This is a genomic window from Clostridiisalibacter paucivorans DSM 22131 (genome assembly GCF_000620125.1).
In the GTDB taxonomy this organism is placed as follows: domain Bacteria; phylum Bacillota; class Clostridia; order Tissierellales; family Clostridiisalibacteraceae; genus Clostridiisalibacter; species Clostridiisalibacter paucivorans.
This window is the reverse complement of the sequence record NZ_JHVL01000028.1, coordinates 1-47,025: the sequence shown is the minus strand read 5'-3', so window position 1 is coordinate 47,025 and position 47,025 is coordinate 1. Positions and strand designations below refer to the sequence as shown.

General features: G+C 29.9%; 42 protein-coding genes, 2 pseudogenes, 1 riboswitch and 2 other annotated features. Of the genes and pseudogenes, 5 read left to right on the top strand and 39 right to left on the bottom strand.

What is annotated here, in order from left to right; genetic code table 11:
• From Q326_RS0109210 to Q326_RS0109185, 6 genes are all read right to left on the bottom strand, one after another.
• Positions 1–1,326, bottom strand: a 1,326-nt coding sequence (locus tag Q326_RS0109210; protein ID WP_034601757.1) for a GntP family permease, incomplete at its 3' end; no start/stop codon positions are given.
• Positions 1,327–1,849: 523 nt separating this feature from the next.
• Positions 1,850–3,940: a sigma-54 interaction domain-containing protein gene (locus Q326_RS0109205; RefSeq protein WP_245592084.1), complete on the bottom strand. Its 2,091-nt coding sequence runs from the start codon at positions 3,938–3,940 to the stop codon at positions 1,850–1,852.
• Between the two features lie 29 nt (positions 3,941–3,969).
• On the bottom strand, positions 3,970–4,536 hold the full coding sequence (locus tag Q326_RS0109200; protein WP_034601754.1) for an HDIG domain-containing metalloprotein: 567 nt from the start codon (positions 4,534–4,536) through the stop codon (positions 3,970–3,972).
• Positions 4,537–4,649: 113 nt separating this feature from the next.
• Entirely contained in the window at positions 4,650–4,880 is a 231-nt protein-coding gene (locus Q326_RS0109195; protein ID WP_026895121.1) for a thioredoxin family protein, read from the bottom strand.
• Between the two features lie 18 nt (positions 4,881–4,898).
• Entirely contained in the window at positions 4,899–5,732 is an 834-nt protein-coding gene (locus Q326_RS0109190; protein ID WP_250160330.1) for a permease, read from the bottom strand.
• Between the two features lie 166 nt (positions 5,733–5,898).
• Entirely contained in the window at positions 5,899–6,207 is a 309-nt protein-coding gene (locus tag Q326_RS0109185; protein ID WP_026895119.1) for an ArsR/SmtB family transcription factor, read from the bottom strand.
• Positions 6,208–6,401: 194 nt separating this feature from the next.
• Here Q326_RS0109185 and Q326_RS17055 point away from each other — a divergent pair, with 194 nt between their 5' ends.
• Positions 6,402–7,058, top strand: coding sequence for an ABC transporter ATP-binding protein (locus Q326_RS17055; protein WP_051531342.1), 657 nt, complete (start codon positions 6,402–6,404; stop codon positions 7,056–7,058).
• Between the two features lie 835 nt (positions 7,059–7,893).
• On the opposite strand, the gene Q326_RS18210 is transcribed toward Q326_RS17055, so the two are convergent.
• Both Q326_RS18210 and Q326_RS0109170 read right to left on the bottom strand, forming a co-directional pair.
• The gene (locus Q326_RS18210) at positions 7,894–8,070 is read right to left on the bottom strand and encodes an aspartyl-phosphate phosphatase Spo0E family protein (RefSeq protein ID WP_084489594.1); all 177 of its coding nucleotides are present in this window, start codon (positions 8,068–8,070) and stop codon (positions 7,894–7,896) included.
• A 145-nt stretch (positions 8,071–8,215) separates the two neighbouring features.
• A complete protein-coding gene (locus Q326_RS0109170; RefSeq protein WP_026895118.1) occupies positions 8,216–8,401 on the bottom strand; it encodes a hypothetical protein in 186 nt (61 codons plus the stop codon).
• A gap of 170 nt (positions 8,402–8,571) precedes the next feature.
• On the opposite strand from Q326_RS0109170, the gene Q326_RS0109165 reads away from it, so the two are divergent.
• From Q326_RS0109165 to Q326_RS0109155, 3 genes are all read left to right on the top strand, one after another.
• Positions 8,572–10,185 (top strand): recombinase family protein, encoded by a 1,614-nt coding sequence (locus tag Q326_RS0109165; protein WP_156936284.1) that lies wholly within the window; start codon positions 8,572–8,574, stop codon positions 10,183–10,185.
• A 65-nt stretch (positions 10,186–10,250) separates the two neighbouring features.
• Complete coding sequence (locus tag Q326_RS18205; protein ID WP_250160329.1) at positions 10,251–10,421, top strand: hypothetical protein; 171 nt, start codon at positions 10,251–10,253, stop codon at positions 10,419–10,421.
• Positions 10,414–11,223, top strand: a complete 810-nt coding sequence (locus tag Q326_RS0109155) for an ABC transporter permease (protein WP_026895116.1) — start codon at positions 10,414–10,416, stop codon at positions 11,221–11,223. The genes Q326_RS18205 and Q326_RS0109155 overlap by 8 nt, the downstream gene beginning before the upstream one ends.
• 34 nt (positions 11,224–11,257) lie before the next feature.
• On the opposite strand, the gene Q326_RS0109150 is transcribed toward Q326_RS0109155, so the two are convergent.
• The 29 genes from Q326_RS0109150 to infC all read right to left on the bottom strand — a co-directional run bounded on the left by Q326_RS0109150 (position 11,258) and on the right by infC (position 42,472).
• Positions 11,258–13,300: a methyl-accepting chemotaxis protein gene (locus Q326_RS0109150; RefSeq protein ID WP_026895115.1), complete on the bottom strand. Its 2,043-nt coding sequence runs from the start codon at positions 13,298–13,300 to the stop codon at positions 11,258–11,260.
• A 79-nt stretch (positions 13,301–13,379) separates the two neighbouring features.
• Complete coding sequence (locus Q326_RS18490) at positions 13,380–13,526, bottom strand: hypothetical protein (protein ID WP_156936283.1); 147 nt, start codon at positions 13,524–13,526, stop codon at positions 13,380–13,382.
• 81 nt (positions 13,527–13,607) lie between these two features.
• Positions 13,608–13,735: riboswitch (cyclic di-AMP (ydaO/yuaA leader) on the bottom strand.
• 442 nt (positions 13,736–14,177) lie between these two features.
• Positions 14,178–14,948 (bottom strand): hypothetical protein, encoded by a 771-nt coding sequence (locus Q326_RS0109140; protein WP_026895114.1) that lies wholly within the window; start codon positions 14,946–14,948, stop codon positions 14,178–14,180.
• A gap of 110 nt (positions 14,949–15,058) precedes the next feature.
• On the bottom strand, positions 15,059–15,679 hold the full coding sequence (locus Q326_RS0109135; protein ID WP_026895113.1) for a hypothetical protein: 621 nt from the start codon (positions 15,677–15,679) through the stop codon (positions 15,059–15,061).
• Positions 15,680–15,859: 180 nt separating this feature from the next.
• Complete coding sequence (locus Q326_RS0109130; protein ID WP_026895112.1) at positions 15,860–16,348, bottom strand: hypothetical protein; 489 nt, start codon at positions 16,346–16,348, stop codon at positions 15,860–15,862.
• 84 nt (positions 16,349–16,432) lie between these two features.
• Positions 16,433–17,200, bottom strand: a complete 768-nt coding sequence (locus tag Q326_RS0109120) for a hypothetical protein (RefSeq protein WP_026895111.1) — start codon at positions 17,198–17,200, stop codon at positions 16,433–16,435.
• Between the two features lie 150 nt (positions 17,201–17,350).
• Entirely contained in the window at positions 17,351–18,238 is an 888-nt protein-coding gene (locus tag Q326_RS0109115; protein WP_245592083.1) for a tetratricopeptide repeat protein, read from the bottom strand.
• A 130-nt stretch (positions 18,239–18,368) separates the two neighbouring features.
• Positions 18,369–19,709, bottom strand: coding sequence for a chloride channel protein (locus Q326_RS0109110; RefSeq protein ID WP_245592082.1), 1,341 nt, complete (start codon positions 19,707–19,709; stop codon positions 18,369–18,371).
• Positions 19,710–19,882: 173 nt separating this feature from the next.
• Positions 19,883–20,413, bottom strand: coding sequence for a phosphatase PAP2 family protein (locus tag Q326_RS0109105; protein WP_026895108.1), 531 nt, complete (start codon positions 20,411–20,413; stop codon positions 19,883–19,885).
• Between the two features lie 93 nt (positions 20,414–20,506).
• On the bottom strand, positions 20,507–21,523 hold the full coding sequence (locus Q326_RS0109100) for a lysylphosphatidylglycerol synthase transmembrane domain-containing protein (RefSeq protein WP_026895107.1): 1,017 nt from the start codon (positions 21,521–21,523) through the stop codon (positions 20,507–20,509).
• A 135-nt stretch (positions 21,524–21,658) separates the two neighbouring features.
• Positions 21,659–22,012 carry a hypothetical protein gene (locus tag Q326_RS0109095; protein ID WP_026895106.1) on the bottom strand — a complete coding sequence of 118 codons (354 nt, stop codon included), beginning with the start codon at positions 22,010–22,012 and terminating at the stop codon, positions 21,659–21,661.
• A gap of 73 nt (positions 22,013–22,085) precedes the next feature.
• On the bottom strand, positions 22,086–22,730 hold the full coding sequence (locus tag Q326_RS0109090; RefSeq protein ID WP_026895105.1) for a hypothetical protein: 645 nt from the start codon (positions 22,728–22,730) through the stop codon (positions 22,086–22,088).
• An 85-nt stretch (positions 22,731–22,815) separates the two neighbouring features.
• Complete coding sequence (locus Q326_RS0109085) at positions 22,816–23,469, bottom strand: lytic transglycosylase domain-containing protein (RefSeq protein ID WP_026895104.1); 654 nt, start codon at positions 23,467–23,469, stop codon at positions 22,816–22,818.
• 276 nt (positions 23,470–23,745) lie between these two features.
• On the bottom strand, positions 23,746–25,446 hold the full coding sequence (gene argS / locus Q326_RS0109080; protein WP_026895103.1) for an arginine--tRNA ligase: 1,701 nt from the start codon (positions 25,444–25,446) through the stop codon (positions 23,746–23,748).
• Between the two features lie 62 nt (positions 25,447–25,508).
• Positions 25,509–25,726 (bottom strand) — a binding site (T-box leader).
• Between the two features lie 134 nt (positions 25,727–25,860).
• Positions 25,861–26,877, bottom strand: coding sequence for an alpha-hydroxy-acid oxidizing protein (locus tag Q326_RS0109075; protein ID WP_026895102.1), 1,017 nt, complete (start codon positions 26,875–26,877; stop codon positions 25,861–25,863).
• 108 nt (positions 26,878–26,985) lie between these two features.
• On the bottom strand, positions 26,986–27,642 hold the full coding sequence (locus Q326_RS0109070; protein WP_026895101.1) for a protease complex subunit PrcB family protein: 657 nt from the start codon (positions 27,640–27,642) through the stop codon (positions 26,986–26,988).
• 16 nt (positions 27,643–27,658) lie between these two features.
• The gene (locus Q326_RS0109065) at positions 27,659–28,105 is read right to left on the bottom strand and encodes a 2-thiouracil desulfurase family protein (protein ID WP_026895100.1); all 447 of its coding nucleotides are present in this window, start codon (positions 28,103–28,105) and stop codon (positions 27,659–27,661) included.
• Between the two features lie 6 nt (positions 28,106–28,111).
• Complete coding sequence (locus tag Q326_RS0109060; protein ID WP_026895099.1) at positions 28,112–30,493, bottom strand: endonuclease MutS2; 2,382 nt, start codon at positions 30,491–30,493, stop codon at positions 28,112–28,114.
• A 13-nt stretch (positions 30,494–30,506) separates the two neighbouring features.
• Complete coding sequence (locus Q326_RS0109055) at positions 30,507–32,948, bottom strand: U32 family peptidase (RefSeq protein WP_026895098.1); 2,442 nt, start codon at positions 32,946–32,948, stop codon at positions 30,507–30,509.
• A 69-nt stretch (positions 32,949–33,017) separates the two neighbouring features.
• Complete coding sequence (locus tag Q326_RS17050) at positions 33,018–33,644, bottom strand: DUF421 domain-containing protein (RefSeq protein ID WP_051531340.1); 627 nt, start codon at positions 33,642–33,644, stop codon at positions 33,018–33,020.
• Positions 33,645–33,704: 60 nt separating this feature from the next.
• Positions 33,705–34,244 (bottom strand): cell division protein ZapA, encoded by a 540-nt coding sequence (locus Q326_RS0109045; RefSeq protein ID WP_026895097.1) that lies wholly within the window; start codon positions 34,242–34,244, stop codon positions 33,705–33,707.
• 158 nt (positions 34,245–34,402) lie between these two features.
• On the bottom strand, positions 34,403–36,799 hold the full coding sequence (gene pheT, locus Q326_RS0109040; RefSeq protein WP_026895096.1) for a phenylalanine--tRNA ligase subunit beta: 2,397 nt from the start codon (positions 36,797–36,799) through the stop codon (positions 34,403–34,405).
• Positions 36,800–36,851: 52 nt separating this feature from the next.
• Positions 36,852–37,874, bottom strand: a complete 1,023-nt coding sequence (pheS, locus tag Q326_RS0109035; protein WP_026895095.1) for a phenylalanine--tRNA ligase subunit alpha — start codon at positions 37,872–37,874, stop codon at positions 36,852–36,854.
• A gap of 46 nt (positions 37,875–37,920) precedes the next feature.
• Positions 37,921–38,157 (bottom strand) — a binding site (T-box leader).
• 186 nt (positions 38,158–38,343) lie between these two features.
• Positions 38,344–39,150: a TrmH family RNA methyltransferase gene (locus Q326_RS0109030; RefSeq protein ID WP_026895094.1), complete on the bottom strand. Its 807-nt coding sequence runs from the start codon at positions 39,148–39,150 to the stop codon at positions 38,344–38,346.
• Positions 39,151–39,163: 13 nt separating this feature from the next.
• On the bottom strand, positions 39,164–39,817 hold the full coding sequence (locus tag Q326_RS0109025; protein ID WP_026895093.1) for a potassium channel family protein: 654 nt from the start codon (positions 39,815–39,817) through the stop codon (positions 39,164–39,166).
• Between the two features lie 10 nt (positions 39,818–39,827).
• A complete protein-coding gene (locus Q326_RS0109020; protein WP_034601749.1) occupies positions 39,828–41,183 on the bottom strand; it encodes a TrkH family potassium uptake protein in 1,356 nt (451 codons plus the stop codon).
• 134 nt (positions 41,184–41,317) lie between these two features.
• Positions 41,318–41,671, bottom strand: coding sequence for a 50S ribosomal protein L20 (rplT, locus tag Q326_RS0109015; RefSeq protein ID WP_026895091.1), 354 nt, complete (start codon positions 41,669–41,671; stop codon positions 41,318–41,320).
• Positions 41,672–41,702: 31 nt separating this feature from the next.
• The gene (gene rpmI / locus Q326_RS0109010; protein ID WP_026895090.1) at positions 41,703–41,897 is read right to left on the bottom strand and encodes a 50S ribosomal protein L35; all 195 of its coding nucleotides are present in this window, start codon (positions 41,895–41,897) and stop codon (positions 41,703–41,705) included.
• Positions 41,898–41,920: 23 nt separating this feature from the next.
• Entirely contained in the window at positions 41,921–42,472 is a 552-nt protein-coding gene (gene infC / locus Q326_RS0109005) for a translation initiation factor IF-3 (RefSeq protein WP_245592085.1), read from the bottom strand.
• Between the two features lie 285 nt (positions 42,473–42,757).
• On the opposite strand from infC, the gene Q326_RS0109000 reads away from it, so the two are divergent.
• Positions 42,758–44,293 carry an ATP-dependent metallopeptidase FtsH/Yme1/Tma family protein gene (locus Q326_RS0109000; RefSeq protein ID WP_026895088.1) on the top strand — a complete coding sequence of 512 codons (1,536 nt, stop codon included), beginning with the start codon at positions 42,758–42,760 and terminating at the stop codon, positions 44,291–44,293.
• Positions 44,294–44,314: 21 nt separating this feature from the next.
• Here Q326_RS0109000 and Q326_RS17045 read toward each other — a convergent pair.
• Both Q326_RS17045 and Q326_RS18675 read right to left on the bottom strand, forming a co-directional pair.
• Positions 44,315–46,390: pseudogene (locus tag Q326_RS17045) on the bottom strand (thioredoxin domain-containing protein).
• 386 nt (positions 46,391–46,776) lie between these two features.
• Positions 46,777–47,025, bottom strand: a pseudogene (locus Q326_RS18675) (RNA-guided endonuclease TnpB family protein); the annotation flags it as partial.

The window sequence follows — 47,025 nt, the reverse complement described above, 5'->3', positions numbered from 1 at the left end:
AAGAGGTATAACAACAGTACACATACCTAAGTCAGCATAAGATTCCTTATGAGTAAGTCCAGTAATGCCTAATAATGTGATTACTGCACCATTATGTGGTAATGTATCCAATCCACCACATGCCATAGCAGCTATCCTATGGAATGCTTGGGGACTTATACCTAGTTCTGCTGCCTTTTGTATATATATGTCTCCTAATGCACCCAATGCTATACTCATACCTCCAGATGCTGAACCTGTTATACCAGCAAGAATACTAGTTGATGCTGCCAATGAGATAAGAGGTGTTCCTGGTATGGCTAATATAGCTGATTTAACCAATGCAAATGCTCCCAATGTCTTTATAACATTACCATATCCAACCTCTGATGATGTGTTTATTATTGCTAATAATGAACCTATTGCACCTTTATTTACTGTATCCTTTACATCTGCTAAATTTTTCTTAAAGAATATTATTGCTATTACTATGGACACTGCTAATGCTATTATTAAACTCCAAATTCCCTTTACTTTATCTATACTAGTCCCATATTGCTCAAGATAAGCACCATCATAATTGCCAAAATAGAATTTACCTAATACAAAGTTTAATCCAAGTACTATAATTATAGGCAATATTGCTGCACCAAAACTTGGAAGTTTTGATTGATCCATATCTTTAATATTTTCATTTGGATGATTACCATATCCTTCTCCTGCTGCCATTGCTTTTTTAGATCTGTAAGTTATCCATGTTAATCCACCACCAAACATTATTGCTGCTCCTATTAATCCTAAGAAAGGTGCTGCCCATGCTGTAGTTCCAAAGAATGGCATAGGAATGGCATTCTGGATCTGAGGTGTTCCTGGTAATGCTGTCATTGTAAATGTAAATGCTCCCAATGCTATTGAAGCGGGTATAAATCTCTTCGGTATATTTGCTTCTCTAAATAATGCTGCTGCAATTGGATAAATTGCAAATGCAACAACGAATAATGAAACTCCACCGTAAGTTAATATACCACATGATAATACAACTGCCAATATTGCCTTGTCTTTACCTAACTTTTTAGTTATAAAATGCGCTATAGACTTTGCAGCGCCTGCATCGTCCATAACCTTACCAAATATTGCCCCTAATAAGAATAGAGGGAAGTAAGCCTTTGCATATCCTGCAAAGTTTACCATGAATACTTCTGTATAGCTGGCAAGTAGAGGTACATCGCCTGAAAATAATACGGCTAGCATGGCCAACAATGGTGCCAATATAAGTACCGTAATACCCCTATAAGCCAAAAACATCAATAATCCCAAAGAAAGAATAATACCAAATATACCTAACATAAACTTCTCCTCCTTTAAATGTTTTAATTACAATATAAAACTATTATTCCATGTTGATAATTAAATAATATTAATTGTTTAGAAAACCTTTTCTTCACCTCCAAAGCAATGATTTAAATCCTATATACTTATAATAAGCAATTTCCGTGCCAATTATCCAAACAAGATACTTTCTACTAATTCCCTATATATAGCCATTCCTTAAAATATTTTTATTTCAATAATTTTCTCTTATTTTATTTGTGTTAGGATTCCATTACAATTTTTTCTGTATTTTTTTGATTTTGTACGTTTATTCTTACAGTTTTTTGTTGATATTATTCAAATAATAATATTATTAATCTAATATATCATTTGTTTTCTTTGATTTTATATTTTATAATATTGAGTTTGTTAAATTAAATACATACTAAACTTGGCAATATGAATACTTCTTAACCAATATTAAGCTAATTATACGAAATATATAATTGCTTTAGCTATTGTACACATAAAAATAGAGGTGTAAATATCTTATACACCCCTATTTTTTATAGTTTTCTTTATTAAATTTTTCAAGTTTTTCATACAATGTAGTCCTACTTATTCCTAAAAGTTTAGCTGCTTTAGTCTTATTTCCCTCTGTAAATCTTATCGCTTCAAATACGGCTTCTCTCTCTGTCTTTTCTAGTATTTCTTTTAGTTCCCCTAAATTCAATACATATTTTTCTCCTAAAATCTTTTCAGGTAGATGTTTGATATCTATCTCTTCTTCATTATCCACTATATTTATAGCCCTTTCTATAACATTGGCTAATTCTCTCACATTCCCTGGCCAATTATATTTAGTTAAAAACTTTAATCCCCTTTCAGTTATCCCTTTTACATTTTTTTTATTTTTTTTATTTAATTCATTTAAAAAATGATTACATAAATCATTAGTATCTTCAATTCTCTCTCTTAAAGGTGGAATATCAATAGTAAATACATTCAATCTATAATATAAATCTTCTCTAAATTTACCATTTTTAACTTTTTCATCTAATTTTTTATTAGTAGCTGCAATAATTCTTACATTTATCCTTTTTAATCTATTGCTCCCAATTCTCTCTATTTCCCTTTCTTGAATAACCCTTAGAAGCTTTGCTTGCATCAAAAGGGGCATATCTCCTATCTCGTCTAGAAATATAGTCCCTCCATCTGCCAACTCAAATTTACCAATTTTCCCACCTTTTCTGGCTCCTGTAAAGGCACCTTCTTCATATCCAAAAAGCTCTGACTCTAAAAGCTCTGATGGTATTGCTGCACAATTTACCCTTATAAAGGGACCATAACTTCTATTACTACTGTTATGGATTGCATGGGCAAATAGTTCCTTTCCCGTACCACTTTCTCCTAACAATAGTACACTTGAATTAGTCATAGCAGCCTTTTTAGCCATCTTTTTAGTTTCACTTATTCTCTTGCCTCTTCCCACTATATTATCAAAAATATATTTTGCTTTATTTATTTGTATAAATTCACCTTTATATTTAGCTAATTCATTTTCCATTATTTTTATTTTCTTATGCAATTCATTAAGTTCATTTATATTTCTAAAAAGCACCTTGCCTACTGCACCAATTGTCTTTCCATTTTTTATCATCGGAATTCTAGTAGCAATCATATAGTTTCCTTTTATCTTTTGAATATTGGCTATTTCTGATTTCCCAGTCTTAGCCACTATATGCATTCTACTATTTTCTATTACATCTGTTACATGTCTACCTACCACAGACTTTTCTTCAACATTTAAAAAATTAGTGTAGGCTTTGCTTATCATGGTTATATATCCGTCTTTGTCTACAACCACAATCCCATCATAAATAGTATCTAAAATTGTATTCAAAATCCTAGAAACATTTTTTTGTTCCTCTAATTCTTTTAGCAGATTTGAATGTTCATTTACATCTTGAAACAATGCTATAGCACCTTTTACATCATTGTCCACTATTATGGGAGCCTTATTACTAAGTACTTTTCGATTATTTATCATTATTAAATCATTGACATAGGTTTCTCCTGTATCCATAATATTTGGCAATTGGGAATCAGAATATACATAGCTTATATGTTTTCCCAAAGCATCTTCCTTATCAATACCAAAAATCTTTTCTGCAGAGTTATTATATATAATTACTTTTAAATTATTATCTATAGCTATTATTCCATGGTCAGTAGAATCTATAACTGAACTAACACTTAATAACCAGAACTTCAATTGATAATTAGTGTAATCCTCTTTCTTAACTATACCAATAAATTTAAATTTATTATCTACAACAAATACTTCATCCTTAAAATCTCTATAGCTTAGAGTAGGTAACTCATCTAACTTTACACAAATATCACTATACATTTTTATGTCAAATTTTGAAATAGGAGTTGTTAAATCTTTGACATTTTTTAAATACCCTTCGATATCTTCTTTCGTTAGTATCCCCAATAATGTTTTATCTTCTCTAGCTATAGGTATATTATTATATTTTGATTTTAAACCATATATAATGGCATCTTTTAATGTATTATTTAGTAATAAATAATCAACATTTTTATTTATTACATTGCATATTTCTAAGCTCTCTAGCCTAAGCATGCCCTCACCCCTGTTTTATCGTCTATGTTTTACTCGATAAGACTTAGACCTTCTTCTTTTAATTCTTTTTCTCTTTTAGTTAAGGCATTAATAACAGTTTGTATATGTTCAGAAAAATCAACTTCAAGTTCCTCTGCACCTCTTTTTATAATATCTCTATCTACTGCTTTTGCAAAGCCACTAGACTTGAGTTTCTTTTTTACTGATTTAACTTTTAATCCTTCAAATTTATTAGGTCTAACCAATACACAAGCTACTACAAAACTGGCCAATTCGTCTACTGCATAAAGGGTCTTTGACAATAATGTCTCTCTAGGCGTGTTGGTTTCATCTGAATGCCCCTTTACAGCAATTACAAACTCTTCTGGATATCCTAACTCTGTAAGTATATCTACACCCTTTAAAGGATGCTCTTCTGGATATTTTTCAAAATCTATATCATGCAACAATCCACATGCAGCCCATTTTTCAACATTTTCATCAAATTTCTCAGCGTAACCTATCATTGCTGCCTCCACTGCTAAAGAATGCTTCATCAAACTATCAGACTGTACATATTGTTTTAGTTCCTCAAATGCTTTATCTCTTGATATCATAATAATCCCTCCATAAATTAACTCAATTTTCTTACATCATTTTAGTAGTTCCATATATAATACAGTAAATCCTGCTTTTTAAAAAAAATAACAACTGAAGTTGTTATTTTTCTTTATTTCAATAATTTTTTAATTTCACTTACTTTTGGCACTCTTCCCTTAACTAAAACTTGCTCATTCACTACCAATGCCGGAGTTTTCATCACTCCATATTTCATTATCTCTTTAAAATCTTCCACTTTATTTATAGATGCCTTTATATTTAAATCTCTTAATGCCTCCTCGGTATTCTGTTCTAACTTTTTACAATTTGTACATCCTCCACCTAAAATTTTTATTTCCATAAAATTACCTCCTTAAATTTATACTAAAATATGATAAATGAAATTAAATAAATATCCTACCACTATTATTGATATACCTGTTATTATAACAAAATAAGATATAAGCTTAGGCTTTATGACTTTTCTAAGAAGTATCATCTCTGGTAAAGACAATGCAGTTGTGGCCATCATAAATGACATAGCAGTTCCTATACCCACTCCCTTTCCTATAAGTGCCTCAGCTATAGGTATAGTTCCTAATGCATTGGAATACAGAGGTATACCTATAATCACAGCTGCAAATACTGCCAAGGGATTATTAGGCCCTGCATATCTTGCCAACAATGATTCTGGTGCCCACCCATGTATCCATGCACCTATGCCTATACCTATTATTAAGTATAGCCATACTCTTCCTATAATTTCTTTAATATTCTCTATAGCAAAATCTATTCTCTGTCTTTTTGTCAATCTTTCTATTTCTGTTTCACCCATATCAATTTCATATACATATCCCTCAACTTCACTTTCTAAATTTAATCTTCCTATTATAACTCCTCCTGCTACACCTACTATTACACCTGTAATTACATATAATATAGCCAACTGCCACCCAAAGGAGGCCAGTAATATGGCAAAGGCAGCTTCATTTACAATTGGAGATGTTATTAAAAAAGAAAATGTCAGTCCTAATGGTACTCCTCCTTCAATAAATCCTATAAAAATTGGAACTGAGGAACATGAACAGAAAGGGGTTACAATCCCTAATATAGATGCAATGATATTACCCTTAATACCATTGAATTTACTTAATATCTTCTTTGTTCTCTCTGGAGGAAAATAACTCCTAATATAAGAAATAATAAAAATCATAATCCCTAATAAAATAATTATTTTTATTGTATCATATATAAAGAAATGTATACTTGAGCCCAATCTAGAGTCCATTGAAATATTAAATACATTTTCAACCAATAGTGATACTATATTATATAACCATGAGAATTTAAAAATTTCATTGATCCATCCAAGCATTGTATTAATCACCCTGTCCATTTACTATTTTTTTAAAATCCTTTATAATCATCTTTTCTATTATATTAATAATATCTGTTATCTCTTTATTTTTGATACTATAATTTATACGAGCACCATCTCTCTCATAACTTAATATATCTGCATCTCTCAAAACTCTCAAATGTTGTGATAAATTAGATTGAGAAAAGTCAACATCTTCATTTAATTCACATACACATAGTGTACCTTTCATAAGTTTTTTTACTATCTTCAACCTCACAGGGTGGCCCAAAGCCTTAAATATTTTTACTTCTATATCATCTAGAAACATATTTTCACTCCTCACATATTATTATATTAGTAATTTCTAATATTATAATATGATTAAATTGCTATATTGTCAATATCTTTTATAGTATTAATTTAAAATTCTTTTATATTTCACATAATTACTCAACGAGGAATACTATAAAATATCCAATAAATAAACTTAATCTCTTATAAACTCCAAAAGGAGGCCAATAAATGAATTATAAAAAAATAGTTGAAATAAATAATTTATCTGTTATCTATCACACTTTAAAAGGTGAAACCAAGGCTATAGACAATATCTCTTTAGATATTCATCATGGTGAAATTGTTGTGTTAGTAGGACCTAGTGGCTGTGGTAAATCCACTCTTTTATCAGCCATAGCAGGTCTTTTAACTCCATCCAATGGAAAGGTTTTATTAAATGGAAAACAAACCAATGGTATTAATAAGAATATAGGATATATGTTTCAAAAAGATTATCTTTTTGAATGGAGAACTATTTTAGAAAATACATTGATAGGACTAGAAATACAAAAAAAATTAAATGACAAATCTAAAGCCTTTGTAGAAAAGTTATTAAACACCTATGGATTGGGTGATTTTAAATATTATTACCCTCACCAACTTTCAGGTGGAATGAGACAAAGGGTATCACTTATTCGCACTTTAGCTACAAATCCTGAACTGTTATTACTTGATGAACCCTTCTCTGCTCTGGACTATCAAACTAGGCTGGCCATCTCTGATGAGATTGGAAGTATATTGAAGAAAGAAAAAAAGACAGCAATAATGGTAACACATGATATAGCAGAAGCTATATCTAGCATATGGTTGATAAATAAATTTGTCCAAATAAATTACCCAGACTAACTAATTTAAGCAATATTGCGAATAATTTAAATTTTGTTACAAAAACATAATTATATTATTGATATATTTCCTATGGCATTATATCAATAATGTTTAATACTAAAAATTATCTAGTCTAAATATTATTTAATTATTTTATTTACATAAATTACATTTTATGGTATTGTATATGTAAAGAACAACCCACATTTTATTATTCCCTTCACTAAATATTAAAACATGATTTTTTTAAATTAATACCATTCATTGTTAAAAATATCATTAATATATCTATCCAACATTTAATCATCCATTACTAACTTCATATAATTTATAGATTATATCAATAAAATAAGAATAACTGCACAAACAATTCATATAATAGTAGTGAATACTTATATCATTTTATCTTATTCCTATAGATTACAAACTCATTTTGAGTTTATATATAGGAGGTGGAGAAATGACATTTTGTGAAATTCTCTTACAATTCTTAACTACTATACTTAACTTTTTAATCAGCATAATAACACTTAAATATACTATAAAAAGTAGAAAGAACTCATCTAAAAAGACAAGTTCTTCCAAAATAAAATAACTGGTTAGGGGAGCTGGTCCCTCCCCTATAATTCTTTTCATTATTTATTATATCATTTATTTCAAAAAATATAACTCTTTTTATTATAAATAAATCTTTATCTGTATAAAATTTACTTATATTGTAATTCTTATTCCACTATTTTTAATCTAGACAAGTAAGTTCACTATTTTCAATAAACTTTATATATAGCTTATTCAATACATCTTTTTAACAGGAAAAGAAAGGAGTTAAATATTAATCTATAGTGTTAAAATATTATTTCTTTTTATCACCTTCTTTGCATTTGTTATACTCATTAAGCACCTTATCTAAATTTTTGCTTATTTCTACAACCTGTTTATCTAATAAATTTCCCTTCTTAACCTTAATCATCTTTGCCAATCGCTCTTTATGTTTATCTATTTTTAAAGATAACTCTTTTGTCTTTTTCATTTATCTACCTCCGAAGTTTGTAAAATTATGTTTTCCTATAGTTTAATTTTTTCCTTTCTTTCCCTATAAGTACATAATTCTACAAAATCCTCTGTATATCAATAGTTTTAAATGTCATAGATATTTTATTTTTAATTTTATATATCTAATCTGCGTCTCTTGCCTTTATTTCTTCTATTAATTTATCATATATTGAAATCTGTTGTTCCACTGGATATTTTTCTATCCTTTTTGCTATAATTTCAACAACTGCCTCTGACAAAAGCTTCGACGCATATTCTTCATCAGGTATGTCAAGTATTACATTGATTTTCTGTTTTGCTCTTGTCACCACAATCACCTCAATAAAGTCTATGAGTGACAAAGTTTGTACTATGACATAACTATATAGTAATTACTTTTATTCTCATTTTTTACTTTTTTAATTAAATATTTTATTTGCTTACAAACTAGTATCTTTGTGCTAAACTATAGTTAAATATATCTTTAGGAGGTATTTTGGTGTCCACTATTGCTATATATTCTCGCAAATCTAAATTTACTGATAAAGGTCAATCAATAGAGAATCAAATTAAAATGTGTAAGGACTATGTATATAAACATTTTGATTGTACAGATACTAATATGATCGTATATGAGGATGAAGGATTCTCTGGTGTCCACATTGATAGACCTAAATTTAAACAAATGATGAAAGATGCTAAAAACAACAAATTTAGTGTTTTAATTTGTTATAGATTAGATAGAATTAGCCGCAATGTATCGAATTTCTCAGAGACACTTGAAGTCCTTCAAAAATATAATATATCCTTTGTCTCTGTTAGAGAACAATTTGATACATCTAAACCAATGGGAAGAGCTATGATGTACATATCTAGTGTCTTTGCACAATTGGAAAGAGAAACTATAGCAGAAAGAATTAGAGACAATATGTATCAATTAGCTAAGACTGGTAGGTGGCTTGGAGGTAAGACTCCTATGGGATTTAAATCTGAGGAGATACAATATCTAGATTCTGAACTTAACCAAAGAAAAATGTATAAGCTCTCCCCTCTTCCTAAAGAACTCCATATTGTTGAACGATTATTCCAAAAATACATAGCATTAAATTCACTTACTCAATTAACTTCCTGGACCATAAAAAATAACATAAAAACTAAAACAGGAAAATATTTTGACAATAGCACATTAAAAATAATATTGTCCAATCCCGTTTACTGTATAGCAGATAACCATATATATAGATACTTCGCAAAAGCAGGATGTAATATTGAAGGCAATACAAATAAATTTGATGGGATCCATGGTCTCATGGTATTTAATAAAAATGATATCAAAAAAAATAAAGTAATAAAAAAAGATATATCAGAATGGATAATTGCTGTTGGAAAGCATAAGGGTATATTAAACTCCTCTGATTGGATTAAAGTACAAAATACACTGAAGTCAAATAGCACTAAAAAACCTAGGCAAGGTACTGGAAAATATGGACTATTGTCAGGATTAATCAAATGTCAACACTGTAATTCCATTATGAGGGTATCAATAAGTAATAAACCCTATGGCTTTTATTACTATTATAAATGTCTTACAAAAGAAAAATCCAGGAATTGTGATTGTAATATTAAAAACATCAATGGTAAAATAGCTGATAAATTAGTTATAAAAAAACTAAAGAAATTATCTATGGATAAAAATATGTTAATAAAACAATTGAATCGAAAAAAGATAGAAATCTATAAGCTTGATTATAAATATCTATCTAAAAAAAATCAATTAACAAAACAGCTACAAAATTGTGAAGAAGCTATAAATAACTTGACTATACAATTAGCTGAAAACAGAAAATCTGTAGCATCAAAATATATAATATACCATATAAAAGAGCTAAATACAAAAGTAAAAAATACAAAAAAACAATTACACAATATTGAAAAAAAAGTTAAAAGTCCTTTAATTCAACAACAAAATATTGATATACTTAAAGATTTGTTTAAATATTTTGCTGCTACTGTAGATCAGTTAGAATTATATGAACAGAAATCTATAATAAAAAAAACAATCCATAACATCACATGGGATGGAAATGATTTAAAAGTTAAAATATATAGTTAAAATCAAATTCATTATATATTTACATGTATATCTACCATTTCATAGACATAGCAGAAGCTATATCTATGGCTGATAGAATAGTTATATTATCCAAAAGGCCAGCAAAAATTAAAGATATAATTTCTATAGAACTAACTTGTCCTGGTGGAGTCAACACTCCTATGAAATGTAGAGAAGCTCCAGAATTCAGACATTACTTCAATAAAATATGGAAGGAGCTGGATATACATGTCTAAAGATAGATCTTCTTCTAAGGAGCATAATGAATATATCAAAAAAATCAAAACTAGAAATAGAGCAATTATAATTGTTCAAATCTCAATTTTATTTATAATTACATTAGTTTGGGAATTATTGGGGCGATATGGTGTTATTGATACCTTTTTAACCAGTTATCCCAGTGAAATATATGCACTTTTTATGAAATTAGTTAAAGATGGCTCTTTATTTCACCATATAGGCATTTCCGTTTTCGAAAATATAATTGGTTTTCTATTAGGTACTCTATTGGGAATACTTGTAGCCATGTTATTATGGTGGTCTAAATTTCTTTCAAAGGTGCTTGATCCATATCTTGTTATACTTAATAGTCTACCTAAGACAGCATTGGCTCCTATAATAATTTTATGGATTGGAGCAGGATATGCTGGCATTATAGCTACTGCTATCTCTGTATCTATAGTTATAACTATCATGAATGTATATAATGCCTTTATAGCAGTTGATGAAGAAAAAATAAAGATGTTAAAATCCTTTGGAGCATCAAAGATAGATATTTTCAAAAAAGTAGTTCTGCCTTCTAGTATCCCCACAATGATAGGCACATTAAAGGTAAATATCGGACTTTCTTGGGTAGGGGTAATAGTTGGTGAATTTTTAGTATCAAAGGCTGGTATTGGATACCTTATAGTCTATGGCGGTCAAGTTTTTAAATTAGACTTAGTAATGATGAGCGTCATAGTATTGGCCATAATAGCATCGTTAATGTACAAATGTGTATCCATAATAGAAAAAAAATATACTAGATGGAAATATTAAAACCTTGAGGTGATTTGCCTCAAGGTTTTTGGTATTAGTCTATTTTATTCAAATCAATTTTAAATTTCTCTACAGATTTCTGTAATTTCTTTGATAATTCTTTCAAGTCCTTTGCATAGGAATCCACTTCTTCAATAGCAGCTAATTGTTCCTCTGCTGAAGCTGAAACTTCTTCTGTAGAAGCCGATGTTTCCTCAGAAGCAGCCGATATATTATCTATAACTTGTACTATATCATTCTTCCTATTATCAATATCTTTTGTATATTCTCTAACTTCCGTTACTTTATCAACTAATTTAAATATAGTGTCTGAAATTTTATTAAATACATTTTCTGTATCTTTAACAGCCTCACCCTGTTCTTGTACATATCTCTTAGTCTCTTTCATAGATACAACTGCATGATCAGATTGTTGCTGTATTCCTTCAATTATATCTTTTATTTCATTAGCAGAATTAGCCGATTCCTCTGCCAACTTCCTGATTTCTTCAGCTACTACTGCAAATCCTCTCCCTGACTCTCCTGCTCTTGCAGCTTCTATAGCTGCGTTTAATGCCAAGAGATTAGTTTGCTCTGCTATATCACTTATGGCATCTATAATCTTTCCTATATTTTGAGAACTTTCATTCATCTCAAATACAATATCATTTATTTGTGTCACAGAATTCATATTTTTATCTGTTCTTTCCGTAAGAACTTTTACAATATCTAATCCTGAATGAGATAATTCATATGTATCAGTGGACATATTGGTCATCTCATCGGTTGATTTATTCACCTTATCTATATTTGATGCCAATTCATTTACCTTTATAACCCCTTGTTCTGTATCTTTGGCTTGTTCATTGGATCCCTTTGCTATCTCCTCTATAGTGGTAGCTACTTCATTGGTAGCAGTAGTTGTCTGGTCCGTTATATCAGCCAATAACGAGGAAGAATCCATAACAGTCTTAGAGGCATTCTTTACTTCATTTACTAACAAGCTAACACTATGTACCATCCTGTTGAAATTATTCCCTGCTATTTCAAATTCATTATTAGTATTTAAATCTATATTAGTAGTAAAATCTCCATTTGCTACCTTTTTCATTCCCTCAGTTATTATATTTAAAGGCTTAGATATACCTCTGGCTATCATTATAGATATAAGGAATGCTAAAATAGATGTACCTATTAATATAGATATAACAAACTTTTTAATAATTCCAGTATCTTTTATCAGTTCACTTTCATGTAATACCCCTATTAATTTCCATCCAACCCTATCATTTGTCCTGTGGATTATAAACATATTGTCGTTATTATGTTCATAACTATTGAACCCTTTATTAGTACTTTTTACATCATTCCAATACATCTTCTCGGACATAGCTTCTTTTCCTATTAACTCTCCATCAGGATGTGATATGTATATGCCATCATCTGTAGATATAATTACATACCCTTCATGCCCCACTAATTTGTTAGAAACACTTTCTGAAAAATTATTGAGCATTACATCTATACCTACTACACCTATTATATCCTCCTGATTCTTAACTACTTTAGCTGCCGTCATAGTAATCTTACCTGTTGCTGCATCTCTATATGGTGATGTCCAGATTACTTTCCCAGGATTTTTTATGGCTTCCTGATACCATTCTCTAGTTCTTGGATCATAGTCCTCTGATAACTTCTGCTGAGGATAAATATCCATTGTTCCACTTACTTGTCCAAAAAATGAATTAAGTATCATATCATCATTCTTTTGTACTTCACTCAATAACTCTAAAGCTATATTAGCCCCCTCTACATCTCCATCTTTCAAATTAATAAAGGATGAGTTATCAGCCACCAATGATGTCTTTTGCTCTATTCCATTTAAAAACATACTTAAATACTCATTTACCTCGTCCATCATCTGACCTGTTGTAACCTCTAATTTGTCTTCTAAAACATCTCCTATCTTCATATATGAAGATATTCCCAATAGAAAAAGGGGGATAATAGCTACTAAAGTAATAATAATAGTGAGTTTAATTACAACCTTTCCTTTTACCTCTTTTTTATAGGCTTTAATATTATTTCTGTTGTCCAATTGGTTCAACTCCTTTTATATTTTTCACTACTAACTATATATACCCCTATATATTCAACATAATCCTGCTAAAAACCTTCTAATTTCTATTTATCTCTTCAACCTTAAATCCCCTTTTTTTCATAGTAAATTTCCAATACAATTCATGCAGTATATTTTTGAATTCCATCTCTTCTCTAAAAAAAGCTTTGTCTTTAGTTAATTTGTATGTTTTTTTTCTCTCCAAAACAAGTCCCCCCATTACCTAAATAACGATTTTTCTTCAAACAAAAAAACCATGGGAGCACCATGGTTTAATACATGTTAGAACTCCTCTCTCAACGCTTACGAGGTTAGCTGACGGGCTCGGACTGAAAGAGTTGTCCTATTCTCTAAGAAATTCGCCCCAATAATCGGGTCCCCCGCTTTCTGATAGAAATTAAGCGATTTATCAATTTTTTTATATTATAGACCTATAATCTTTATTCGTCAAGGGGTTTTATTATTTTAAGACAAATCTAAATATTTATTTTACTATATCAAATCTTTCAAATCATTATCTGTCTTATATATTTTATTTACATATAAATTAGAAAAGCCCCATCTTTTCTAGATGAGGAAACTATATGGATTAAATACTAAGTGAATTTAAAAAGCAATGCTTTTATTTGATAAAGTACAATATCTAATTATAAACTAATATCAAAAGTATAAAGGCAATGGCTGATCTTGTAAAAAATAACTAGTAGTTCATGGTAAAAATCCTATGGATTTCATCGCCAAACTACTTACCACTAACTATTAACTTATTATGTATTTTCACAAATTCTAAGAAATGTTCCTTTATTTTATATCTTTATCATAATTGTATGTTTATCAACAAGATAAACCAATTATATTATTTATCACTATTTATTGATTTATATAAAATTTCTGATTGTTCTTTTATATATTTTATGTTTTCCTTACTAATATTAATAGCTCCTGAATAAAACCCTTTTCCATAATATATATATTCCTTATTATTTCTTTTTACTGTAATTTTTGTTTTGATGTAACGTATTGGTATTTCACTATTTATCTCTATTTCCCCATTAGGTTCTAAACCAGTTTCAGATTTAATAAACTTAGAATCACCATATTTAATTTCTGTAATAAATGCTTTCGGATCTAATATTTGATAATCATATATAAATCTGTTAGGGTTACTTACAGCTACCATACTAGTATATGTATTTATTAATGCATTCTTTGCTTCTTTTCTCCCTATATCAAATACATAAATTCCTATAGGGAAATTAATAGAGCTACCATCTTCAAAATTTATTTTAATATATTCTTCTTTAAAAATTCCTTGTTCAAGAAATCTAATATTCAACCTAATAATATCCCGTTTGTACTCATTACTTCTTTCAGCATTTTCAAGAACAAATCTCTCAATTTTTAATGCTTCTTCATTTTCAAATTTAATTTCTTTTATATTTTTTAATTTAGATTTAGTTTTATAATAATATGTAAATGGTATTTCCAAAGTATCATCAATTCCACTGGCTATATAACTATCAAACATTATAAAAAAGCCTATGTCTTTATACTTTGGTGTAGAAATTATTATCAATACAATTATTAATATCAAAACTATTATACTCAAAATTACCTTTTTCTTCATTTTATCACCACTATTACATTTTTTATAGTTATACCTAATAAATCAAAATTGAGGTTAGTTTGTTTTTATATAATAACTTACTTTAATAAACTAACCTCAATTTTATACTTTTATTTCTTATAATATACAAACAAATAGCTATCTTCAGTTGGTGTCTTTGTATATCCATTATAAGATTTGTCTACGGTACCATTTACCTTAAATTCATAATAATAATTTTGTTCAAAAAAATCACTTGCAAACCCTAATTTGCTTAATTTTCCTGATTCCGCTGGTATTTTTATTTCAGTTCCATAAGAAGTAGTAACAGAACGAGATAATCCTAAACTTAGTCTCACTTTATCAGCAATACTATATTCTGCCCCACCACCATATGTCCATGTAGCAGTATTATCTTCTTTCCATGCATACTCATTAGCATATGCCCATGACCCAGTTAAATATTTTACTAATTCTTTTTTTATTAAATTTTCTCCAGTACTAATAGCTTTTTCAGTAGTAACAATACCTGAACCTGCACCTGATGTATCAGTTTCTTCAAATATTATATCACCAACAGATCTCATTCTTCTTATAAAACTTATTCCATCATCATCATTACCTTTAAAATGTAATCCTTCTCCTCTATACACATCTTCTTCTTGTTCATAAGCAAAACTTTCAACATTTATACAACTTATAAGTATCATTATAAGCATGATACTTGTAAATATTTTTATATTGTTTTTCATAATTTAACTCTCCTTTTTAAAGTTTGTTATTTGAAATATATACCATATATGGTTTAATATTAGTATATATATATATTACTTGTCAACCTTTTTTTTACATTTAACCTTTTTTATTATTCTAAGACAAATCTAAATGTTTATTTTACTATATCAAATCTTTCAAATCATTAGCTGTCTTATTTATTTTATATATTCACCATTTTCAAGTGCTTTTTTTACATCTTGTGGATAATCATCTGGAGAAACATCTAAATTTGTAACTCCATTCTTTGTATATTGTTTTTTATTTTCTGTAAAAGAAACATCTATCCTTTCTTTCATAGCTTCAATCTGTTTATTAGATATTTGCATTTCTTTTATATCTTTAGCTACTGAAGTATTTTTTTCTTGTAAAACATAATTGAGTAATCCTTGAGGATTTTCTTGATATTTACTCTTGTCTTTAATTAAAAGCATTTCTGTTGTTATATCATTCAAAAGTTTGGCAGCTTGATCTTTAGACAAATTTGAAAAAATCGTTTGCTCAAAAAGATCCCCATACCTTATAATAACAAGAACATCTTCAGGAACCTCATCTATACTCTCATATTTTTCTTCCTTTGTGCATGATGAAATAGTAAATACTAACATTAAAATCAATAATATACTTATCTTTCTACATGATGTCATAATAGTTCTCCCCTTTTAGCTAATGCCACAAAAGCACTTAATCCATCATGCACTTTTGCGGCATTGTCATGTATTTCCTTATCTCTATTTTCTTTCAATCCCTCTATTATAACTTATTTCCCACTGAATTTTAAATGCAGGATAACCAGGACCAACCCACCATACGCTAGCTGAATATTCATCATCAATAGAATCTATTACTCCAGATAATTTTTTGCCAGATACGTGTTCTGTTCTTATTCCCCCATTTGATTTACTGTAAAATCTTGCATCTTTTGCAGTATGATCTTTTGCACCTTTCAAAGTACTTCTATAAACAGGTGGATTTATTTCTAATAGTTTAGTTTTTATTTGATATTTGTCTACGTATGAAATTTCTTGCATATCTGAAAGCATTGAAGGGGGCATATCATGAGAATATTGATAGATTTCTAAAGGCTTTAATTTTATAATTTCTTTTTCAAGATATTGTTTTTCATTACTAAAAATTTGAACATATAAATTATTTTCTATAACATCTAACTGACTTTCTGAAATATTTATTCCGTTTATTAATTTTGTTCCTTCTGTATCTAAAATTTTATTGAGAATTTTTTGAGGGTTTTCTATATTTTTTTCTAAAATGATTTTATCAGATAGTTTGCTTAAAAATTTATATATTTGTTCTTCAGGAACATTTGGAAATATTAAATTTTCTTTTAATTCATTATAATGAATAACAACACATACATCATTAGGAACATCTTGAATACTGGAACACCTATTTTCTATTTCATTTGCAAAAATAAAATTTGCACTAAAAACTATTCCTAATAACAAAATTATATTCATTATTCTCTTCAATAATTTCATATTTAATTCCTCCTTTGTAAATTAAAATATGTTATTTGAAATATATACCATATATGGTTTAATATTAGTATATATATATATGGCTTGTCAACCTTTTATTTACATTTAATCTTTTTTATTATTTTAAGACAAATCTAAATATTTATTTTACTATATTAAATCTTTCAAATCATTATCTGTCTTATATATTTCATTAAATTCTGGATATAATTTTATTGATTTATTTAGATCATCTCTGGCTTTAAATTTATTGTGGAGTTTAGCATAGCAACATGCTCGATTATAATAAAGGAATCCTGTATTGGGACAATGTCTAATTCCTTCAGTCAATATATCTATAGCCCTATTATAATCTTTCTTCTCAATATAGATTACAGACTTATTGAGATAAGTATAGGGATAATCATCCTTTACTATCATAGATTTATCATAGTAGTATAAAGCCTCTTTAATCAAGCCCTGCTTCTTTTTTATAACGCCCATATTAAAAAGAGATTTATAATAATTAGGATTTGACCTAATACTATTCTCTATCATCATTTGAGCCTTTTCATATTCTTTTATTTCCTCATATATAGCCCCTAAATTATTTAACGCCATGTAATCATCTGGAACTAACTCTATAGTTTTTTTATAATACATAATAGCTTTATCCTTTTTTCCTATTTCATCATATACATTGGCCATATAAAAATATGCCCTATCATATGAACAGTCTACATCTATAGTCTTTTTATAAAAAGATAATGCCTTCTCTTTGTCACCTAAATCATCATATATTATGGCCTTGCCATAATATGCCCCACCTTGACTTTTATCTAAGCCAATTATTTTATCATATGTAGAAAGTGCTTCTTCCTTCAAGCCTTCTTGATCTTTTAATAATGCTATATTAAATAACAGTTTAATCTTATCATCTCTAGATTCTACAAATTCCAAAGATTTGTCCAGAGCCCTTATACCCTTTAGAATATCTCCCTTTTCCAAAAAAATATTAGCTAAGACCATGTAATTTCTTCGTTTATTATTTTTATCCAAATTATTTATTCTCCTTTATATTTATTCTACATATTATATGTTTTTCCTTTATCCTATAATTTAAACAAAAAAAGCCAAAGAATCAGCTCTTTGGCCTAAATATATATATTATCTTCTTAAATAATAAATTTCAACCCTTTGTTTCCTCAGATTTTTTCTTATTTTTATCAAAAGGTTTCTCAAGGATTGGATTGTTAATTTTGACTTTGTTTTCTATCTGGGAAACTTCACAATTAATATCCATAAACAGTGAAGGTGTCTTACTATTAACTAATATCTGTGTTGGATAAATACTTTTGTGACCAACAATTACATAAGCTATTACGCATACTATAGAAGCATATACTCCTACTTCTGAACCAAAAAGCTCCATACACATGATTATTCCTGCTAAAGGTGTGTTTGAACAAGTAACCATAAAAGTAACCATTCCTACTGCTGCATAAAAAGTAGGACTTCCACTAACTATAGATGCCCATACTCTTCCAAAGGTTGAACCCACATAGAGCATAGGAGTTAAAATACCTCCACTTCCACCAGAACCTAAGGTAAGAGCCGTAGCTATAGATTTCCATATGAAATCTGTGGACCGTACATTTCCTCCTATAACAGACTTATTTATTATATCTCCTCCTATTCCTAAATAGTCTGTATTTCCTGTTATAAATATAAGGACTATAATTAAAAAACCGCCTATTAACCCTTTAAATGGAGGATATATATTGATTCTTTTGAACATCTTCTCTACGAAATTTATAAACTTTATAAACATAATAGATATTAAGCCAATTGCTAATCCAAACAATATCATTCTAATAATAATTACACTATTACTAAAATCCTTCATGTCCACAAAATAAGTAATTAAAGGTTTTGTCCCTAAAAATCTACCAACAAAAAAACTTACAAATGCTGATATTAAAGATGAAAATAATGATATGTAATTAAATGCACCTATGTATAATACCTCTGAAGCAAATACCGCTGCTCCCACTGGAGAACCAAATACTCCCACAAACCCTGAAGCTACTCCACATATTGCCAACCTCTTCCTATCTACGTCTTTCAATTTAAATATATCAGATATTTTTGAAGCCATACCTGCACCAATTTGAGTAGATGGACCCTCCAATCCAACAGAACCACCAAAAATTAATGTTATAATCGTGGTCAATGCTTTTATTGGGACTACTATTATACCTGTCTTTCCACTATCATTGTTTATAGCACTTATGGCCTTTTCTGTACCATGTCCCTTCGCCTCTGGTGATGATTTGAAAATTATAAGACTACTTAAAAATAATCCCAAAGGTATGAATAGATAATAATATTTAAACCCATAAAAAAAACTAGTACTTATGTTTACTAACTTAATAAATAATGCTGTAATTCCACCAACTACAAATCCTACAAATACAGATAGAATTAACCATTTTATTATACTGGCAAATAATACATAATGCTCTTCCAAATTGTTCCGCAGTATATTTTTCATTTAATTTTGTGACAATAAATCTTTTGTCACAATACACCCCCCTTAGTACATAAATATTACTACTATTTTTATTTTGAATATATATTACATAAACACTTATATTATAATATATTTAAGAAAATTTTGCATATATGACCCTTTGCGTTAATTTAAAAGAAATAATATCCATGTAAAAACATGGAAAACACAGATCCAATTAATAATCCTGATAAAACATCCGATGGATAGTGTACTGCAAGATATATTCTAGAAATACCAACAATAAGAGCTAGTCCTATTACCATCACCCCTATATAAGGTAAATTCATAGATATTGTAGTGGCCAAAGAAAAACTAGCAGTAGTATGTCCTGAAGGCCATGAAGAGTCCTTTAATGTCATCCCAAAGGTATTTATATTTTTAAATATATTATAGGGTCTTTCTCTAGAGATCATCCTTTTAAGAATCTGCACCAGTAAATGACTACTTGTTATTGCAGTTAAACATTCTATGCCTAACTTCTTTATATTTTCATCTCCAAAGATCACCATTATAAGTGGAATACAAATAGAAATACTTGCACTGCCTAATTTAGTAACTAAAGGCATTATTATATCTAAAAACCTGCATTTTATAAAATTATTAAAAAAATCAAAAAGTTTTTTATCTATATCATATAAAAATCCTTTTATATCTTTCATCTTTTCATTCCTTATACTATAGTTTAGTTTAATTATATAAATAATCATATCTTTTGTAAATTCATATAATAGATTTTTAATGTTATTTTGTTTTTAAATTCTTTTTTGTTCCTTTATATATATCTTATCTATCAATGTTATTAATCCTCCAACTATTATCCTTGAATAATAAGTCACCACTCTCCACAAAATCACTCCGTATATTAGCTTTTCAGAAGAAAAAATTCCTTGAAACATCAAATAGAATCCTGCTTCTGCTGCACCACTTTTCCCAGGTATAGGTATATATGCTATTGCTATTTCTAATAGGGGCTGTAAAGTTATTATATTTTTCACTTTTATATCAAAATCACCAAAAGTTCTAAAAACTAGATATGTAATATTATAATATATCAATAGTTTTAATATATTTAATATAACAATCTTAATAACTATTTTTCTTGTATTCTTAATCTTTTCTACCGATATCTTGTATTCTTCAACAGTATGTTCAATTTTAGAAATCATTTTCTTTTTCTTACTAAGACCTATTTTTTTCATAAAAGATAATAAATACTTTATGAGCCTTTCTGTGAATTCTGTATTGAGAAAGTTGATTAAAATAAAAAATCCTATAATTATAGAAACCACAATTCCAAATAGTATAAAAGGTTTTATATATTTTAATTCACTATCCAGAATGTTTTTATTATACATATATCCTATAACTATAAATATTCCCAAGGCTATTTCATTAATTATATACTTTACTAAAATAATTATTGAACCATCCCATACCTTAACACCATGTTTTTTTAAAGAATATATTAAGGCTGGAGGTCCTCCACTGGAAAATGGTGTTATACTCATAAAGTACTGACCTACAAAAATAGTTTTAATAGCATATATATATCTAAATTCTATTCCCATCATCTTAATTACATTAAATAGAATTTGACCATCTAATATCCAAAATATTATCATAGATAATAAAGATAATAATATATACACTTTATTAGATTTATCTAATATGTCTTTTAACTGTGTTATGTCTTTACTAGAAAATAATATATATATGGATATTAACAATACCATAAAAACAAATAAAAAGTTCATTAGATTTTTTTTCATTTTTTCCACCTAACATAAAGTCTATTTTAAAAATAATCTCTATATACTAATGATTATATCCTTTTCACTTATTTTATTAAACAAAAATACATAAAAATATCCTGCAATATAAAATTTGCAGGATATTTTTGTTTTTCAATACCAAGGCATATATCCATAGCCATATCCAGGATAATAGTTTCTCCTTTTCAACAACTCACTAAGTAATATTATAGAAATCATATCTCTAAGTAATCTTCTTCTTCCATAGAACTGTCTTCCTTGAAAAAACACGCCCTTTGACTTTCCTCTTCTCTCCTTTGGATCCCTGTCTATCTCTGGGTATTCTTTTATTACTCCTTCATAGACTTCATCTACCATCATATCCATTTGTTCATCATCAGGAAGATTATAAATAGGCATATAGGGTGGATAATACCTATATATACATTGATTTGCTTTAGGTGTTATTTGATAATATATCTCTGGATATCTTCCATCATAACTCATACTATCCCTCCTTTAAACAGAACATCTTTATTTCATATTATGTTTAAAGGTGTATAATTGTGCATCAATAAATCTAATACTTTTTATCCATTATAAATCCCCTATAATCTATACTATTTATATTTTCCTTTTCATCAAAGGGTACTTTTATATTCTTAAATGCCCTATATAGTCTTATTATCAACCCCTTGATAGGTTCAAACAAAAACATTAAATCTTTATCAAAATCTGTCATTACTCTATAGAATATATTTTCATCTATAGATAATCTCTTCTCTTCTACTATATTTATACCTATATCTTTTAATTCATTGGAAAAATCATTTATAATATTTTTAATTCTAATAGCATGATTGGTGTTAAATTTATCATCAAAATCTACCAATGAATCAATGGCATTATTATATTTTATTATAAGTTTTTTCATTTTATCGATGAGTTTATCTTTATTTTCTTGTATGTCTTTTATAGCCTTTTCTAATTCTACTTCATGATGATAAAATTTATCATATTCTCTTCTAAGTTCCTCTAATTTTTCATAAAATTGATCTGATGCCATAAGATAACTAGAAAAGGTATATCCAGTATTATTTCCCACATTATTTACAGAATTAACTGATTCCACAGCCTCTGTTCTTCTTATACTCCTATTTCTGTCCACAAAACTACTATGAATTCTCTTTTTATTAATTGAGGATGACTTTGATATGCGTGCCATTAACATTCCTCCTCCCCTTTATCTTTCAATATTATTATCGACAAGATGATAAGAAATCTATAGTTTATGTGGCATGTTGAAGGAGTTATTTCTGGCTATCTATGAAATTTTCAAATGCTCTTTTAAATTTTATTTTATATTCTATTACTCTATTAGAATATATGCTACTTTCAGGGTTTCTTGTACTACTTCTAGATGCCATATATTTTTTTAGCCCGTATTGTCCCCTATTATAAGCTGTAAGAATCTTGTGAACATTGCCATTATAATAACCCTTTAAATATTTTAAATGTGTTGTAAATAATTCTATATTATATTCGGGTTTAAATAAATAACTAGGGTCATATTTTTTGTTAAGATTTCTAGCCAATGTTCTAGCTGTTCCATCCATTAATTGTCCTAGTCCCCTCTCTCCTAAGCTTCCTACCAATTTAGTATTAAAGTTACTCTCAACTTTCATAAGCCCCAATACTAAAAACACATCTAATTCCTTTTCATCACACTGTTTTAATAAAAATTCTGACTGCACATTATTTAATTTGGTCAATCCCTTTATATAGTCTATTTTAAGTTGTCTTGTGCTCTCTTCTATTATACTAGTATTGTCTATAACCTTTTGACCTTGTAAAACTTCCATATTTAGAGATGCCTCTTTATTTTCATTTAGCATAACCCCAAATACAGTGCTGCTAAACAGTATTATAGTCAACACTATATATAATGATACTCTTTTTTTCATTTTTAAAAAACTCTCCTTTCTCTGACACACAAAGAGTATTATATAAAATATACCTCAGTTAGTCAATATTTCTTTTATAACCAAAATTGAATAAAATTAAACCCATTTTAAAAAATAGCATAATAATTTAATGCAAAAAAATAGACACCTATCTCGGTGTCTAAAAAAAATTTTATAGAGTTAGAGTTAATAATTCAAACTTCGACAATTACAATATAAATATAACATATTATAATTCTTTTGTAAATGCTTACCTAAAATTCGACAATAATATTTTTACATTTTTTCTGGTGCATCTATTCCTAAAAGATTTAATCCTGTTTTTATAACAGTCTTGGCAGCATATGTCAATAAAAGTCTTGCTTTCTTTATATCATCATCCTCAGACAATATAGGACATGAATGGTAAAATCTATTATATGCCTTTGCTATTTCTGTTATATGTCTAGTTATAAATGATGGTTCATTTTTTTCCATAGCATCTATTATCACTTGATTAAATCCTTGTAATAGTCTTATAACATTTACTGCTTCATCATTAATAAGAATAGAATAATCTACATCTTTATCTATTTTAACATCGGCTCTCCTCAATATACTGCTGGCCCTAGTATGGGTATATTGCACATAAGGTCCTGTTTCACCCTCAAAAGCCAGTGTCTTATCCCATGAAAATGTATAATCTTTTATTCTGTTATTAGACAACTCTTGGAATAAAACTGCTCCTATACCAACTTCTTTAGCTACTTGTTCCTTATTTTCCAATTTAGGATTCTTGTTTTCAATTATCTCTTTAGTCTTTTCCACTGCCTTGTTTAATACATCTTCCAAAAACACAACACGACCAGCTCTAGTTGACATGGTACCTTCTTCTAGACTCACCATGCCAAAGGGCACATGGATACAATCTTTTGCCCAGTCATGACCCATAAGTTCAATGATTTTGATCCATTGTTTAAAATGTAATATCTGTTGTGAACCTACTACATATATATTTTTATAAAAATCATACTCTTCTTTTCTATATATTGCAGCAGCTATATCCCTTGTAATATATAGAGTAGAACCATCTTTTTTCTTTATTAATGCAGGAGGCATATCATAAGACTCTAAATCAACTATTTTGGCACCTTGTGATTCAGTCAAAAGACCTTTTTGTTCCATTTTTTCAACTACAACTGGCATTTTATCAGAATAAAAACTTTCTCCTGCAAAAGAATCAAATTTGATATTTAACATATCATAGACCCTATTGAACTCTTTTAGACTTACATCCCTAATCCACTGCCATAATTCAGTAGCCTCTGAATCCTTGTTTTCCAATTTTTTAAACCACATTCTAGCTTCATCATCTAATTGAGGTGTCTTTTCTGCCTCTTGATGAAACCTTATATACAATTTAAGCAATTCAGGTATAGGATTTGATTCTATAACATCTCTATCTCCCCACTGCTTATATGCTACTATTAATTTTCCAAATTGTGTCCCATAATCTCCCAAGTGATTTATAGCTATGGCATTAAACCCTAAAAACTTATATATTCTATATAATGCATGACCTATAACTGTGGTTCTAATATGACCTATATGAAAAGGCTTTGCAATATTAGGAGATGAAAATTCAACTATTACATTTCTAGATTTTCCTACATCTGTAGCTCCATAAGACTCTTTTTTATCAAACACCTCTTTTAACACATCTTCTGCTAACACTTCTTTATTTACAAAAAAATTTACATATGGTCCAACGTTCTCTATCCTTTCGAAATATTGATTGCCTTTTAGTGCATTCACTATTTCCTCGGCAATTATTTGAGGAGACTTTCTAAATTTTTTTGCCAATCTAAAACATGGCATAGCATAATCTCCCATATCATAATTAGGTGGAATTTCCACCAACTCTTTTATCTCTTCTGATGTTAGATCTTTTACATTATTACTTACTTCTTCTGATAATTTTTCTCTAAAATCTATCAAGTATAAACCCTCCTTATTGTAAATCCATATTTTGCTAAGCAATCAAAAATCTCGCCTCTAAAATTAGAGACGAGATTTTCCCGTGTTACCACTCTCATTGATATGTATATTGACACACCCACTCTTTTCATTAACGCAGATTCACGGTCTAATTTACTCCAAAAGTTTCAATAAGACTTCTCCAGAGTTCTATTCAAATATATCACAATGTCGGGCTCCCACCATCTCCCGATTCGCTGTATTGTAGAATATATTTTACTCTCTCTTTCAACGAATTTCCCTATTTTTCGCTTATTAAATATATCATATTACATTTAATAATTCAATAGCTTTAAATTAATATATTCAGTTTAATAACAAAAGTATAAAACAGTCACTTAATCTTGTGGATTAAATTACTAACCACTAACTTTTTTATATCCTTATCTTAGTATTATCAATATCATTGATATTATTACAGCCTGTTAAAATCATAGTTTTTAATAGCTCTTGTTTCATACTATTTAATACCATTTCAACTCCCTCTGTATATCCACCAAAGGCCCCCATTATTATAGGCCTTCCAATTAGTACTCCATCAGCACCCAATGCTAACATTTTAAATACATCTACCCCTGATCTTATTCCTCCATCGGCTAATATAGTTATTTTGCCTTTGACTTTTTTTGCTATTTCAGGTAGCACTTCTGCAACTCCAGGGGTATGATCTAATATCCTCCCCCCATGATTGGATATTACAATAGCTTTTGCACCTGCATCTACAGCCATTTGTGCTTCATCTGATGTCATAATACCCTTTAATATGAATGGTATTTTTGTAGCCTTTATAATTTCCACAAGTTCTTTCCTATTTTTAGGTCCTACAGGTTGTCCCTTTAAAGCCATAGTTACTAGACCTGATCCATCTATATCAACTCCCACCGCTAAAGGATTAATTTTTTCAGCTAACCTTATTTTTTCAATAATAGCCCTATTTTCTCTAGGCTTAATAATAGGTATTCCTTTTCCAGTAACTTTTTTAATGCTTTCAAGACCAGTAAGATACATAGAGTGATCTGCAGAGTCTCCAGTCATAGCTATAGTACCACTATTTACACTACCGTTCACTACTGCATTTGCATATTCCTCTTCTGTTAGCGCACCTCCCATGTTGAAACTGCTACCTGTTATAGGTGCAGATATTATAGGCATTTCCAATTCATATCCAAACAAATTTGTAGATGTATCTGGTTTTTTTGCATCATGTAAAGTCCTTAGTAATATTTTTACTCTTTTTAACGACTCTATATTATTTTTAAAGGCTGATGCCGTACCTGTCCCCCCCATACCAGGTACTTCTCCAGCACATGCCACTCCATTGCATTCTGGACAGACTCTACAATAACCTTTCATTTTATCACGGGCATTTTTTCTTATGGTATTCATATCCATATCTTTCCCTCCATTCATATCCACTTTTTTATATTTTATCATAAAAATAAAACTATATTATTGAAATTTAAATCTCTAATTGTATTAAAGATAGAGATTGATATATAACTATTGTCTCTTCTCTATTTTCTTCAATATCAGCTGTCCATTTTGATTCTCATAATATACTATATTCACTTCGTCACCAGTTTCTAATTCTAATATCTTATCTCTACTGGTATCAGTTAACATGAATGCTCTAGGTTCTCCTTCCACCTTTATTTCAACAAAATTATTATCTATCTGCCCAACATAACTACCCTCTACTTCTATGTCTTCAGTTACTTCTATCTTTTCTTCCTCAAACACATCTAGTACCACATCTCTCGTACCATCGTCTTCAATTTTTACCATTGAATAAGGATATGTTCTTGCTTGAGTTACCATTTGATCATCATCTGGTACATTTACTTTTCCACTAATTTTTATTTCATCTTCTTCACCTATTATAGATAGAATATCAACAGAATAGCCACCTGTCTCCTTCTCTCCTGCCGAAAGTAATATATACCTTTGTCCGTCATCAGATACATTATCATAAACACCTTTAGATTTATAATTTTCTTGATACCATGACTTCATTTCCTCATTTAATTCCTCAATATTTACTTCTTGGTAACTAATATCTCCCATGGTTTTTACCTCGGAAGTCTCCGTTTTACATCCGCCTAATATTCCCAACATTAATATACCTATGACTACCATAGTCATTAATTTACGACTCATTTTCATGCCTCCTTTATTATTCATCAAATGCACATTTATAATTTTCCTCTGTAAATATCTCTATACCATGTTTACTAAAAAGCTCTGCTGTAATCCCTGTTCCATTTATTATCTTTCCACCAAATGTTCCATCATATATCTGAAAAGCTCCACATGAAGGACTCCTAGACTTTAATATGGCCTTTTTTGCATTAACACGTTTTGCTATATTCAATGCCTCTTTTGCTCCCTTTATAAAATTTTGGGTTACATCTCTTCCATTTTTATCTACTACTTTCCTATTACCTTGGTCATCAATTATTATTTCACAAGGCATTCTTGGAGTAGTCAACCCTCCCATCTGCTCGGGACAGATTAATATTGCCTTTCCATCCTTAACTAGATTAGCTATATCTTTGTTGAAATTATTATCTCCATCATACCTACAATTTACACCTGCTAAACATGCACTTACCAATAACAATTTTAATCACCTCAACTCCACTATCGTAACTCCTGTTCCACCTTCTCTATAGTTACCCAATCTAAAGTCTCTAACATGTCTATGTCCCTTAAGAAGTTGCTTTATGCCAGACCTCAATACTCCCGTTCCTTTACCATGAATAATAGAAACTTGATTTAAACCAGCCATATATGCATCATCTAAATATTTATCTACATCTAGCATAGCCTCTTCTAAAGTAGTACCTCTTAAATCTAATTCTGTTTTTATAGCTTTTGCCTTTGACCTTATCATCCCTTTAGTCTTTACTTTCATGCTATGTTTTTCATTGTCTTTTTCCCTTTTTAGAGTAGTTATATTTACGTTTATCTTCATTATTCCCACTTGTACCAATACATTTCCATCATCATCGGGCTCTGTCAACACTGTACCCACTTGATTTAGATTTAGTATCCTTACTGATTCTCCCTTTTTTAGGTCCTTAGGAGGTTTAGAGTTTTCCTTTGTAAATATATCTTCTACTAAATCTGACTCTATTTCTTTCAAATCTTTGCTTAACTTATCCCTTGATTCTTGTATTTTTTTATTTTTTTCTTTTTCTATCTCTATAGATACATCTCTTATCTCTTTAATTATATCGTCCGCATCTGATTTTGCCCTTTTTAATATATCCTTGGCCTTTATTCTGGCATCTTTTAAAATTCTTTCTTTATTCTTCTGTAATCTCTCTTCTTTTTCTTTTAATTTTCCCTTTAATTGTTCTACTTCTAGCTTAAGTCTTTCAGTTTCTTCCTTATTCTCTCTACTGACCTTTCTATCCTGTTCTATTTTTGATAATATATCTTCAAATTCTATATTTTCTTTAGATATCAGCTTTTTTGCATTCTCAATCACAAAGTTATCCAGCCCTAATCTTTTTGATATTTCAAAGGCATTAGACTTACCAGGTACCCCTACTAATAACCTATATGTGGGGCTCAATGTCTTTATATCAAACTCCACAGATGCATTCTCTATCCCTTCAGTTTCTATTGCATACAATTTCAATTCACTGTAATGAGTAGTGGCTATCGTCCTTATGCCCTTATCGTATAGATAATTTAATATGGACATTGCCAACGCCGCACCCTCTGTAGGATCCGTTCCTGCTCCCAATTCGTCAAAAAGTACTAAACTGTTATTAGAAATATTTTTCAATATCTGTACTATATTAGTCATATGTGAAGAAAACGTACTCAGACTCTGTTCTATACTCTGCTCATCTCCTATATCTGCAAAGACATTATTAAAAACAGCCATTTCTGAGCCATGGTTGGCAGGTATATGAAGACCCGATTGTGTCATAAGGGAAAATAAACCCACTGTCTTCAATGTAACTGTCTTACCTCCTGTATTTGGTCCAGTAATAACAAGACTTGTAAATTCATCTCCGAAGTATATATCTATAGGTACTACCACAGTTTTGTCTATCATAGGATGTCTTCCCTGTTTTATATTTATATATCCCTTGCTATTTAACAAAGGCCTTATTGCATTCATATCCACAGCCAATTTACCCTTTGCAAATATAAAGTCTAATTGAGCCAATAGCTTTTGATTTTCAGATATCCCTTCAGCTTCAAAATTCACTATTTCAGTAAGCTCTGACAATATTTTCTCTATTTCTGTCCTCTCTTTAGCCTTCAGTTCCTTTAATTGATTATTTAATTGAACAACAGCCATAGGCTCTATAAATAAAGTTGCTCCACTAGAAGATTGATCATGGACCAATCCAGGAAATTTGCCCTTATATTCCTGCTTAACGGGAACCACATATCTATCATTTCTTATGGTTATTATTCCTTCTTGTAGATATTTCTTTTTCTCAGAAGAATTTATTATCCCATTCAATTTATCCCTTATTGCCCCATTTTTTATATCTACCTGTCTTCTTATGCTCCTCAATGCTGGACTAGCATTATCCGATATCTCTTCTTCGCTTATTATTGCATTATAGATATTGTCTTCTATATCTTTATAGACATTTAATTCATTTATCATACCTATTATTAATTCATATTGTTTATATTTTTTTTCATCCTTGTCTTCCTTTATAAAATTCTTTATATTTCTAGCTGATCTAATAGAATCGGCAATCTTAAGTAATTCTCCCGGTGACAGCATAGCACCTATTTTTGCCCTCTTCAATTCATTAGAAACATCATATATAGCCCCTAGAGGTATATTTCCCCTCTTTATAGTCATGGATAATGCCTCTTCAGTCTCCCTCTGCATCATTTCTATATCAGTTATATCTTTACTTGGCAATAGATTTTCTGCCAAACGCCTTCCTAAAGACGATGTAGTCTTATCACAAAGCATGTCTATGACCTTTTTATATTCTAAAGCCCTTAAGGTCTTATTGTTCATTGAAACTCTCCTTTCATAATACTCCTCTAAACAAATGTCCTTTAGTTATACTTCTGTCTCTTTTAAAATTTTCTACAAATTTATTTGCTTCATTAATATCTATTTTATTATTACTAAAATCATAATATATCTTTTGTATTTCACTTATAGGTTCTTGAAAATTGAAATCTAGTCTGATACAAGATATTCCACTGTCATATATTTTATCTATATATTGAAGAAGCATCAGAGTTTGACCATTATATACAGTTGTTATTCCACTATTTCGTTTTACAGGAAAAATTTCTCCTTTTCTATCCCTAAGACCAAATCCCTCTCTAAACTCACAATTATAACATCTATTATCATTTTTACAATTCCTAATTAATGAAAAGGGACAATGCTTCATTGTCATTACAGGTAAGTAGCCATATACTATTATATCACAAGGGATATCAGTTCTTTTAGTTATATATCTTATCTGATCCAATGTCAATTCTGGAGATAATGTAATACTACTTATACCATATTGTTCTAAAAATTTAGCTGATACACTATTAAATATATTTATTCCTATATCACAATGGATATTAGTATCGAAATTTTCTTTTATAAATTTTATTGTGCCTAAATTTGAAGCAGATACACCATATACCTTTTTCAAATCTACATTATTAAATATTTTTTTTATTGAATCAAAATCTCCGTCTCCAATTATCCTGTCTGTGGAAAGTATTATTTCTTTTCCATTATCATTGAGAGTGTCTATTACATCATTTAATCCTTCGATAAAATTTATATATATCCTATCAAATTTATTCATATTAAGTCTTTCAAAATTTTCTCTATTATCTATCATTACACTAATTTTTCTCTTCGCATTTGCTTTATCAATCTTAATATCCTTTAATTCACATTTATATTTTTCAATTCTATCCTTTTTTAATAATTTTCTATTATTAAAATTGACCCGTATGCTATTAAGTCTATCAATAGCTTGCCTTCTTAAAGAATTCAATAGTTTTATAGGAATATTAGCACCTTTATCCATATCAATCTCTATAGATTTCAAATTATAAGAAGTATTGCCTAACTTACTTAATTGCTTTTCAACCCTCTCTTTAGAAGTGGCAACTTTTTTTGCCTCTTCTACTAATATTTCACTCTTTACCTCTATATAATTTCCATTATCATCCCATAAATATAGTATTACTGGCCTTCCAATATATATTTTCACTGCCATATGAACATTCGTAAAAGAATTGGATATATACTGTTTCTTTGATTCTTTAAGTAAAGTTATATCTGATGTCTTCATAACTTTAGCTCCAATAAAACCATTTTTTAATCCTTTTATATATACAGTATCTCCTTTTTCTCCACTATCAACAGACTTTTCCTTAATATATATCTTATTTATTATTAAACCCAATTCTTGTCCAGTATTATCTATTATCCTAATACCATCTCCTACTACTAATTTATCCTTAAGATATATATATGTCTTATTTCCAACCTGTTTCGTAACATTTCCTATTTCAATACCTCTATTATTTGGTCTGTCTAAGGATATAAATGTACTGCCTCTATCTCCTGAAATATATCCTTTAGTAAATCCCCTATTGAATATCTGTGCCATATCCTTCTTGTCTTTTTCAGATACCTTTACTCCATTCAATGCATTTCTATATTTATTCACTATTATAGATACATATTCTGATCTTTTCATCCTGCCTTCTACCTTTAATGATTCAACACCAGATTCTATTATTTGGTCTAAATCTTCTATAGTATTTAAGTCTTTAGGGCTCAATATATATTTCTCTTCCATCTCTATATCTACAATATTTTGAGTATCTAAATCTACCAAAGAATAAGGCATCCTGCAAGGCTGTGCACATCTACCTCTATTACCACTCCTTCCGCCAATTATACTACTCATAAGACATTGCCCTGAGTAGCTTATACATAAAGCTCCATGAATAAATGCCTCAAGTCCTATTTTTGCATTATCATGAATATATTTTATATTCTCTGAACTAAGCTCCCTAGCCAATACAACCCTGGTCAGTCCCCACTCTTCAAGAAGTCTTGCTCCATATGAATTATTAATAGTCATTTGGGTACTTCCATGCATCTCAAAATCAGGTAATAACTCTCTTAATATCTTTATGACAGCTAAATCCTGCACTATAACTGCATCCACATCTATACTATATAAGTAAACTAGATAGTCTATTGCTTCATCAATTTCATCATCACTTAACAATATATTCAAAGCTACATAAACCCTTACCCCCCTTATGTGGGCATACTTAACTGCATCTTCCAGCTCTTTATCATTAAAATTAGATGCATACTGTCGAGCACTAAACAATTTCCCTCCTAGATATACTGCATTGGCTCCATTTTCCACTGCACTTTTCAATGCCTCCATATTTCCTGCTGGAGCCAATAATTCTATGTTTTTATTCAATAAAGATCAACTCCCATATTTTCTCTTCTATATGCTATAATATTTGGACAAAAAATGAAAGAGTAATAATTACTCTTTATTTTTCATATTTCGTATTTCCATACCTAAGTTTCTTACACTGGTATTTAACCTTTCGATTTCTGCCCTCATCTCTGCAAATTTTTTATCTAAATATTGAGGTCTATCCCCTTCCTTAAGTATTCCTAAATCTTTTCTTTTTAAAGGACTTTCCTGTTCCTTTAATATTACACTAAATTTACCACAGGCTTCAATGATAGCTTTTTCTACTTCCTTTTCATTATCAACTCCTGATTTTCTCAATTCTTGTCTCAAATCATAGAAATTAAACTTCTCTTTTTTCATGGCCTGTTTTAACATTTTACCATCTTCAATAAGAAATCTAGGCTTCCCAGAGATTATTTTAGATATTTTTCTACTTTTGTAGGATATAATGGCTAATATATTTTCAAGAGCGGAAAGTACTGCTAATACAAGTATACCATCATGAAATGGAATATCCTTTTCCAATGCCACTGCACTCATTATATGTCCCACACCTGTCATCAGTACAAAATCAAAGGAACTCAACTCTCCTATGGATCTTTTACCCATCATTCTAACAGCTATAAGTGCTATAAAATAAACTCCTACAGCCCTCATAAGATAGATAGGATCTTCAACAAGATGATTATGCATATATATCCCTCCATAAAAACAAATATTAATACTTATTTTATGTCAGGATTCATCTTTTATTTATCTATCTAGATTTTTTTTTAATTCTTCTAATTCTTTCTTTACTTGAACTAACTCTATTTGGTTTTGAAAAAGTTTATCTTGAAGTTTATTTATCATATTTTGAGATTCTTCCAATTCTTTTCCTTTTATATTTAATGATTCCTTAAATCTTTTTACTTGCTTTTCCTTTTTTTGTTTATCTCTTTTAAGTTCTTTAATTTCATCTATATATTCTTCACAATGCTCTGACAATCTATCTATCTTATCTTTATTTGTATTATACTCTGCCTTTATATTTTCTAATTCATTTAGTTTTTCTTGAACTGACTCCTTAAATTCTTCATATTCCTTATACGTTTTATAGTATTCATCAGTGATGGTGAATGCTGCTAATATACCCCCCATGGTATTACCTATCTTTTTATTATTTTCTAATATATTTTTTACCTTTTCATCTACATATTTAGCTAAATGCTTAATATATTCCTCGGACTCTTCCCCTATCACCGTATACTCTTGTCCATTTATTTTAATCATGACTTTTCTTTTTTCAGTCATACGGTTTACACACTCCTTCTACATTTATACATATATACTTCTGCTTCTTAAGTCCTTTTCCTGCAAAAATATCAAATCTTTAATTATAATTATATCAACAATTTAATTATAATTTAAGGCACAATAGTCATAAAAACCACTGTGCCTTAAATTACATATTATCTCAATACAGCATTTAACCTTTGAGACAATTCATTTATTATCTTATCATGTACCTTTGTAACCTCTTCATCAGTCAATGTCTTTTTATAAGACCTATATTTTATAGAATACGCTACACTTTTCTTGCCCTCGGGTACTTGTTTTCCTTTATATACATCAAATAATTCTACCTTTTCTATCAGTCCATCGCCATTATCCCACACTATTTTTTCAATATCCTTCACCATTATATCATCATCTATCAATATAGATATGTCCCTTGTCATTCCTGGATATTTGGGCAATTCTTTGTGCTTTTTATTTAAATTAGACAATAGATTAATTATGTCTAAGTCCAATTCTGCCACATAAGTCCTATCTTTTACACCATAATTTTCTGTCACATCAGGATGTATTTCTCCTAATACACCTAAAACATGATTCCCTTTTACAATAGTAGCGGTTCTGCCAGGATGAAATGTATTATTATTTCTTTCTGGCATATACTCTATGTCTTTAATGCCTAATACATTACCAAGCTCTTCAACTATACCCTTCAAATCAAAAAAGTCCACATCTCCGTACATACCAATAGATAAAGTCCTTATTTCATATGGCAAACTATTTACAGGGACACCATTGGGAATAAATATATTGCCTGTTTCAAATGCCCATGACCTCTCTATGCCTTTTTTATAGTTTTTAGACAATACATCCATCATATTAGATATAAGGGTAGTCCTCATAACACTATAGTCCTCTCCTAAAGGATTCATTATTTTTACATATTGTCTCTTAAAACTACTTTCTGGTAAAGATATCTTGTCAAAATCTTTAGGGCTAATAAAAGAATATGTTGTTATCTCATTTAAACCCATTCCCACTAAAATATTCTTCACTAAATCTTCTATTCTTCTAAGTCTAGATTTCTCACCTTTAGAAAGGCTTCCCATTAAAGGTTGTGAAGGTATATTGTGAAATCCATATACCCTTCCTATCTCTTCGATTATATCTGCTTCAATCTCTAAATCTTGTCTGAATGAAGGCACATCAACCTCTATTTCATTGTCTTTAATCTTACATCTTAATTCTAATCTTTCTAATATATCTATCATCTGTTCCTCTGTTATTTTTATACCCAGTAATTCTTCTACTTTATTTATTCTCACATTTACCTTTTTTTCTTCAGATTTTTTTGGATATACATCTATATACCCTGCTATAACCTCTCCTGCCTCTACCATTTCTATCAGTTGACATACTCTATTACAAGCCATTTCTGCTATATCTGATGTCAATCCCTTTTCATATTTACTAGATGCTTCTGTTCTAAGTCCCACAGCTCTAGATGTCAACCTTATATTTCTTTTGTCAAAATTAGCAGATTCAATTAATATGGTATCTGTTATATCTGTAACTTCACTATTCAGTCCTCCCATAACACCAGCTAATGCCACGGGTTTGACCTCATCAGCTATAACCAACATCTCCTCTGTAAGCTTTCTTTCAGTTCCATCTAATGTCTCTATTGTCTCCTCTGGTTTTGCCCTTCTAACAATAATCTTTTTTCCCTCTAGTTTGTTCAAATCAAAGGCATGTAGAGGCTGACCCATTTCAAGCATTACATAATTAGTTATATCTACTATATTATTTATAGGTCTAACCCCCGATTCAATAAGTCTTCTTTGAATCCACATTGGAGATTCTTCTACCTTTACATTTTTAATAACTCTTCCATAATATCTATTGCATAGATCTTCATCTTTTATTTCTATACCATTCATATATTCATAAATATCTTCATATTCGTTTTCTATATTAATTTTAGTATGTTTTAATTCTTTACCTAATGTAGCAGCCGTTTCCCTTGCCATACCTATAATACTTAAACAATCAGGTCTATTTGGAGTTATCTCAAACTCTATTATTTCTCCATATAATTCTAAAATTTCCTTTATGTCTCTGCCAATGGGATATTCTTTATCCAATATAAATATACCATTTTTTATTTTTTTAGGTACTAAGTCTTCTGCTATACCCAATTCTTGTGCCGAACATAACATACCTTGAGACTCTATCCCTCTAAGTTTTCCTCTTTTTATCTTGATACCTCCTGGTAATTTAGCACCATGTAATGCAACAGGTATATAATCTCCTTCATTTATATTATCTGCTCCTGTAACAATCTGTAGAGTTTTCTCTCCAACATCTATTACTGTAATTACAAGTTTATCAGCATTAGGATGGGGATTAATTTCTAATATCTTTCCTACGACTACTCCTTCCACTCCTTTATCTACAAGCTCTATAGAGTCCACATGAGACCCTGACATGGTGAGTTTATCTGCAAGTTCTTTAGTCTCTAAATTATTTATATCCACATATTCTTTTAACCACTTAACTGGTACTAACATATTACTTACTCCTCCTTATATTAATTTTCAGCATATAGAATCACATAATATATTAAAATTGGTCTAAAAATCTCATATCATTGTCAAATAATAGTCTAATATTATTCAATCCATATTTAACCATAGTAACCCTATCTATACCTAATCCAAAAGCAAATCCACTGTAAATTTCAGGGTCTATACCACATTTCTTCAATACATTAGGATGTACCATTCCACATCCTAGAAGCTCCATTGCCCATCCAGTGCCATTGCAATTGTCACAACCCTTTCCTTTACATTTAAAACAGGATACGTCTACTTCAGCACTGGGCTCTGTAAATGGAAAGTCATGGGGTCTAAACCTTGTATTAAAATCACTACCAAATAATTCTTTAACAAATATATCTATAGTATCCTTTAGATTTGCAAGGGTCACTCCTTTATCAACTACAAGGCATTCCATTTGATGAAACATAGGAGAATGTGTATCATCTACATCATCAAATCTAAATGTCCTTCCTGCAGACACAATCTTTATTGGTGGTTCTTTTTGCTTCATAACTCTTACTTGTACAGGAGAGGTTTGGGTCCTAAGTAATATGTTTTCTGTGATATAAAAAGTATCAGACATATCCCTAGATGGATGATCTTCTGGGGCATTCAAAGCATCAAAATTATTATATACTGTCTCTATTTCAGGGCCTTCTACCACATCAAACCCCATATTCATAAATATTTCTTCCAACTCTTCTTTAGTTCTCATCAATGGATGTCTATGACCATAATACTTTTTTCTTCCAGGCATTGATATATCTATTTTTTCTGACTCTAGCTTTGCTTCCTTAGCCTTGTTTTTTAGATCTCTTTTAAGGGTTTCAATTTCTGCTTCTATCACAGACCTAACTTCATTGGCAAGTTTTCCGATTACTGGTCTTTCTTCAGCTGATAATTTTCCCATCCCCCTTAAAACCTGGGTTATTTCACCTTTTTTTCCTAAAAACTCAACTCTCTTTTTATCTAACTCTTCCATATCTATTACTTCTTTAATTTCTTCAATGGCCCTTTGTTTAATCTCCATAAGCCTTTCCTTCATTATATATTCTCTCCTTCCTAATATTTAAAAAATAAACCTCCATTCCAAAAGGAACGAAGGTTTTCCGCGGTACCATCCTTAATAGATCTATACATAAAATATAAATCTCTTAATTATAATAACGACAAATAGCCGACATGACTCTAATAAACTTTTAAAATGTCTTTCAAGTCAGCAGTTCAAGAGGGAACTTCAATATCACAATCCATAAAGGTACTCACAGCCAAGGTACCTTATCTCTGCAATGTTTTATAATACCTACTCTCTCTTTCATAACTTTTAACTATTCAATTACTATACAAGCTTTTATACACAAGATATGCATTTATGGATCCAGTAAGCTCAAATAAATGCCAAAAAAATTTCGCATCAATCATAAGGATTAACACCCCTTTAATGCTATTTACTTAAATTATAGCATGGGGTTTTTTAAATTACAAGTTCTACAGCTCCACTATTTGAAAATTTTCTAAAAATTATGTCTTTGTCTGAATGCTTCGTACATCAATATTGACGATGCCATTGCAGCATTTAAAGACTCTGCATCACCTATCATTGGTATTTTAACAAGATAATCTGATGATTCTATTATATCCATGGAAACTCCTTTAGATTCGTTGCCTATAATTAAAGCAAAATCTCTATTAAAATCCATTTCATAACAGGGTATGCTTTCTCTAAATGATGTGGTTATAACATTGATGTCTTTCTTCTTTAATTTAACAATTAATTCCATAATATCTTCACAGTATGTTACTGGCATATGAAATATTGACCCCATGGTACTTCTAATAACCTTTGGGTTAAATATGTCTACACAGCCTTTAGTCACAATTACAGATTTAGCTCCCAAAGCATCGGCTGATCGTATTATTGTTCCTAAATTACCAGGGTCTTGAACTTTATCTAAAACTATAATAAAATTATCCTCTATATTCAATAAATGATGTAGTTCTTCCATCTGAAATGACAATACTCCTATAATCCCTTGAGGATTTTCTGTATCACTTATATCCTTTAAAATCTTATCTGTGGTCTTATATATGTCAATATCTGATTCAACTATTTTGTTATACATTTCATGACCATTATCCATATCGAATAGAGATGGCCCATAAATTATATACAATATATCACTGCTGGTTTTCAATGCTTCATCTAAAGACTTCACGCCCTCAATAAAAAACCGTCTTTTATTCCAGCGATCCCTTTTTCTATGTAAGGATTTTATTTCTTTTATCACTTTATTGGATGTACTAGTAATTTCTACTTCCATAATTAAACCCTTTCTATCTAGTCTTTCTTTCAAGCTTTCTCAAATCATCATTATTACCTATAACTATTAATATATCATCAGGTTTTATTACATCGTCAGCATAAGGTGAAATATTCATCATTTCCCCACTCTTTATAGCTATAACATTTATTCCAAATTTAGTAGGGAGCTTTAAATCTTGTAATGTCTTGCCTTCCCATTCTTTCATAGCACTGACCTCGACTATGCTAAAATCAGGGGCAAATTCTATGAAATCAAGTATATTAGATGAAACTAGACTTCTAGCAACTCTGCTTCCCATATCTCTCTCAGGAAACACAACCCTGTCAGCACCAGTTTTTTCTAATACTTTAGCATGGAGTTCATTTTGTGCCTTAGTCAATACTAGCCTAACCCCTAGTTCTTTAGCTATCATTGTAGCCATAATAGAAGCCTGCATATCAGAACCTATAGATACTATGACCACATCAAAATTTCTAATCCCTAAAGTCCTCAATGTATTTTCATCTATAGCATCAGCTTGAACTGCATGAGTTACCTTGCTAGATATCTCTTGAACCCTCTCTTCACTTTTATCTATAGCCAATACATCATAGCCCATATTATATAATGTCTCAGCAACACTGGTTCCAAATCTACCACATCCTATAATAGCAAACTGTTTCATTTTCATCCTCCTAACCTACAATAATTCTATCTTCTGGATATCTATATAGTCCTTTTTTACTTCTTTGTTTCTTAGCAAATGCAAATGCCATGGTCAATGGCCCCAATCTACCTACAAACATAGTAAATGTTATTATAAGTCTTCCTACTATACTTAGATTAGATGTTATTCCTCTGCTTAGTCCAACTGTAGCAAATGCTGAAACTGTCTCAAATAGAATATCTAAAAATGACGCATCTTCTGTTATAGATAATATAGTAACTGCCAAAACAACTATAGCTAATCCAATTCCAATAACGGCAATAGCTCTAAAGATAAGCTCAACAGGTATTCTCTTTTTATATATTTCTACGTCCTTATATCCCTTTATCACAGAAAAAACACTAAATAATATACATCCAACAGTAGTAGTTTTTATACCTCCTGCAGTAGATCCTGGAGAACCCCCTATAAACATAAGGATAATTATAATAAATGCCGTGGCATTAGTTATAGCACCCATATCTATACTATTAAAACCTGCTGTTCTAGGTACTATTGACTGAAACATAGATCCCAATATTTTACCTTTAAATGATAATTGTCCTAAAGTAGCATCATTGTTAAATTCTAAAAACAATACAGCAACAAATCCTACAACTAATAAAACTCCAGTAATTAACAAAACTACTTTAGAATGTAATGATAGTCTTTTGAAACTCTTTTTATTACTTATATCCAAATAGATACTATATCCTAATCCTCCTAAAATCACCAAAACTCCAATCGTAAAGTTTACTATAAAACTCTCTGCAAAAGATTCCATACTATTACCTATTATATCAAACCCTGCATTACAAAAGGCAGATATGGAATGGAACACAGAAAACCATATCCCTTTGGCCAAACCATATGTAGGTATAAATTTAAATGACAGAAAAAACGCCCCTATGGCTTCTATTGTTATAGTTGCCACGATTATGTATCTAGTCAATTTAACTAACCCTGATATAGTAAATTGATTAAGTTCTTCTTGCATTATTAATCTATCTTTTAAAGTTATTTTTTTTCCTAATAATAATGCCAATAAGGTTGCCATAGTCATAAATCCTAATCCACCAATTTGAATCAAGACCAAAATAACTATTTTCCCAAACAATGTCCAGTGAGCAGCTGTATTTACCACTATAAGCCCTGTCACACAAACTGCTGAAGCAGATGTAAATAATGCATCTATAAACCCTATACTATTACCATTTTGAGATGCTATGGGTAGATTTAATAATATTGCTCCAAAAAATATAAGTCCTGCAAATCCCACTACTAATGCTTGAGCAGGATTTAATTTCAATCTATCTATTCCATCTTTTATATTAATATCAATCATCTCCAATATAATGTAATATTAATTTAGTTTTAGCTCATAATCAATTAAATATTATACCACTTTATACAAAACATTGAAAGAAATAATGAAAAATAAAAAGTTCCAACCACAATTGGAACTTTTAGCAAATATATCTATATATTTTCTTTTGCAACCTCTACTAATTGTTTAAATCCTTCTGGATCATGAATAGCCATTTCAGATAAAACTTTTCTATTTATTTCTATCTTAGCCTTTTTAAGACCGTTTATAAACCTACTATATGAAAGACCATTTAGTCTAGCACCTGCATTTATCCTAGAAATCCAAAGCTTTCTAAAGTCTCTTTTCTTTAATTTCCTTCCAACATAAGCTGTACTTAAGGCCTTCATAACTGCTTGATTAGCAGGTCTAAAAAGCTTACTTTTAGCACCATAATAGCCCTTTGCAAGTTTTAATATCTTTTTATGTCTTTTTTTAGCATTAATTGCCTTCTTAACTCTAGCCATTTATAATTACCTCCCTTTATCTCAATGTAGTTTAGTATGGTAGTAAGTCTTTTACTCTCTTCATATCACTAGCACTAACTAGCTTTTGTTTTCTTAAATTTCTTTTTCTTTTAGCAGTTTTCTTGCCTAATATATGACTTTTATAATTGCTTCCTCTTTTCCATTTGCCACTTCCAGTCTTTTTAAACCTCTTAGCAGCACCTCTATGAGTTTTCATTTTTGCCATTGTATTTCCTCCTCTCAAAGATGTTAATTTTTAGGACTCAAAAACATAATCATATTTCTACCTTCCATTTTAGGTTTCTTATCAATTACTCCAACATCTGAAACCAATTTAGCAAATTCATTTAATACCTCTTTACCAGTCTCTGTATGTCCTAATTCTCTTCCTCTAAATCTAACTGTAACCTTTACTTTGTCTTCATTCTTTAAAAACTTTATAGCTTTACCAGCTTTAACATTCAAATCATGTTCTTCTATTCTAGGAGTTAACCTTATCTCTTTTACATTGATTGTCTTCTGGTTTTTCTTAGCTTCTTTCTCTTTTTTTGCTTGCTCATATTTATACTTTCCGTAATCCATTATACGACAAACTGGGGGTTTGGCATTTGGAGCAACCTTTACTAAATCAAGTTTTCTTTCTTCTGCTATACTCATAGCCTTTTTTACGTTAACTACTCCAACTTGATCCCCATTAAAGTCTATTAGCCTTACTTCTCTATCTCTGATTTGGCCATTGATTTGAAGTTCTTTAATATTAAAACACCTCCTATAAATTAAATATATAAAAAAAAGCGAAATAGACAAAACTATCCGCTTCAATTTCAAAAGGACAACCAATAACAATATATACTGGTTTCAAAATCCTATTTATTAACCTTATTAGCTTTGCCATAAGGTGAGAAGCGGAAAACTTCTACTTTATTGTATTCCTATTTATTATAAATGGATATAACTATTTTGTCAACACTAAATTGAAATATAATTTTATTTATTAGTTTTAAATCATAATAATAACTTAAATTATGGTTAAAATAATAATATCTTAAATTATGACATTAATTGAACTCTGAGGTGATTCTAAAGTTGAAAAATAAAATCATATTCATCCTTATGCTTATAGGGTTGTTCCTTTCCTCTATCTTAATGGTACTTGGTGTATTTAACCTCTCCATTCTAGATAGATTAACAGCTATAGACAAACTAGCTATATGGTCCATTACTTTGTTTCTTGTATTTTATCACTTTAAATTGAAACATAATCATCAACTAGTAGCTGCATCTTTAAGTAGTAACAATAAAAAAGCAGAACAATCCAATACTTCAAATACTCCAGATGTAACTTTTAACGACGTAGCCGGATTAGAAGAAATAAAAGAAGAATTATTAGAAGTAATAGATTTTATAAAGGATTCAGAAAAATATAAACAAATGGGAGCAAAAATACCTAGAGGACTATTATTTTATGGCCCTCCTGGAACTGGTAAGACTCTCTTAGCTAAAGCATTTGCAGGAGAAAGCAATTCTACATTTCTATATGCCAGTGGATCAGAATTTGTAGAAAAATACGTAGGAGTAGGTGCCAAGCGTATAAGAACACTATTTGAAAAAGCAAAGAAAGAACCTCCCAGTATTATCTTTATAGATGAGATAGATGCCATAGGTAGCAAAAGAAATCTAGATAATAATAATGAAAAAGACCAAACATTGAACCAGCTCCTGGTGGAAATGGATGGGTTCAATAAAAATGATTCCATTGTAATAATAGGTGCAACAAACAGACTAGATTTATTAGACGACGCATTGTTAAGGCCTGGAAGATTTGATAGACATATTTATGTGGGAAATCCAAATGTCAAATCTAGGGAAGAAATATTCAAAGTTCATATAAAAGATAAACCCATAGATAAGACTGTACAAATTAAATCTCTTTCTCAAAAAACCCATGGATTTTCTGGAGCACAATTGGCCAATATAGCCAATGAAGCAGCTATTATAGCTGTAAGAAACAATAAGAAAAAAATTGATGGAAATGATTTTGATGCAGCTATAGAGAGGGTTGTAGCTGGATTAAAAGTCAAAAATCCTTCTGTTCAGTTAAGAGAAAAAAGGGTTGTAGCCCATCACGAAGCGGGCCACGCCATAGTAGGAAAAGTGCTAGATATAGATATGATTCAAAAAATATCCATAGTTCCCAGAGGGCAGGCATTGGGATATGTATTGAAATTTCCTGATGAAGATAGATACTTGCTAACTAAAGAAGAGCTATTAAATAAGATCAAAATGCTATTAGGTGGTAGAGCAGCAGAGTTACTCATATTTAATGAAATTACTACTGGAGCCCAAGATGACTTGAAAAAGGCTACAGATATTGCACAAAATATGGTTTGTTCCTATGGCATGGGCCAAAATGGACATATGTCCATAGAAGAACAATATGTAAAATATAATATTCGTGAGATTCAATCCCAAATCAAAAATATAATTGACTCTGCATTTCAAGATGCCTTCAACATATTAAAAGAACATCAAGATATACTAATAAGAATGGCAAATCATTTAATAATACATGAAACTATAACAGGAAAAGATGTTGACAAATATTTCAGTAAAAATTATTAAAGGATAGAAACTAGTAGACTACTAGTTTCTATCCTTTAATAATTTAATCAATTTTTCTTTATCAGTTACTGGCATATTACAAGCAAATCCTTCACATACATATGCCGTAGGCTTATTATCTATCTCCTTTTGTTCTTTAATAAATGGAGCTATCTCATATATATCTTGCCCTTCATCATTTAATAATACTGTAGTAAAAGGTAAAAATCTTTTATTTATCTCATTTATCATATCTATTGTGGTCTCCTCATGTCTATCCCCTGCTATGGTAATCTCTTTATTTGGAGTACTACTGAACAATAATGAAATCATAAAATAAGAATGGGAAATAAGATTAGCTTTCACTTTATTTCCAAATATCTCAAACATATTTTCTACTCTTTTTTCTAAATCCTTATCTCCTGTTAATTTAAACAATTTGAGCATATTCAAAGCTGCTATTGAATTTCCTGATGGAATTGCTCCATCGTATATATCCTTTGGTCTCATTATTAATTGTTCACTATCTTCTCCATATAAATAAAATCCTCCTTCGTTATCATCCCAAAACAACCTTATCATATCTTCATTTAAGCTTAATGCCCTCTTTAGATATTCCACATCAAATGTGGTCTCATATAATTCTATCAATCCCCATATCAAAAATGCATAATCATCCAAATAAGCTAAATAGGCAGACTCATTATCCCTATATCTCGCCAATAACCTACCATCTTTCCTAATTAACTTATGCGATATAAATCTCCATGCCATTTTAGCTTTATTTGTATAAATATCGTCGTCTAATACCCTGCCAACAATGGCCATAGCTGCAATCATAAGACCATTCCAAGATGTTAACACCTTATCATCCTTATGGGGATGTACCCTCTTTTCCCTATATCTAAATAATTTCTCTCTTAATACATCTAATTTATTGCTTAATTCTAAGTCATTATCCAATTGCTCTATATCTTCTTCTATCAAATTAGGAATATTCATCCCTTCAAAGTTACCATATTCTGTTATATCATAATACTTACAATACACATCACCATCACTTTTCCCTAATATATTTTTAATTTCGTCAGAAGGCCATACATAAAATTTCCCCTCAACGCCTTCTGAATCTGCATCTTCTGCTGAATAAAATCCATCTTCTTCCGATGTCATATCTCTAATAATATAATCCAATACATTTTTGGCTATCTTCTTATATAATCTTTTATTTGTAGCTTGATATGATTCAGCATATGTTATAGCAAGAAGTGCATTGTCATATAACATTTTCTCAAAATGGGGCACTAGCCACTTTTCATCAGTAGAATATCTGGAAAAACCAAATCCTATATGGTCAAAGATACCACCTTTATACATACCATCCAATGTCTTTTGAACCATATCTAATGCCTTTTTTTCTCCAAATACCTTCCAATACCTCAATAAAAATAATAAATTATGGGGTGTAGGAAATTTAGGCCTAGTTCCAAATCCTCCATGTACTTCATCAAACATCTCTTTAAAACTTTCAAAGACATCTATTATATCTTCCTTACTTAATCCTTCTCTAACGTTATGTTTTGCAAAGGTATTAACAGACTCAACTATTTCATGACTTTCCTTAACTATATCTTCTTTTTTTAATCTCCATGAATCCTTTATCTTATTTAATATTTCAATTAATCCAGGATATCCATGTTTACTTCTCTTAGGAAAGTATGTTCCTGCATAAAAGGGCTTCTTATCAGGGGTCATAAATATAGTCATAGGCCATCCCCCATGGCCAGTCAATGCTTGGCAAAATGTCATATAGATACTGTCTAAATCTGGCCTCTCTTCTCTATCTACTTTAATAGATATAAAATATTCATTCAAAATCTCTGCTACTTCATCATCTTCAAAACTTTCACGCTCCATCACATGACACCAATGGCAAGTTGATTATTAACAGCAAAACTACGAGTACCCAATAGATAAAAAGATAGGTTTATCTTCTGCTTTGGCCTTTCTAAAAGCCTCTCCACTCCAAGGAAACCAATCAACAGGATTATATTGATGCTGTAGTAAATATGGACTTTTTTCCTTAGATAATCTATTGGGTATTTTGTTATTTGCCATAAAACCACCTCCTCTATAATTAAAATTCTATTCTAATATAATATGTCCAAAAAATCATAAATTTAAAAGCCCACTGAAGTTTTTTATTCAGTAGGCTTTTATGGAAATGAAAATACAAATTCCTAGAGATAGAAATAGAAAATTTGAGCCCATAACTGTCCCTAAGATGGATTTAAAGATATTTTAGGTATTTGGATAGGTGAAAGTGAGTCTTCAAAGTTTTGGCAATTCTATAATCTCTATAATCAAAGTTAGTATTAATTTTGTCCTATATTATTTAACTTAATAGTTATCGTCAGATTGTACTTCTTGTTTTCTTGTGAACTTACCACCGAGACAAGCAACGGTGGCTTCTTTGTAAGAAGTTTGGTATTTAACTTTCGACCTTAGCAGGCAACCCTTATTCTTAACGGGCGAGAACACTTGCCCTTATCCCTCATAGTCTCAACTAACTTGGGAATACATTTTTCTTCTTTTCTTAATATGTTTAGACTACCATTCACGTCCGAATTTACCAATCCAAAACTTGACTTAAATAGTCCTCTTACTACTCTACGAGATTTATCATATGTCTTTTTAGTTATCGGCTCTAAGTCAAAGGCACTGCAACCACTTGTATAGCTTTCTTCCTTGAA

What these genes read in the sequence shown, in the direction of transcription:
- Q326_RS0109155 (WP_026895116.1), top strand. Translation starts at nt 10,414, where the DNA reads ATGTCTAAAGATAGATCTTCTTCTAAGGAGCATAATGAATATATCAAA.
- Q326_RS0109140 (WP_026895114.1), bottom strand. Translation starts at nt 14,948, where the DNA reads ATGAAGAAAAAGGTAATTTTGAGTATAATAGTTTTGATATTAATAATT.
- Q326_RS17055 (WP_051531342.1), top strand. Translation starts at nt 6,402, where the DNA reads ATGAATTATAAAAAAATAGTTGAAATAAATAATTTATCTGTTATCTAT.
- Q326_RS0109130 (WP_026895112.1), bottom strand. Translation starts at nt 16,348, where the DNA reads ATGACATCATGTAGAAAGATAAGTATATTATTGATTTTAATGTTAGTA.
- Q326_RS0109085 (WP_026895104.1), bottom strand. Translation starts at nt 23,469, where the DNA reads ATGAAAAAAAGAGTATCATTATATATAGTGTTGACTATAATACTGTTT.
- Q326_RS0109135 (WP_026895113.1), bottom strand. Translation starts at nt 15,679, where the DNA reads ATGAAAAACAATATAAAAATATTTACAAGTATCATGCTTATAATGATA.
- Q326_RS0109185 (WP_026895119.1), bottom strand. Translation starts at nt 6,207, where the DNA reads ATGTTTCTAGATGATATAGAAGTAAAAATATTTAAGGCTTTGGGCCAC.
- Q326_RS0109190 (WP_250160330.1), bottom strand. Translation starts at nt 5,732, where the DNA reads ATGATTTTTATTATTTCTTATATTAGGAGTTATTTTCCTCCAGAGAGA.
- Q326_RS0109090 (WP_026895105.1), bottom strand. Translation starts at nt 22,730, where the DNA reads ATGGCACGCATATCAAAGTCATCCTCAATTAATAAAAAGAGAATTCAT.
- Q326_RS0109025 (WP_026895093.1), bottom strand. Translation starts at nt 39,817, where the DNA reads ATGAAACAGTTTGCTATTATAGGATGTGGTAGATTTGGAACCAGTGTT.
- Q326_RS18205 (WP_250160329.1), top strand. Translation starts at nt 10,251, where the DNA reads ATGGCTGATAGAATAGTTATATTATCCAAAAGGCCAGCAAAAATTAAA.
- Q326_RS0109105 (WP_026895108.1), bottom strand. Translation starts at nt 20,413, where the DNA reads ATGAAAGATATAAAAGGATTTTTATATGATATAGATAAAAAACTTTTT.
- Q326_RS0109070 (WP_026895101.1), bottom strand. Translation starts at nt 27,642, where the DNA reads ATGAGTCGTAAATTAATGACTATGGTAGTCATAGGTATATTAATGTTG.
- Q326_RS0109100 (WP_026895107.1), bottom strand. Translation starts at nt 21,523, where the DNA reads ATGAAAAAAAATCTAATGAACTTTTTATTTGTTTTTATGGTATTGTTA.
- Q326_RS0109095 (WP_026895106.1), bottom strand. Translation starts at nt 22,012, where the DNA reads ATGAGTTATGATGGAAGATATCCAGAGATATATTATCAAATAACACCT.
- Q326_RS17050 (WP_051531340.1), bottom strand. Translation starts at nt 33,644, where the DNA reads ATGCATAATCATCTTGTTGAAGATCCTATCTATCTTATGAGGGCTGTA.
- Q326_RS18210 (WP_084489594.1), bottom strand. Translation starts at nt 8,070, where the DNA reads ATGAAAAAGACAAAAGAGTTATCTTTAAAAATAGATAAACATAAAGAG.
- rpmI (WP_026895090.1), bottom strand. Translation starts at nt 41,897, where the DNA reads ATGGCAAAAATGAAAACTCATAGAGGTGCTGCTAAGAGGTTTAAAAAG.
- Q326_RS0109020 (WP_034601749.1), bottom strand. Translation starts at nt 41,183, where the DNA reads ATGATTGATATTAATATAAAAGATGGAATAGATAGATTGAAATTAAAT.
- Q326_RS0109045 (WP_026895097.1), bottom strand. Translation starts at nt 34,244, where the DNA reads ATGACTGAAAAAAGAAAAGTCATGATTAAAATAAATGGACAAGAGTAT.
- rplT (WP_026895091.1), bottom strand. Translation starts at nt 41,671, where the DNA reads ATGGCTAGAGTTAAGAAGGCAATTAATGCTAAAAAAAGACATAAAAAG.
- pheT (WP_026895096.1), bottom strand. Translation starts at nt 36,799, where the DNA reads ATGTTAGTACCAGTTAAGTGGTTAAAAGAATATGTGGATATAAATAAT.
- pheS (WP_026895095.1), bottom strand. Translation starts at nt 37,874, where the DNA reads ATGAAGGAAAGGCTTATGGAGATTAAACAAAGGGCCATTGAAGAAATT.
- Q326_RS0109120 (WP_026895111.1), bottom strand. Translation starts at nt 17,200, where the DNA reads ATGAAATTATTGAAGAGAATAATGAATATAATTTTGTTATTAGGAATA.
- Q326_RS0109030 (WP_026895094.1), bottom strand. Translation starts at nt 39,150, where the DNA reads ATGGAAGTAGAAATTACTAGTACATCCAATAAAGTGATAAAAGAAATA.
- Q326_RS0109205 (WP_245592084.1), bottom strand. Translation starts at nt 3,940, where the DNA reads ATGCTTAGGCTAGAGAGCTTAGAAATATGCAATGTAATAAATAAAAAT.
- Q326_RS0109060 (WP_026895099.1), bottom strand. Translation starts at nt 30,493, where the DNA reads ATGAACAATAAGACCTTAAGGGCTTTAGAATATAAAAAGGTCATAGAC.
- Q326_RS0109075 (WP_026895102.1), bottom strand. Translation starts at nt 26,877, where the DNA reads ATGGATATGAATACCATAAGAAAAAATGCCCGTGATAAAATGAAAGGT.
- Q326_RS0109195 (WP_026895121.1), bottom strand. Translation starts at nt 4,880, where the DNA reads ATGGAAATAAAAATTTTAGGTGGAGGATGTACAAATTGTAAAAAGTTA.
- Q326_RS0109200 (WP_034601754.1), bottom strand. Translation starts at nt 4,536, where the DNA reads ATGATATCAAGAGATAAAGCATTTGAGGAACTAAAACAATATGTACAG.